This is a genomic window from Listeria farberi, assembly GCF_014229295.1.
Lineage (GTDB): Bacteria > Bacillota > Bacilli > Lactobacillales > Listeriaceae > Listeria > Listeria farberi.
The window spans coordinates 576,716-634,386 of record NZ_JAARZL010000001.1 but is presented as its reverse complement, the minus strand read 5'-3'; the positions used below and the strand labels follow the sequence as shown (position 1 = coordinate 634,386).

The following is a 57,671-nucleotide window of genomic DNA, read 5'->3' as shown; positions in this document are numbered from 1 at the left end:
ATTTTCTCTAACAGTGCCCGAAAATAAAAAGACATCTTGTTGGACTACGCCGATTTGTGCGCGTAAAGATGGTAAAGTGAAATGTTTAATGTTTTCTGCATCAATAGTAATTTCCCCATCTGAAACGTCATAAAAACGTGGCAATAAATTACAAATCGTCGTTTTCCCAGCACCACTTGGTCCAACAAATGCGACTGTTTCGCCAGCTTTAATAGAAAGATTAATATGACTTAAGACATTTTTCCCGTCACTGTATTCAAAAGAAACTTGTTTATATTCAATGTCACCGCAGAATGCTGAAGCCGGTTTAGCATCTTTTTCATCTTGAATTGCTGGCTCCGTATCCATCACTTCTAGGAAACGCTTAAAGCCCGCGAACCCTTTCGGATAGCTTTCGATAACATTATTGATTTTCTCAATTGGTCGGATGAAAACGTTTGTTAGTAAAATAAAACCAACAAATTCACCATATGAAATCTCCCCATTAATCGTAAAGTATGCTCCAAATAACAAAGCAAACAAACTAATTAATCGCATAAGAAAATAGTTAAATGAAAAACTAAGTCCCATCACTTTATAAAACATGAGTTTTGATTTACGGTAAGCTTGATTTAAAACTGCAAAACGACCTTTTTCATGCGGTTCATTAGCAAATGCCTGAACAACCCGAACGCCACTGATTGCATTTTCTACTCCAGCATTAAAATTCCCTAAATCTTTAAAAATCCCGGTCGTTACTTTGGTCATTCGTTTGTTGAAATAAACTATTAACACTGTCAAAATGGGGACTAAAATAAATGTAGAAATCGCCAGCTTGACGTTAATGTTTAGCATTAGGAAAAATGCGCCAAATAGCGACATAATTGAAATGAAAATATCTTCCGGACCATGATGTGCCACTTCGCCAATTTCAAATAAATCGGTTGTCATGCGCGACATCAATTTTCCTGTTTTCTGATTATCGTAAAAGCCAAATGGTTGCTTTTGCAAATGACTGAATAAATCTCTACGCATATCTGTTTCTATGTTAAGACCTAGCATATGGCCAAAATAAGTGACAATGTACTGCATAAATGTATTAAGTATGTAAAAGAATAATAAGGCAAAAGCTGCCGTAATAATTAGCCCAAAATCTTTTCCTGGAAGTAATGTATCAATCACATGATTTACAGCGACCGGAAATGCGAGCTCCAAAATAGCAGCTAAAACAGCACAACCAAAATCAATGATAAAAAGTGTCCGATACGGTTTATAATAACTAAAAAACCTTTTTAGAATGACAAACTCCCCCCTTAAAAATAGTCATGGTTCCCATTATAGTGTAAAATGACTAAAAAAGCGATATTGTTTTTGGAAAGGAGGCAACTGATGAAACGATTAGAAAAAATTTCTTCTATTGTTCCCATCCTGCTACGAATCACCCTAAATCTGGCGCTTATTATGGTCGGTTTTACCCTTGTTGCTTTTTTAATTAGAGAGGCATTTACGATTTTCAATAATATTTTCTTCTTAGATACGGACGTTTCTTACTATTATATGACGCAAGATATTTTGACGTTTTTCCTTTATTTTGAATTTATTGCGCTTATTGTAAAATATTTCGAATCTCATTTCCATTTTCCGCTGCGTTATTTTATTTATATTGGTATCACAGCAATTATTCGATTTATTATTGTCGATCACTCTAGCGCAACTTCCACGCTAATACTTTCAGGGGCGATTCTCTTACTTGTCGCCGCGTTGTTTATAGCTAATACGAAGATGCTGAAACGAGAAGGGTAAAAAAACAAGCAATCCGCGAAACCCGGATTGCTTGTTTTTGGTTTTTCTATTTGCAGTTTTATCCGAACTATTATGTTCCATAAAACTTATTAGGGCATATATAAGCAAACACATTTCCATATTTATTTAAGCATAATACTCCAAATTATTTAATGTCTCAATTGCAATTGGATGAAGTTGCTGAACTGTTCCAAATAAGCTTGAAATTTCATGATCGATTTCTGAAAGATTTTTAAATAATTTTCTTTCTTGATAGAATAGATTATTAGATTCTACTAACAAAATAAAACCATTATTAAGAGATAGTTTCAATACTATATAGCTTTTTGGGTTTTTATATACTGGTTCTAGCTGTTCTAAATCTAAATTTACCACAAGATTTTTTCCTTTTGTCATATCAAAATGAAATATACTATTACTTTCCTTCAAGTCTGCTTTATAGACAGATTCTACACTAATTTTCATAAATTCATGGTACCTTTGAAAGAAAACGTGAAAGGCCTTTTCTTGGTCGTCACAACAATGTTCAAGTATCATATTAGTCCATCCAGAAGTGGAGTAACTATAATTATAATAGTTCTTTATAAACTCATGGAAAAACCAAAAATCGATTGAATATCCTTTCATTATTTCTTTTCTACACCCCATCAAATAACCATTTAAAAAATCACTTAATGCATCTATTGTTTTATTTCTTAGGAACATAGTTGGTCTTTGTTCTATACTAAGTATTAAATCTTTTATAGTGTTTTTATTCATGCTGTTAGCTCCTTTACAAATTAAATAGCTAAAACTATCCTCTTGTTTTCAAATATTATTTTAGTTAGAGTATAACCTAACTATTGTATCGGTGAGTAGCGCGAGAAATTTTTTTGCCCCAAGTATAGTGTTTATATTTTCCAAGTGACTTCAAGACCAATTGAAAAAAGTAAATTTCTACATCTTTTTTTAAGAATACTTAGCAGTTTATTGCTTTTCTCTAAAAATGAAATGTATGATTATTCCATCATAAAAAATCCACCCATAATAATATATGAGTGGATTTAACTTAATTTTCGACACTACTCGTTTCCATATTAAAAATCATGATAGCTTCTGACAAAGCAGAAACTTCCGCTTCTAATATAGCTTTTTGTTTCTTTAATTCATACATTTGTAGAATGTTCGTAGCTTCATTTAAGTCAATACTTTCCATGTTATAAAATTTAATCCATCGTGCAAGAGATGCTATGGAGACACCAAAATCCTCACATAACGTTAGTTTGGGTATTCCTTGGTGATATAAATATACTAGGCTTCTTTTAAATTTTTCATTATATAATTTTTTCGGCATGAACAGTTCCTTTCTAGTGCATTTTTCATAGTATAGTATTGGCTCAGATAACTGTTTATATAACATTTGATTTTAAAGTTCCCTGCTGTTTGAGTTTCTAGCAGATAAACTATTTCGACAATTTCAAGATACAATATTTATTTTTTAATATCCCGTGTTTCTTTTACAATTCTATAATTCTTTTTGTTTCAATTTTGCGTAGTTTAAATAATAAGATTTCTTTTGGTTCTAGAGGTTAATTAGTTCTTTGATATTATCTTTTCCCTAGCTCACTTCCTTATATTTTTAGTAAATATAGATGTTGATAGATATGTCTCTTTTGATGGTATATCTATACTCCTGATTTGATATTTAAATTATATACGACAACTCGACAGATTCGCTACTCCGAAAGATACTTTTTAACAGTGTTTTTTCTTGAAAAATGGCTATTTTGTGACAAAATATTGCTTATTTCAAACAATAAAAACACAAAATATCCATACATGGGTTATCTAAATACACTTGCATGATCATTATCCTTTTAAGATAGCAAAATAGTTAGGATTTTAGATTCTTATACTAATAACGATAAGATGGAAATGGGCTAATGATAACCCATTTTATGGTACAATAATTTACAAAATACATAAAAAAGGGTGTTACTATGGAGTTTTTACTTATTTTACTTCCGGTTTTTGGAATTTTTGCTATTGGTTTTATTGGGCAGAAAACCTTAAAATTTGATATTCCAAATTTATCTAAACTGACACTTTATCTGATGTCACCGTTCCTTGCATTTAATACTTTTTATACTAATCCTTTGTCCATGGATTACGTTTATTTGGCGATTTACATTTTTGTGCTGTGCTTGAGTTTAATTTTGCTGGTTAGCTTTATTAGCTTTTTGCTAGGTTATAATTTACAAGATCGTTGCGCACTTATTTTGGCTAGCGCTTTTATGAATAATGGTAACTACGGAACACCTGTAGTCCTGTTAGTTTTTGGTGCGGTAGGACTTGATATTGCAGTTGTTTTAATGGTTTTACAACAACTTGCCATGAGTACGATTGGTATTTATTTTGCGGCAAAAGGAAGCAAGGATTCAAACGGAATGAAAACCGTCATAAAACGGGTTGTGCGAATGCCTATTGCTTACGGGGCTTTGCTTGGCCTTCTTCTTCAATTACTTCATGTTTCGTTACCCTCTGCATTAATGACTTGTGTGAAACTGGTTGGTGATGCAGCTATTCCAACGATTATGATTGTTCTTGGGATGCAACTTGCTGTTATTTCGTTTAGAAGAATTGAACTTGCTAAAGTTGGAATTGCCTTAGTACTGAAATTACTCATTGCACCCATTATTGCTTTTTGTTTAACATTAATTCTTCCAGTTGACGAAATGACTAAACAAATTATGATTTTGCTAGCGGCAATGCCAACTGCAGCCAATACAACTTTGATGGCAGTTCAATTCGATACGAAACCAGATTTGGTTTCTAGTGCCACTTTTATCAGTACTGTTTTAAGTATTATTACTTTACCAATTGTGCTCTATTTTCTCCATCCAATTTTCTAATTCAGGTTTTGGCCAATTTTTGTATAGACCAATATAAAAACAAAACGTTTGCCTTGCTTTATTTTAAGAAATATAATTACTATACCAATTAAAATAAGGAGGCAACATCTAGTGGGAAAAATTGATATGAAATATTTACAATTATTAGCAAAAGAATACCCTACTATCGCTAAGACTGCTACAGAAATTATTAATCTAGAAGCAATTATGAACCTTCCAAAAGGAACAGAGCATTTTTTAAGTGATGTTCATGGTGAATATAGTGCTTTTGAACAAGTTTTGCGTAATGGCTCTGGAGTTGTTAAGCGAAAAATCCGTGATATTTTCGGAACAGAGTTAGATGATGCCGAAATTAATTCTCTTAGTACGCTAATTTATTATCCAGAAGAAAAAATGGATTTGATTGCAGAAGAAACGGAAAACATGCAAGACTGGTATCGCATAACACTTTTTCGCTTAATTGAACTTTGCCAATATGTTGCTTCTAAATACACCCGTTCTAAAGTTAGAAAAGCAATGCCAGAAGATTTTGCATACATATTAGAAGAGCTACTTCACGAAAATTATAATGAAGATGATAAAAAAATGTATTATGAAGAAATTTTACAACATATCATTTCACTTGGACGTGCCGAAGAGTTTATTAGTGCCTTATCACATCTTATTCAGCAATTAGTAGTCGATCATTTGCATATTGTTGGGGATGTCTATGATCGTGGTCCTTATCCTGACAAAATTATGGATACCCTTATGAATTATCATTCACTTGATTTCCAGTGGGGTAATCATGATATTTTATGGATGGGTGCTGCTAGTGGTTCTCGTGTTTGTGCTGCTAATGTTATTCGAATCTCTGCACGTTACTTAAATTTAGATATTCTAGAAGATAGCTATGGTATTTCACTTCGCTCCCTCGCTCTGTTCGCAGATGAAGTTTATAAAAATGATCCTTGTACTTATTTCCAACCCAAAAATGAAGATAATATTGATTACAAAAAAGCAGAAATCACCCAGATTGCTCGGATGCATAAAGCTATCGCCATTATCCAATTTAAACTAGAAGGCGAAATTATCAACCGGCGCAAAGAGTTTAATATGAATCATCGCCTTCTTCTTAATTTTATTGATTACAAAAATGGAACTATTCATTTAAAAGGAAAAGACTATAAATTACTAGATACTTATTTTCCAACGATTGATCCAGAACATCCCTACAAACTTACAGAAGCAGAAAAAGAACTTATTGAAAAAATTACGGCTTCATTCAAAAATTGTCATCGATTACAAAAGCATGTGCAATTTTTATATGCAAAAGGTAGTATGTTTTTAACTTATAATGGAAACTTGCTTTATCACGGTTGTATACCGCTTCATGAGGACGGAACTTTTATGGAGATGACTCTGCGAGGAAACAAATACGCAGGGCGGGAGCTTTTAGAACAATTTGAAATACTTACTCGGGAAGCTTATGTACGACAACCAGGAACAGAAGAAAAGAAATATGCTTGTGATATCGTTTGGTATTTATGGACTGGTGCCGTTTCTTCTCTATTTGGGAAAAGTGAAATGACCACTTTTGAGCGTTATTTTGTTGCTGATAAGAAAACACATATTGAAGAAAAAAACCCTTATTATAATTTGCGTAATAACGAGATAATTTGTCAGCAAATTTTGGAAGAGTTTGGGCTTGATGGCGATTGTGGACATATTATTAATGGCCATACACCTGTAAAAGAAGGCAAAGGGGAAAGCCCTATTAAAGCAAATGGAAAAATGCTTGTAATTGATGGAGGTTTTGCAAAAGCGTATCATAAAAAGACTAATTTGGCTGGTTATACTCTACTTTTCAATAGTTATGGTCTTCAACTAGTTAGTCACCAACCTTTTACAAGTAAAGAAGATGCGATTGCAAACGAAACTGATATTCTATCAACACGCCAAGTTATCGAGATGGAAATTAATCGAAAGCGTGTGAGGGACACTGATATTGGTGAAAAACTTAATGAGCAAGCAGAAGACTTAAAACTATTACTTGGCGCTTATCGTAATGGGCTATTCAATGAAGGGCGCTAATATCCTAAAAAGTAATTGTCATAAAACTTTCACAAGTCAATAATTGGCTTAACTGCAACAACATATCGTGAAATGTATATTTATGACCTAATTTTCCTAGTGCATGTTTTAATAAAAAAAGTTATATTAAAATAGTAGTTATTTCTTTATACAGTTCCTTAAAGAATATCTATTCATTCCCACTTCGCTTTTTGATTCCCACAGATCAAAAGCAAAAAAAGAAGGTCCAGCATTGTCTGGACCTTCTTTTTTATTTACCTTGTTCGCGCGCCAATCTTCTTGCTTCACGTGCCGCTTTTCTTGCTGCTCGTTCATCATCAACAGAAGACGACAGTTCTTCGGCTACTTCTTTTTTCTTCCATATTTTCTCTAGATCAAGCCCAGCCATTGTTGCATAGCGTTTAAAGCGTTTTTCTGCATCTAAGCGGGTTTTCTCAGATAGTTTTGTAGCCACTTCTGGATTTGCTTTATAGAGCGCTGAGTATCGTGTTTCGCGTTTCAGGAAATCTTCAAATTGATCGAAATCGACTTTTTTATAATCCATTGTCATGGGATTTTTTCCTTTTTCTTCTAAAGCGGGATTATAACGATATAAGCTCCAGTAGCCGCATTCAACTGCTTTTTGAGTTTCGCTTAACATGGTTTTCATACCGCTTGAAATACCGTGATTAATGCACGGAGTATAAGCAATAATTAGAGATGGACCTGGATATGCTTCCGCTTCTTCAATCGCTTTTAAGGTTTGACGTTTGTTCGCCCCCATCGCAATTTGTGCTACATAGATATTCCCATAACTCATCGCCATAATACCAAGGTCTTTTTTACCAACAGATTTTCCACCAGAAGCAAATTTGGCAATAGCTGCTGTTGGTGTGGCTTTCGATGATTGTCCGCCAGTATTTGAATATACTTCATTATCCATTACGAAAATATTCACATCTTCACCCGATGCTAAAACATGATCAATTCCGCCGAAGCCAATATCATAAGCCCATCCATCGCCACCAAGCATCCACTGTGAACGTTTAATAAATAACTCACGGTCATTATAAATAGATTCTAGTGAAGGATTCCCTTCCATCTCACTAAGAAGCGCAAGTTGTAAGGCTTCTGCTCGTTCGCGCGTATCTTCTGAAACATCTATGTGCGTTTGCCAGTCAACTAGGTTCTCGCGTAAAACTTCTGACATAGCTTCTTCTCTAAGCGCTTTCGTCACTTTATTGTTTAAAGCTTTTCGCATGGTTTGGTTCGCCAAATACATACCATAACCATATTCCGCGTTATCTTCTAAAAGTGAATTTCCCCATGCTGGACCATGTCCTTTATCATTAACGGTATAGGGAGTTGCCGGTGCAGATGCGCCCCAAATCGAGGAACAGCCAGTCGCATTCGCTATCATCATCCGGTCACCAAACATTTGCGTTAATAATTTAACATAAGGGGTTTCACCACAGCCAGCACAAGCTCCAGAGAACTCAAGTAACGGTTGTTCAAATTGACTACCCGGAACGGTATTTTTCTTACCAGGATTTTTCTTCGGTTTGACATTAATTGCAAACGACCAATTCGGATTTTCTTTGGCAGCAACTTCTTCAAATGGTTTCATTACAAGCGCTTTGTCTTTCGCTGGACAAGTTTCCGCACATAAGTTGCAACCAGTGCAATCCATCGGGGAAACTTGGATACGGTAACGAAGACCATCTTTGCCACGCATTTCACGTGTCATAAAGCCTTCCGGTGCAGACTCCATTTCTTCTTCATCTGTTAAAATTGGACGAATCGCTGCATGGGGGCAAACAAAGGCGCATTCATTACACATTGTGCAATTTTCCGAAATCCATTCGGGAACTTCAAGCGCTATGCCACGTTTTTCATAAGCTGCAGTTCCTGGAGGATAAGCGCCACTGACCATGCCATTAGAAATCAAGTCACCCACGGTCAAGTTATCACCTTCTAAGCGATTTACTGGCTCAAGAATATTTTTAATATACGCAGGTTTTTCGGTGGTGGCATTTGTTTCCACTGTTAATTCTCGGTGTGCCCAGCTTTCAGGAACATTGACTTTATGCAAATTAGCAACTGTTTGGTCCATTGCCAGAATATTTTTCTCTGCAACTGTCATATCTTTTTTTCCATAAGTCGCAATAGCCGATTCTTTTAAGCCAGCCAGTGCTTTTTCAAACGGTAAAATATTGGTCACGCGGAAAAAGGCCGTTTGCATAACTGTGTTGATTCGTCTTCCAAGCCCTGCTTCTCCAGCAATTCTCATCGCATTTAATGTGTAGAATTGAATATTATTTTTCGCAATATATTCGCGCATTACGGCTGGTAAATGACGTTCTAACTGCTCGCCTTCCCAAATCGTATTGAGTAAGAAAGTTCCGCCTGGTTTTAAGCCTTTTAATAAATCATAGGAACGTAAATAGGCAGAGGTGGAGCAGGAAACAAAATCAGCTTGTTGGATTAAATAGGCAGAACGAATCCGATTTTCACCAAAACGCAAATGTGAAACGGTCAACCCGCCGGATTTTTTGGAATCATACGAGAAATAGCCTTGCGCATATAAATCGGTATTATCTCCAATGATTTTAATCGCAGCTTTATTTGCGCCAACTGTACCGTCCGAGCCAAAGCCCCAGAATTTGCATTGGAATGTTTTGGCTGAAGTCAGATCACTTGGTCCAGTATTTTCAATAGAAAGGTTAGTAATATCGTCTGTAATCCCAATTGTAAAGCGTGATTTTGGTTTTTCGGTCATTAGGTGCGAATAAACACCAAGAATCTGGTCTGGTGTAACATCTTTTGAACCTAAGCCGTATCTACCGCCAATAACTAGCGGACGAGTCTCACTATCATAAAGCACACTTTGTACATCAAGTAAAAGTGGTTCGCCGCCTGAGCCGGGTTCTTTCGTCCGATCTAACACAGCTACACGTTCTACTGTTTTCGGCAGTTTCGCTAAAAAGTTTTCTGCTGGGAAAGGACGATATAAACGAATATTTAGTAAGCCTACTTTTTTGCCTTGGATTGTTAAGTAATCAATGACTTGCTCGATGACAGGTGTTACAGAACCCATCGCCACAATTACGTCTGTTGCATCTTCTGCTCCGTAATAATTTACTAAGTCATAGTCTGTGCCACGAAGCTGATTAATTTCTTGCATGTAATTTTGAACGATACTAGGAATTTCCTCGTAATAACGATTCACTGTTTCCCTTTGTTGGAAAAAGATATCTGGATTTTGGTTGGAACCTAATGTTTTAGGGTTATTTGGTGTCATTGCGCGATTTCTGAATTGTTGTAAAGCCTCTTTATCAAGTAAATTTTCTAATTCGTCATATTCGAGCACTTCGACTTTTTGTAATTCATGGCTCGTCCGAAATCCGTCAAAGAAGTTTAAAAATGGTAAACTCCCTTTTAACGATGCTAGATGGGCAACAGCAGATAAGTCCATTACTTCTTGCACGGAACCTTCTGCGAGCATTGCAAATCCAGTTTGGCGTGCTGCCATCACATCACTATGATCGCCAAAAATATTCAGCGAGGCTGCCGAAATCGTTCTTGCAGAAACATGGAAAACAGTTGGTAATAGTTCGCCGGCAATTTTGTACATATTCGGAATCATTAAAAGTAAACCTTGACTCGCTGTATATGTGCTAGTTAAGGCTCCTGCTTGAAGTGAGCCATGAACTGTTCCTGCTGCGCCTGCTTCTGATTGCATTTCTACTACTTTTACGGGTTCATTGAATAAATTTTTCTTGTTTTTTGAAGACCATTCATCCACAAGTTCCGCCATGGTGGAGGAAGGGGTAATCGGATAGATTGCTGCAACTTCAGTAAATGCATAAGAAATATAAGCTGCGGCGGTGTTTCCATCCATCGTTTTTCTATTTCGCATGAGACTTAACACTTCCAGTCATTCTAGTTTTATAATCATTCTTATTCTACACCACAATTCGCTTATACTCAATGCTTCACAAGGACTAGAAAAAGTGTAGATTTTTAACAAAAAAAGAAAGCTTTCTTAACTGTTGCACATATAGAAACGTGCTTTCAGGTTTATTAAGCTTCCATCTACATTTTGCAAGTCAACTGAATAATGATATAAAATTAAAATTGGAACCATGTTTGAAAGAAAAATTTTTAGCTTATCTACATGCGAACACTGACCGCAAAAACTCGAAGTACCATTGATTCCATCAAGTGACTATGATATATTTAGCTTACGATTCATCTCCACTTATAATTTAGGTTATTTAAGTGGTATCAATTTAGTTATTGTATGGGAGTGGCTACGAATGAATAAGTATTTGGAATTACATCTTGAAAATATAATAATACCCGACAACTACAAAAATATTGTATCAGAAACTGGGGAATGGTTTTACGAAGAGGCAACTATTTTTAGTGCATTTGATTTAAATATAATTGAGACTACACGAGGAACTAATTACGAATGTGCACTCGATCCTTTTAATGATGAATCGGAAGACATGAAAGAACTTAATAACATATTAGAAAATAATGGATATGAAGTTAATGGATATGGTTGGGAAGACTATTTTTCTGAATTCATTCAGAAGAATTACTCCGATTTTTCTTCCAAAGTTGGAACTGACAGCGAATCTGATACTTGTGGAATTTATGTTTTGGATAGTCTGGAAGATTATAAAAAATTATTAAGTATCATTTCGAAAGCTATTAGAACTTTATTATCTTAATAAATAAGAACATAATTAATACTTAAATAATCAAAATTCCCGAAAAAAACAAGCAAAACATCTTGAAAAAGATAAATTTTTGCTTGTTTTTTGCTTGTAAAAAACGGGAGTGATCACTCATAAAAACATCTTGAATTCTTTTTTTAAATTACTCACTTAATTGATGCCACTTTCAATAAATTTATTCTCATGAGAACTCATCAACCAAGATAGTTTCTTTTATTCGTTTAATTCTAAAACAGATTCAGCAATGTTGTTCGCGTGGTCACCAATTCGTTCTAAATCACTGACGATATCAATATATAAAATTCCGCTAACGACTTGGCATTTGCCTTCGTTTAAGCGACGAATATGATTTTTACGTAATCGACGCTCTGCTTTATCAATATCTTTTTCTACTAAAATAGTTTCTTCTGCGAGTGCGCGATCTTTTTTGTGCATTGCTTTTACTGCACGTTCGAAATTAGATGTTGTCAGTTCAAACATTTCGATTAGCTGTGTGGAAGCTTCTTCGGACATTTTCGCTTTGTTTTTAATCAGTTGGTCGATATTTTCTACGATGTTCTCCATGTGATCGCCAACCCGTTCAATATCACGAACGGTATCAAGCATCAGCGCATGTTCTTCTGTTTCATTGTTTGTTAAAGCGACCGAAGAAATTTTAGTTAAGTATTCGGTAATTTTCCGGTCTAAATTATTCACTGCTTCTTCGACTTGAACAGTTGACTCGGCATATTTTGGCTCCTGGTTAACGAGATAATTTTTTGCCTCTTGTAAGCCTAATTTAGCATAATCTGCCATGCGAAGTGTTTCCTCGCGTGCCATTTCAAGTGCAATACCTGGCGACTGATCGATTAAATTTGTATCTAGATGTTTCACTTTATAATCAATGCGCGAATCGTCTCCTGGTATGAGTTTTGTTACTAGCCAAGCAAAGGCACCAATAAACCAGAATTGAATGAATGTATTTGTCACATTAAACGTTCCGTGAGCGACCGCAATGGTCATCTCAGGATTTAGTCCAAATAAGCCTTGCATATATGTCACAAGCGATGTGAAAAGTGGCAAAATCAGCATAAATATGATTGCGCCTAATAAGTTAAAAATCACATGAGTCGCTGCTGCTCGTTTTGCTGCAACACTCGCACCAATCGCTGCAAGAACAGCTGTAATCGTCGTTCCAATATTGTCTCCAAATAGAACTGGTAAAGCTGCTTGAAGATCTATCGCACCTTGCCCATATAATTCTTGTAAAATCCCGATAGTCGCACTTGAGGACTGTACTACCGCTGTAAAGATTGTTCCGATTAACAAACCTAAGAATGGATTCGTACTCATTTGAGCAGTTAATTCATGAAAGGCTTCCATACTAGCAAGAGGCTTCATCCCTTGACCCATCAGATCCAGTCCATAAAATAACGCACCAAATCCAAAGAATACTTGTCCAATATTTTTCACTTTATGATTTTTAAAGAAGAATAAAAGTACTGCTCCTACAGCAATTATTGGTAAAGAATACTCGGATAACTTAATACCAATAATAAAGGCAGTCACGGTTGTCCCAATATTTGCCCCCATGATAACACCAATTGCTTGTTTTAAGGTCATAAAACCGGCACTTACTAACCCGACCGTCAAAACAGTTGTACCTGAGCTACTTTGAATTAATACGGTAACTAAAATTCCGGCAAGTACACCCATAAAAGGATTCGTCGTGTACTTATCTAAAATATCACGGAGTCTATCTCCGGCCGCCATTTGCAGTCCGTCTCCCATGTATTTAATGCCGAAAAGAAAAATTCCAAGTCCTCCGACAAATTGAAAAATCATCTGCTGAATATTTATGTCTCCCATGAAAATCTCCTTTTTGTTTGTAATCTTGTAATTTCACTCTTTTTTCATCATAAAAGAAAGTAAAAGCGAGGTAAATAGATTTTTTTCATTTTGTAAAGGAAGTTCTATGGAAAAGAGTGTAACACATTGAAAATAAAGGATTTAATGCGTTCCGAATGTATTGTTAAGTTTTTGTAAAGGTCATTTACATAGACTTTTATTTTTTAGATCGTAAAGTAGCAATATACGCTTTCGCTGCCATTACATTTAATTGTTTGCTTTCTTGTAAAAATTGAGCTACTTGTTCAATTTCATGTGCATTTGCTCCTGCTGTCATGGCCAGAGATTTTGCTTGTAACGACATATGCCCCCGCTGGATGCCTTCCGTAACGAGTGCTTTTAAAGCCGCTAAATTTTGCGTTAAACCAACTGCACATACTAACATAGCTAATTCTTTTGCTGATTCTACGCGCGCAATCTTTTTCGAAAGGCTGGCAATCGGATGAATCCCGATAGAACCTCCTACAAAGGCTACTGGCATTGGTAAAGTTAATTCACCAACTAAGTACCCTTGTCGATCTTTTGACCACTTAGACATCGGCTTATAGCTTCCTGTACGGGCAGCATAGGCATGACTTGCGGCTTCTACTGCACGCCAATCATTTCCAAAAGCCATAATAACTGCATCGATACCATTCATGATTCCTTTGTTGTGTGTGGCTGCTCGGTAAATGTCAGCATCTGCAAATTCATAAGCGGCAATAATTCGGTCACGTACCCATTCGCCACTTTGCGTTTTCGTGGCTAAGCTTAGAGGGGAAAGTCGACAAGTAACAGTTGCGGTTGCTTCATCTACTAGATTAGATAAAATCCGCATATTTGCAGTACCATCCGTTAAAATCTCTAATTCTGGCGCTAATGTTTCTACCATTGTATTTACCATGTTAGCTCCCATTGCTTCTTTGGTATCAACGAGTAAATGGACAATAAATAACGTTTCTTCACTCACAGTTTTGGCTGTGCGCACCTGTAAATCTACAGCTCCTCCACCTCTTTTTTGTAAAGATGGGTGCGCACCATTTGCAATTGCAATGAGCTTTTCTCGGCTAGCAATTACTTTCTCTTTCGCAACATGCACATCTGGTACGTTGATTAACTCCACTTGCCCAATCATTTTTCGGTCAGTTGCAGTGCCTTTCATTCCACCGTTTTGCGCAATTAGTTTTGCTCCCGAGCTTTGAGCAGCAACAACAGAAGGCTCTTCCATTGCCATTGGAACAACATATTTTTTTTCATTTAAAAGCATATTCATTCCTAGACCGAGCGGAAGCGAATAGATACCTACTGTATTTTCTATCATGTGATTTGCTTTATCAAGTGAAAGTGCTCCTGTTGAAGCTAAAAATGCTTGTTCTTCCTCATTTAAATTTGCATATTCAGCTAAAACTGCGCGACGTTCCTCTACTGTTTTTTTATAAAATTTATCAAAAGCTTCCATTGCTCTAATCACCTCAAATTAAATTTTCTGCACTTAATTGACTATAGCATATTCCGAAACTGAATGTAACGATGCCAGTAATCTCCACTTAGTTCTGCTTTATTCTTAGGTTTTTCCCATTTCCCCACAACTTGTCCATCTGAAATAATCGACGGTCTAAAGATCCCGTTCTTTGTTATGATTGATTCCTGCCACTTTTTAGGTAAAATAATGGATCGGTCCATGTATCCGATAATCCACTCATCAAAACCTGCAAGTGGAACTGTATGTACTGGACTATTATTTTCAATTGTATTGGACAAATATAAGTCGCCTTCTTTATTGAAATCTTCTAAAGCTATTTTTGCATCGGTAACGGTTAATCCAGACCAAAAGCAAAAGTCCTTTAAAGTAGCTGGTGCGTGACTTTGTATGTAGCGCTTTGCCAATTCTTTCAATGCTTCTTCTCGTGTATAAATGTACTCTGGGGTTGGTATCTGCTTCGTATCTCTAAAAGTTTCGTCTGCGCCAGAGCATATAACTTTCCGTGAGCTTAAATAGACCAATAATTGTGCAAACGGAATGCCAGTGCTTGGTAACTGATGTTTAGCTAAGTGCTCTGCCAAGTCTTTTCTAGTAACAATATTCTCGTCTACCAGAGTTTGTACAATAGCCGTAGACTTGTTCAGAATATCTTCTGTTAAACCTAATTTAGTCCGATATGGCTTACAAATTTTATCTATTCTAGGGGCAATTAAGTCCATCAACCAGTGATAATCACGTGCCGAAAAAAGATGAATTGTTCCTCGCAAAAGCCACGTTCGGATAATTTCACCTTCATCAATTGCTTTTTTTACAGTTTGCTCGTTTGGAGTAATTAATCTACTTCCAACTGCCCAAAGTGATTGACCATAACTTTGGGATTGCATGGCCCCAAAATGAAATACTACTTCTTCAGGGGATTCAAGCCATGTGGTTTCAGCTAATTTTTGGTTTATAAACCGGTTTTGAATAATCGTTTTCCGCTCCATATTAACCTCTTTTTTTAGTTTATTGTAGCACAAAAACATAGCAAAAATCCCTTCCGCTTTGAAAAGACGGAAGGGATTTTACATTAGTTTACTTTTTTAACTTTTATTACACGGTAAGCAACTATTAATAATATAGTTCCTAATAATACAAACATCACTGTTTTTTGAGTGTCACCTGTTTTTGGTAAATTTTTAGCTTTTTCGACATTTCTTTCATTTACAGTAATTTTCTTCCCAATGTCTGTTTTTATATTGGGTTGAATAGGTATTGGTGTATTTGGTAATGGTGTTGGTGGCGCAGGAATTGGTGGTGTTAATGGTGTTAACGGCGTTCTTGTGTTTTCTACCGTAATCTTTGTTACTTCATCAGTTTTAATTGTTAAAGAAATGGGGGTTTCATCTAGCTTGTAACCGGTTGGCGCTTTTGTTTCAATCAATTGGTATTCGCCAGGTGTAAGATTACTTAAGTTCGCTTTACCACTAGCATCCGTTACTATTCTGGTAATAATATTTCCGTCCCTATCAACTAACTTAAACTCTGCATCTGCTAATTGAAGTGAGGTATCTTGACTATCTACTTTCGTTATCTCTAATGTTCCTTTTGCTGGGGGCATTTTCTCATTTTCGAACATAAAATTTGTTAGTATGGAACTATTTATCGTAACTTTGACTGGTGAATTACTAATCTTGTAACCAACTGGTGCTTTCGTTTCTGTTAAAGTATAGTCTCCTAATGGAAGATTATCTAAATTCGCTTTACCAGAAATATTAGTAGTCAGCTGATAGGAGGTTCCTGTAGTATCTGAAACTAATGTGAATTCTGCTCCTTCTAACGTAACATTATGATCATTTTTATCTACTTTTGTTAGTTCAAAAGAGCCGTAATCTCCATCTGCTGTTCCACTTCCGCTAGTTGAATCACTTACTACATCCAAGCTTTTTGTTTCAATATTATCACCAGATATTGCAATCGTATTCCGATACTGTTGCAAAGAGCTATCTGTAATTTTCGTTTGGTATGTAAGCCGGTAACTTTGATTAATATCACCAAGCGAAATCTTCATTTTTGTTGGACTATCAAATGTTACTGTATAGTCCGAACTTGGTACGACAGAAGATGGCGGTACCAAAGCCCCGTACTCATTAAATGCTTGTTTCGTTAACACAACGCTATTTGGTACAAATTCTTGGCCAGGCCCTAGCGTGTCAACTATTACCGCATTATTAATTGCTTTATTCGCAAAATTTATTCGTGCATTCCAATTAATAATATTTGTTTCATCTTGTGAAATTGTCCCACCTTTAATAAGAATTTCTTCTGGGTTAACAACAGGCGTCGGATTCACATTTACATTAATTGTTGTTGATTCCCCATTAAAAGTATAAGTAAGTGGAACAACCGTTTCTTCTTTAATTGTTTCTAAGTTAAAATAATCTTGTAGTTGGATAGTTCCTTTTACATTAGCTCTACCTTCCACATAGCTATTAAATGTAACGGTCATTATATTGTGTGCTGCATCCACTACAACTTCACCAGCCACTTGATCATCTTCCGTCTTTAATGGAAAAGTAATACTATCAGCGACGTAAATGGTTTTGCCTAATTTTACGGTAAAAGTATCGCCACTTTTAAGATTATTTGTCTTTGCAGACCATTTAAAAGTGGAGGTGAATTCTTCATAAAAATCATAGTTTCCAGTTGATGATCCATCGTTATGCGTTACAGTTACCGAATCAATTACATTATTTAATTCAGCAGCCCGTGCTTTTGTTCCACTTTGAAAAAATGGAACTACCATTGTAAAAATCAGTGTTAAAATAGTTATTAATTTTAAACCTCTTTTTAACTTCATGTTGTATTCCCCCTAGAAAATTTAAGTCTTTATCATAGGCAAGAATACACCAAAAACCTTGGTATGAGAATACTTTTAAGACAAACTACATTGATTCGTCACAATAAACTAAATAATGCGGAAGTTTCTCCACTAAATCTTTACAGCACAAAAGTAGCTGCTAAATAATTTAGCAGCTACTTTTTTTAGAAATTAAAATTATCTGGATCTGGACCAGTTCTTTCATCTTTGTTCAATCCACTGATTTTTGCAACTTCTTCATCACTTAATTCAAAGTCGAAAATATCGGCATTTTGGATAATACGTTCTTGGTGAACTGATTTTGGAATAGTGACTACCCCAATTTGTAAGTCCCAGCGAAGAATAACTTGCGCAACTGATTTACCGTGTGCATCTGCAATGGCTTTAATTTCTGGGTTAGTAAGAAGTTTGCCGTTACCAAGTGGGGACCAAGCTTCAACAACAATATTGTTATCCGCACAGAATTTACGTAAAGGTTCTTGCGTTAATTGTGGGTGTAATTCAATTTGATTCACCATTGGAGCAATTTCTGCGTCTTCCATTAATTCTTTTAAATGATGTTCATGGAAGTTACATACACCAATTGCACGAACGCGTTTATCATTATATAATTTTTCAAAAGCGCGCCAAGTGTCTTTGAATTTACCTTCAACCGGCCAATGAATTAAATATAAGTCCACATAATCAAGTTCTAATTTACGTAGGCTTTCATCAAACGCAGCGAGAGTGGATTCATAACCTTGCTCAGCGTTCCAAAGTTTGGTAGTTACGAATAAGTCTTCTCTTTTAACGCCAGACTCTTTAATTGCTTGACCAACGCCTTCTTCATTTTTGTAAGCAGCAGCTGTATCAATGCTAATGTAACCAGCTTCGATTGCCCATTTAACAGAATTTACTGCTTCGTCGCCGTCTTGCACTTTCCATACGCCAAATCCTAAACGGGGCATTTCTACACCATTTGCAAGTTTTACTGTATCTTTTAAGTTCAATTTATCCGCCTCCTAAAAGTATTAACACGTTTACTATACACCTTAGAGTATACTCAAAGGCAAACATTTGGCTTTTCGATTTTCAAGGTGCTATTATTAAGAAAAAAAGAGGTGATTTTAGTGCAACAAACAATCAAAGAAGCATCCGAGCACACAGGTTTAAGCGCCCATACGATTCGCTACTATGAACGCGAAGGATTAATTCCCTTTTTAGCTCGCGATAAAAATAATAACCGGATTTTCGATAATGATGCCCTGCACTGGCTTGAATTACTAACATGTTTACGTGTCACTGGAATGCCACTTGCGAAACAAAAAGAAATCGTCGAATTAACTAAATGTGGTGACAAAACGGTATCAGAACGAATTGCTGTACTTAAAGAACATCAACAAGATATGTATCGCCGGCAAGCCGAACTGGACCGAGCATTCAAAAAAATCGAGAAAAAACTAGCTTGCTACGAAGAATTAGAAAAAGAAGTAAAAAAAAGTGTGAATCAGCTTAGCTAGGCTGATTCACACTTTTTTAGTGGATTCTTTTCTTTTTGCGACGTTTTCTAATAAAATAAATCAATAAACCAATAATCGCTACAAGAAGAATTCCACCAACTATCGCAATATTTTTTACGTTTGGTACAGTAACTTCAAAATACATTTCGGATTTTTGATCAAGTGGAACGTCCCAAGTTAGCTTTCCGCCATCGACGCTCTTAGCATTATTATCACCAATTGAAGACACTGGTAAATCTAAAATAAAAGTATAATCGACCTGACTTAATATTTCTTTAGGAAAAGGAACATTAGCTACTTCTTTTTGCCAAATTTTCTCGATATCAATATCAGCATCCACTTTAATTTTTTGTGTGAAGAAACTTTTCGTATTAGTAATTTTCACACCAAAATCTTCTGGGTTCATATCGCTTTGCTTCGTTTCGTTCTTCGCTAATTTCTTTTCGATATGATAACTTGTATTTGATTTCTTATCTACAGTAAAGCCAGCTTCTTTTAGTTTAGTTTCCACTTGATTTGAATAACTTGATGCGAAAATTCCTGCTACAGATGAAATATCGATGTCAAAGGAAACTGTTGCCTCCCCTGTTTTGTCTACCTTTACCGTATTGGTCACATCGGCACACCCTGCAAGAATTAATATCAAACTAAGTAGTAACGCGAAAACAATTTTTTTCATTAGTTTGCCTCATTTCTTATTTTTGCATGTGCTCATACTCGTGACCGCTCAGTTTAATTTCACCAGTCACATGAAATCCTAACCGTTCATAGAGGCGTTTCGCATGTGGATTTCCTTTGTCGCAATTTAAACCAACTACTTTTTCGCCATCTGCTGCTGCAATTTCTGTTAATTTAGCAAGTAAAGCTGTTCCAACGCCGTGACCGCGGTATTTTTCATTTGTTACAATTGAATCTAAATACCATTCACCTGGAAATGTTTCTTTATCCACAAAAATTGGTGCATCGTAAGTAATTCCATGTTTTTTCGCAATCTGATTCCAAGCATGGTCGATTTCTGGTTCCATTTTCCCGGGATAGCCAGCTAAAACTCCAGCAATATCTCCATCTTTTTCAAATACATGAAGGTGTCTATAGCTATAACGGTAATCATCTGTTTGAATCGCTTCGATTAGTGCATTTGTAATCGCATCTTCCGTTTCTACTTCTAAAATTGGTAACTCCATATCTTTCCATATTACGAGTAAAAGTGGCGCAATTTTTGGCGCGTCTGATTTTTTGGCTTGTCGAATCAATTTTTACATCCTCTTTTCTAATTTCATTGTATCATTTTACTATTGTTTCCATCTCACTTGCAAAAATAAAATGCTATTTAGGATCCATTTCCTCTAAATAGCATTTTATTCTTATTGCTGTGCTACTTTTTGTAAGAAGTCGAGTGCTTTACTTGTTAAATCTGTATCTTCCATGATTTTAGGCTCTTCTTGCGTTAATAGTTTAGTCAGTTTCTTCGTCTCTTCTTCCGTTAACTGTTCCAAATTTTTCAAGCTGTGCGCTATTGGTAAAACTGATTTCATGTATGCTTTCAGCGCTTCCAAACCTAGATTTTCAGTCAAAATACCTTGGCGTAGTAGTAGTCTTGCTTTCTCGGTTAATTCTGCATCCAAACTCACATCATAGCCTAAATGTTGTTGTTCGGTATCATGATTGTCTAAAAAATGTACTTCGATGGCAATTTGTTCCACTTCATACACCCGCAAACGAATACGCATATCTGACTCGAAGACTAATTTTACGCGAAAATCCGCTTCAAGCTCTTCGTTCATTTCTACTATTTTACCTAAAAGCCAAGCATGAAAAGCTAGTAGTTTTTGACGTACTTTATTATTTTTAATATGTTCCAAAACATACGGAAGCACAATTTTATTTGCATCATCTGTCCAGTAAGTTGGTAAATCACGCCAATATTTTTCTGTTTCAGTGCTCGTTCCATTAACGAGAAGAAGCGGATACGGATAAGCGCTCATATCACAAAATTGATTTTTTTGAAGTTCATATAAAAATGGAATCGTCTTTTTCACCGTTTTACTTTCCATTCCTAATTTTTCCACGAGTGGGGCGATAACGATAGCAATCTCCTCAATAACTTCTTCGGCAAGCAACTTCGCTTCTTCATTTCCCTCATAACGCGCACCGATATCTTTACCAAAGTTACGTTCTAACGAAGCTGCTACTAATTGTTGAGTTTTATTCATTTAATTGCCCTCCTTTAAGCTTTAGCTCTTTTGCGCTGAATAAGCTTTTGAATTTCTACAAATAAAAGTGGGAACATCGATAGGATGAATGCGAGAATCCAGTGCGTTAAGCTCATTTCTACTAAGAAGAACATGTTCGCAAGTGGTGGAATAATCGCAAGTCCTAAAATAATCAACATCGAACAAATCGCGCTAAAGAACAAGCCACGGTTAGATAAAAATCCGATAGTGAAAATTGATTTATCACTTCTTACATTGAAAATATGCGCAACAGATGACCATGCTAGAATAACAAACGCCATTGTCATTCCAACTTCATAACTTGCACCAATTGAATGATTAATCGTTACAAACTGTCCAATATAAAATCCAGCAAGTGTCACAATTGTGAAAACAACTGCTTGTGTCGCCATTTTCTTTCCAAGTCCATTCGCAAAAATCCCAGCGTTTTTCGGTATTGGCTTACGCTCCATAATCGAATCATCTGCTTTTTCACGACTAAGGAAAAAACCTGGAATCCCGTCAGATACGACGTTGATTAGTAGCAACTGAACAGCTACAACCGGCGCGCCCCAGCCAAGAATAATCGCAATTAACATAATGAAAATTTGTGAAAAGTTTGTACTTAGTAAAAAGTAAATCGTTTTGCGGATATTCTCATAGGCTGTACGACCTTCTTTGACAGCATCTACAATCGTTGCAAAATTATCGTCAGTTATAACCATATCTGCAGCATTTTTAGATACATCTGTTCCAGTGATACCCATTGCAGCGCCGACATCTGCTGCTTTTAGAGCTGGCGCATCATTTACGCCGTCACCTGTCATTGTGACGATTTCCCCATTTTTCTGCCAAGCTTTGACAATCCGAATCTTATCTTCTGGACTAACACGAGCGTATACCGCGTAATTTCTAATGTTTTGCTCCAAGTCTTCCTCTGACATGTCCGCAAGCTCTGCACCAGTAATGGCTTTGTCTCCATCTGTTAAAATCCCAATTTCTTTTGCAATTGCTGATGCCGTTACAATATGGTCACCAGTTATCATTACAGTCTTAATACCCGCTTTTTTAGCCGCTAACACAGCTGATTTACTTTCTGGTCTTGGTGGATCAATCATTCCAACCATTCCCGCAAACGTTAAGTCAGTCTCCAGCACCTTACTAGACAAGTCAGTCGGCATTTCCGAATATTTTTTATAAGCAACAACTAACACCCGTAATGCCTCTTCTGCAAAACTGTCATGTACTTGCTCTGCCTCTTTTAAAAACTCCGCTGAAAAATTTACCGGAATGCGGTCAAAAGCACCTTTTGTAATGGATAGAAATCCGTCTTCTACTTGATGAATCGTTGTCATGAGCTTTCTATCTGAATCAAAAGGAAGTTCGAATACACGTGGATATTTAGCTTCTAATGCTTTTTTCGTTGTTCCTTTTTCTTCTAGTAAACGAATAATCGCACTTTCAGTTGGATCGCCAATGATAGTCTCCTCGCCATCTGTCATATCAATAGTTGCGTTACTAGAAAGACTGAGCATCTCTAATACTTTTTGTTCTGCTGTATCAAACTCATTAGTCGCTTTTATTGGCGTATGGTCTGCTGCCCAAATTTGTTGGATAATCATTTTATTTTGTGTTAATGTTCCTGTTTTATCAGAACAAATTACAGACGTATTTCCGATTGTTTCTACTGCAGGAATTCGGCGGATAATCGTATTTTTCCGCACCATATTTTGAACCCCGTAAGCAAGTGTTAAGGTTACAATAACCGGCAATGTCTCAGGAACCGCTGCTACAGCAAGAGAAATCGCAATCATTAATGTTTCAATAATCGTTTCACCATACACATATACATCAATAATAAATATTAAAATACCCGCTAAAAGCGCTACAATACTAAGTCGTTTAGCTAGTTCTTTTAAGCGAAGTTGTAAAGGCGTCATCAGTTTTGAGGTGCTGTTTAGAAGTCCAGCAATTTTCCCCATCTCTGTTTCCATACCAATTTCTACGACAACCGCTGTAGCACGACCATTCGTTACAAGACAACCTGAGTAAAGCATATTCAACCGGTCGCCAATGGGTGCTTTTTCAGAAATAACCGCATTTGCATCCTTTTCAACAGGGACACTCTCACCGGTTAGCGCAGATTCCTCGACTTGTAAACTGCTGCTTGAAATAATCCGCGCGTCAGCTGGAATCATATCTCCCGCTACGATTTCAATAATATCACCTGGTACTAATTCGGTTGCATCTACCTGCATCCGCACACCATCACGAACAACCGTCGTTAAATGTGCATTCATACTTTGAAGTGCCGCGAGTGCTTTTTCGGCGCTGTTTTCTTGATAAATTCCTAACACCATATTTAAAACTACAATTCCTAAAATAACCACAACTTTCGCCCAACCATATCCAGTTGTAATTGCTAAATACGCAGAAATTGCTGCTGCAAAAAGTAAGACAATCGTCGTAATCTCAATCAAATGATGACCGATTTTTTGAAGTAGTGATTCTTTCTTGCCCTCTTCAAATTCGTTCGTCCCAAATTCTCCATGCTTTTGTTTCACTTGTTCTTTCGTTAATCCTGTGTCTAAATTCGTGTGTAGTTTGCTGAGAAGTTGCTCAATTGACTCTTTTACCCAAAGCATACATCTACCTCCTACGCACCTACTACTAAAAGCAAGTACTTACTTTATTTTATTGCAAAAAAATATTTAATATGTTCTATTTCTCATACTAAGTGTATAATATATCACATTTATTTACAAGTAATTTGTTTTTATTCACTATTTTTTCTTATTAAAAATGTAGCTTACTAGCAGATTAAGCTTATACTTAAACTATTAATCTCAAAAAATTTCATGCCCTTTGCAGTTCCATACTTAGTTTTTAACAATATAATAGCGTTAGTATAGGAATGAACATATAATCAGCACCTGAATAATTTCTTCACTCAAAAAAGAACTATCTCAAAAAACTGAGATGAAAATAAAAAAAGTGTGATTGTAGTCTTTCTACAATCACACCTGAATGAAAGCAAGTACAAAATCGAGCTCACTTTCAGCACTTAACGAGAGTAGAATAAAACTGCATATTCTTCCTCTACTGGTATTTCTTTATTATTCATGTTTCTTCTTTCTTTGTGCATTTAACCATAGCAACACGCCTAATCCTATTAAGCTAATCCCTAACCAAATTATCCATGGATTACTTTGATCTCCAGTTTTTGGTATAGCTTTTGATTCTTCGTATGTTGCTGAGTGCTGTGAGTTACTAGAAATTGTTAAATTACTTGAGCTATTACTATTTGAACTCTTGCTAGGCGTTTCATTTTGTTCAACTACTTTTACAGTAGCTGTAACAGTTAATTGTTCTTTACCAGCATCAGCAGTTCCTTCATTCGGATCAATAGTATATTCTACTTTGTATGTTCCTACTTTTTTAGTATTAACAGTACCACTTACTTTTACTTTTGAAAATGGTATAGATTGTCCATCTCTTGATGTTGCTCGAACAAAATTATCTTTTGCACTCCATTTTTCACTAGTTTTAATAATGCTGTCTTTTACAATAATTTCAGCTTTATTTTTTAGAACAGTGATATGAGCTATTGCTTTAACACCATCATAAAGATAACTCACTTCATACGTTCCGGGTGTTTTACTTTCTACTGTTCCAATTACTGTAATATCAGCAAATGAAACCTTATCTCCTCGTTTATCTGTTGCTCCGTCAAAGTTGTCTTGAGCATTCCATTTTTCACCAGCGTAAATTGTGCTGTCATGGGCTTTCACCGTTGTTTCTCTTGTTTTGACAGTTACAAGAATAGTGGTAGACACACCTTCATAACTATATGTCACTGTGTATTCACCTGGCGTATTTGGATTTACTTCTGGTGATTCTTTTACAGTAATATCTTTAAATGCTACTGGATTTCCTGCCTTATCTACAGCTTTATCAAAATTATCTTTAGCAGACCAGTCATCACCTACATAGATGATAGAATCGTGAGCAATTACTGCTGTTTTAGGATTTTCGACCTTAACTTGAACAGTAATAGAAACATTATCATACGTATAAGTTATTGGATATGTTCCTGCTTTACTAGTATCCACAGTCCCGCTTACTTGAACATCCGTAAACGCTACTGGATTACCATCTTTATCACGAGCACTATCAAAATTATCCTCCGCATCCCATGCTTCGTCTAAATATACAACGGAATCATGGGCATTTACTGCTGTTTTAATTTCTTTGATAGTAAGCGTAATCGTTTTAGAAATTCCATCATAGCTATATGTGATTTTGTATGTTCCTGCTTTATTTACGTTCACAGTTGGATTTTCGGTTACCTTTACATCTTCAAATTTAATAGTATTGCCGTCTTTGTCTACAGCACTATCAAAATTATCTTCTCTAGACCAATCTTCTCCTACGTAAATGGAAGAATCATGAACATTGATACCCTCTTTATTTTCCTTTACAGTAACGGTAATAGTCATCGAAGCCCCTTGATAGGAATAAGTGACATTATAATTACCAGGTTGTTTTGTATTCACACTACCAGTAACAGTGATATCTGCTAAATTTACTGGATTCCCGTCTTTATCTAGCGCACTATCAAAATTATCTGCTGGTGTCCAGCTGTCAGTCGTATAAATAGTGGAATCATGGGCATTTACTGCTGTTAAAATAGCTTTTACCTTGACATTAATAGTAGTTGAAACTCCATTATATGTGTAAGTTACTGGATATATTCCTGCTGTATTAGTATCTACAGTACCTGTAACTTCTACATCTTTAAACGCTACTGGATTTCCTTCTTTGTCTACTGCACTATCAAAGTTGTCTGATGCTGTCCAATTATCACCTATATAAATCGTGGAATCATGGGCATTAATTGTAGTTAAGTCTTTTGCAACTGTTACTTGAATAGTAACTTCTGCTTCTTTACTATCTTTGTTTACTTTGTAAGTTAGCGGGTAAATTCCGCCATTTTTTGAACCTTTTTGAATTGCATTTAGTTGTGTTGTATCTGCTTGAACTGTAACAGCTTGTGCACTTGAATTCACGCCATCTTTCACTTCTTCAAAAGCAGCTGTTTTAGCTAAATCAAGTGATTCAGTTTCTGTCAGTTTTTGAGCGTCTTTATATTCTATGGAGAAATCTGTCGCCCCTAAAGTGAACTGATTTTTCTGCACTACTTTACCATCAGCTGTTTTTACATAAACTGGCGCAGTAGAAGTTTTTTTAGTTCCAAATATATCTTGAATTTCAACATTTAAATCTGTTGCTGCTAAAGTTTTTCCATTAGTAGAGCCTCCGACAATTGCGCCAGACCCATCACTTAAAGTTTGTACAGTAGCAATTCCAGTATTTGCAGTTGTCCATTTGTAGCCATCTGTTTTCGCTTGAATATTTTGGAAGAATTCTGGTTCAATCGTGTTTTCAGCTGCTTCCCCGCTTGTAGATGTTACTTTGGGTAAAGTTACTGTTAAACTACTTCCGGTTTGAACAAGTTTATTGTCTAAATTTACTTTTAAATCTTGTTCTGGAGAATAAGCAAAGTAACCAGCATTAATGTTTTGAGCAGATGGTTGGACCGGGTCAATATTTTTAACCCAACCTTTGTCTGCGCCCGTATTTGGTGGATTGCTATCAATCGTACCATCTTTACCTATGTTTTGTAAGGTATATTGATAACCTTCCTTTTCAGGGAATTTAACAGCATAATTTCCATAATCAACGCCTAAAGTATAATCAAATTTATATTTTCCATTAGCGTTTGTTTTTGTTGTTACATTTTCTCCATTATTTTTAGCAGGTTCATATGTTGAAGTTGAATTGTTCCATTTGTATAGTTCAACTGTTTCATTGGCTAATGGTTTATCACCTTTTGATTCTTCATATAATCCATTAACATTTTTATCTTCAAATAATACACCAGCTAGTTCTACGATAACTAGTTCTGCTCCTACTCTTGTACCGGATAGTGATCCAGAGTAAGTATTAGTTATAACACGATAATATGGGTTATAAACATCGCGTTCACTAATTTTATTGTCAGTTGTCGCAGATTCAAAAGTTTCATCAACTCTTAATGGAATCTTAAACACTTGTGTCTCTCCAGAAGCAATTTCCGTTTTAACTTTAATTTTAACCATATTAACTTTCTCATAACTGGAAAGAGAACTTTGGTAAATACTAGATGAATCATAGTTATCCGCATTCGCTTCTGTTGTATAACTAACATCAAATTGTTCTTGTTGTAAAGCTGTCAGTTGAATAGCATCATTTAATTTCATATCCCATTTAAATGCTTCTGGTTGGAATTTTGATCCAAAATTTTGTCCTGTTTTTGGAATCGGAATGTAGAGCTCAAAAGTTCTAGCACTATCATTAGAAGTATTAGTAACTTTAACGGTGTAATCAGCATCAGTTCCCGGAGTAAAATAGGATACAGTACTATCATCCCCTTCTACATAAGGTGATTTCTCTCCTTCTCCAGCAATATTCAAGAACGTTTCTACTGATACTGTGTCTTGTTTCGGTACGCTTAAAGCACTAGCATTAGTAGAAAGTAAGTTTTCATTGTCCTTACCATTATTATTAACATCTAGACCAATATCCGAAAATTTATTTGTAGCTAAAGCAGATGTTACATTAGGTCCACCCCAAGCAAGTAATTCTTGAATATCTGTATGAATACTTTTATTTAAAGTAACATCAAATGAAGTATCATAGCTAATATTCAAATACTGCGCTTTATATGGATAACCAATAAATTCGCCTACTAATACATCAGTAGTTTTTAAAACATAAACTTTGTCTCCATTTTTAGCTGTTTCTTGTGTAACCGTAAAATCAACATCTTTTCCATCCTGATCTGTTAATTTAATAGAAGTTGGTTGTATTCTTGAACCCTCTATTTGACGTAAATATATCTCAGGGTCACTAAGAACTGTTCTAGTACCATAAGGATAATCAAACAAGCGTAATGTTGCTTTTGTAGTTATTTTATCTCCAGCACGAGCTGTTTTAGTTGGCGCTCCGTCCTGGTTGTAGAAATTAGCAGTTCCATTCGCAGCTGAAGTACTAATATTTGCAACTGAATATGTTGATGTTCCATTAACTTTTGTACTTTCTTCATCTTCTGCATCCCAAATGCTCGCTTTAAATTGAACAGATTGAATACCTGGTTTAACGAGTCCATAAGAAGCAGTAGATAACGAGCGGAAATAGCCTGACTCTTCTACATTTGTAAAACCTACAGAGAAATCACCTACATTTGCTTTTACTTCTGTAAAATACTCTCCATCTTTTAGTCCTACTGCATCTGCATGAAGTTGAGCCATTTTATTACCATTAGTTTTTGGAAGTGTACCATTGTACGTTCGAAACTCTGAATTTAAATTTGTTTTATATTGGATATCAGTTACTTTATTCCCTGAAATAGTCCCATCACAAGGTAAATTGACAATATAAGCTTGCCAGTTGTCGTCAAACTTAATATCGTAAATTTGATTTGTTTTAACTCCTGCTGTAGCTTTATTGCTTACTATTACACTGCCAGCCCAAGTTTCGTTATTAGGATTAATATTTCTGCCATTTGTTGTTATAGTCATTTTATTTTCTGTTGAATCTACAACTTTACAAGTATCTACTGGGGCAAGTGTAGTTAAATCAGCCGCAATATTTGATAATGCATCTGATTCAAATACTGTTCCATCATATGCCGTCATAACTGCATGAGGTACTTTTGGCGCCGAATATACACCTGGGTTCGTCCCTTTAGGTACTTTATATTTTACTGCAAATACAGAGTCAGCTACACCATTGTAAGACATTTGATTAAAATCAACGACTACTTTATTTTCCTCAGGATAATGAGTAACTGTTCTCTTATCACTACTACTAATTAAGCTCCCTGACTGGTTAACAACTCCTACATACTCCATACCTTCTGGATAATAAAGTGTAGTGGTAACATTTTTAGGAACAAAATATCTTGCTCCACGACCGTCTTCTTGATTTATACCATTTATTACTGAATAAAATTTTGTATAATTATATGAAGCTACATCATCAGTACTAGGTAAAACCTCTGGTAGAACTTTTTGTGTATAGTAGTTACGGAACATCGTTTGGAGGCTATCCTGTTCTGCATAACCAATAACTTTTTTTCCTTCAGCATGAATACTTTGTTCAGCAGTTGCTACAGGTGTGTCTCCTTCACCCATGAAAGTTTCTACTTTAATAGGATCTTTTATATCAGTCGCTCCATAGTATTTAGCCCCGTCCACGCGTACAGAAAAAGTAAAGGTAACTCTTTCAGTTCCTGGGTCTAAATTATAACTTACCGTTCCATAAGTCCCGCTATTATAGTTTGTTTCCTTATTAGGAATTGTGACAGAATTAATTGCACTTCCCAGCGGATCTCCTGAGCTTAAAGTACTTAATATTCCAGCATCAACAGTTTTCGGTGCTTGGTAACTTGTTGGAACTGGGATTGTAACAAAGCGCATGCCATCTGGTAAAGTAAAATTCACTTTCTTATCATTAGAATTATCGTCATTAAATACTGCTGTTACAGTAACATCTTTAATAGCACCATTAGCCCAGGCTTTCTTATCATAGTCAGGGATATTTAAAGTTACGGTAGAGTTTTCGGTTTTTAAGCTTTTCAGCGTGTTTTTAGTAGTTTCATTTTCTGGTTCAGAAGTTTGTTCTTGTTTTGGAGCTTCTTGCTCTGCTGGACTTACTTCTTTTTCAGTAGAAATACCACTAACTTCATAAGATGCGGTGAAGGTTTGTGCTTCTTTATCTGAATTAATTTCTTTATAAGTGATTAAAAAATCAATAGAACCATTTTTTTCAGCTGTATATTCCGCTTCTTGGCCTTTTACTATTTTTCCATCAGGTGTTTCGATTGTTAAAATTTCGATTTTATTATCTTTTGGTGCCGTTTTGATTTTGAGGTTTGCTTTCTTTTTATCACTAGAAATGTCTTTTTGAACCTCATAGGAAATTACCTCATTATCAGTCTCTGCAGCAAATACTGTGAATGATGCGAGGTTCAGTTGACTTAGTACTAATATGGTTGTTAAAAATAAAAGCAAAGAACGTTTTATACCGGTCGTTTTAATAGTCATATATGCGTGTCTCCTTCTCATTTTTGATGTATGTTAATACGTGGGTAATAAAAAAATTATTGCAGGTATTAAGTTAATTGTTGAAGCTAAAAAAGTTTTTCCAGCTTGTTTTATAGAGTTTATATATTTTTTTAGCAAACTATATTGTAATTATGATAGAAATCAACGCAAATTCAAATAATCATTTACAACTAAATCATGTGTTTTTAGTAAATCACCTTCATCTTTTTGTAACATCTTCCAGGTTTTTCTACTATAAAAACCTCCATTTAAAAAGAGAAGATAGAAAATTATCTTCTCTTTTGTACTATTTATTTTTTTATCAGCTAATTTTTTGGATTCGTTTCTCTCACAACAAATTTCGCTTTATATCAACATATATTATCTCTTCAAAAATCTCTTTACAAGGTTTGATTTCTGTAATTAAAGCAGCAATTTGGCTGACCAAGACAAAACCATCGTTTGTATCACCTTTTTCTACTGCTTTTCGTAAAGTATCTAGCATTAGTTCTTCAAATGTTCTATTTATTATAAGACGTATATAATAATATATCACATTTATTTACAAGTAATTTTGTCTTATTAAAAAACATGACTTACTAGCAGATTAAGCTTATACTTAAACTATTAAACCCAAAGGAGATGATTTCATGCCTTTTGCAGTCCCATACTTAGTTTTTAATGGCGAAGGTCAAGATGCACTAACGTTTTACGCCGAGGTATTTCAAGCTGAAATTACGAGCGTCCAACGTTTTAAAGAGATGAATAATTTTTATGGTGATGCGGTTTTTGGTGAAAGGTTAATGCACAGTCGCTTAATCAAAAATGGGGAAGAGTTTATTTACATTACAGATGCGCCTTATGATGTTTTTACAACCGGGAACCGTGTGACGATTCTTATTAATTTTACATCTGAGGAAGAAATTAAATATGCCTATCAAGCTTTGCGTACAGATGGAAAAGTAGAGATGGAGTTGCAAGTGGCATTCTGGGGTTCGACTTATGCGCAAGTGACGGATAGGTTTGGGGTGTTTTGGCAGCTTAATTTTGACCAAAAAAATTGAGCCCAGTATAAGCTCAACTTTTTTGGTCTATAAATTTTTTATCATAATAATATCTGTTTGACAATCATCGCCCATATAAAAATCATGTTCTCCATTTGGAGTAAAGCCCATCTTTTCATAAAATTGAATAGCATTTTTATTCTTCTCCCAAACACCTAACCATATTTTTTCTGCATTAACTTCTCTCGCTATCTCTACCGCTTTGCTAAATAAATCATTACCTAGTCCCTTTTTTTGAAATGATTTTAATACATAAATACGCTCTATTTCGATTGTTTTCCCCACTATTTCTTCTGTTTGAGCATCTCCTATATTTAGTTTTAAATATCCAGCAATGGCTTCTTGATGATAAATAAAATAAAAATAGGAATAGGGATTTTCTAATTCATTTCTTAATTTTTTTGCTGTAAAGTTTGTTTTTAAATATGCTTCCATATTTTCCGGTTTATTTTGTGCTCTAAAGGTTTCATCAAATGTCTTATAACTTATTTCTAAGAGCGGTTGTAAATCACTTTTTATACATAATCTTATCATTACTTTTTCCTCCACAATTAATAACTTCTTTTATTGCCTTTTTTCACATATAGCCAGTCATCCGCAATATTTTCTTTGACCTTCTTGAGCGCCCCGGAGAGCATATTAATCTCAGCTTCAGTAAATCCTTTTAAAGCTACTTCATTAGAATATTCATTTTCGCGGATAATTAAAGGATATACTTGTTGGCCTTTGTCTGTTGGGAATAATAGTTTATTTTTTTTATTATTCTTATCCTGTTTCTTTATAATCAAACCATTTTTCTCTAAATTCTTAATAGCTCTCGAAGCAGTAGTACGATCGATTTTTAAAATATCTACTAATTTTTCTTGAATAATTCCTTGGTTTTCGCAAATTCTAACTAGATAAATAAATTGCCCCTTTGCTAGATTTAATTCTTTAAATTCGATATTACTTATTGAATCAAGTGCCCGAGCAATAACACCTATATCTCTTAATATATCTTTCATTACCAATCTCCTTTTATTGCATTTGCAATAATATATCTTTTCATAAGTATACCACAGAGGATGTACTGAGGAAATAGAAATGGAGTTTTCTACTAACCAAAAAACCGTATCAGCACTGGGTTGCACTGAAACGGCTTTTTTTATGATTTACTAAAAATCCTATATTAATAAAATTTTACGACTTCATTGAAACTATTTTAGTGAACGCTTCAAAAGAAAGCAGTTTAAAACATTAATTTAATTCTAACCCAGCAATCACATTCTTAGCATCTATCATCATCTCTTCAATAACATCTTTACAAGGTTTGATTTCTGTAATTAATCCAGCGATTTGTCCAGCCATGACAGAGCCATTGTCTGTGTCGCCTTCTTGTACTGCTTTTCGTAAAGAGCCTAAAGTTAACTCTTCTAACGTATCACGATCGGCGTTTTTTTCTTCTAAACGGATGTATTCTTTGATCATTTTGTTTTTAATCGAGCGAACGGGAGCGCCGGCTTTTCGACCAGTAACCATTGTGTCGCGGTCAGAGGCTTTGATTACGGCTGCTTTGAAATCCGGGTGTACTGGGCATTCATCGGTTGCTAGGAAGCGTGTGCCGATTTGGACACCTTTTGCACCTAGAGCTAGAGCCGCAGCGATTCCACGACCGTCGGCAATTCCACCTGCGCCAATGACTGGAATAGTTACAGCATCCACGATTTGAGGTAAAAGCGCCATTGTTGTTGTTTCGCCAACGTGTCCTCCAGCTTCCGTTCCTTCTGCGATAACTGCGTCCGCGCCCATTTTTTCCATGCGTTTAGCAATCATTACGGATGGGACAACAGGAATCACGATAATTCCAGCTTTTTTCCAGATTGGCATAAATGTTTTTGGCGTTCCCGCTCCGGTTGTAACGATTCCCACTTTTTCTTCAATAATTACTTCGGTTAATTCCGCAATATTCGTCATCATTAGCATTAAGTTAACGCCAAATGGTTTATCTGTCAGTGCTTTTGTTTTTTGGATTTCTTCGCGTAGCATCTCGGCAGTCATTCCGCCAGAAGCGATAATTCCTAAACCGCCAGCATTAGACACAGCGGCTACAAGTGGAGCTTTGGCAATTTGGGCCATCGCACCTTGGATAATCGGATATTTAATATTTAATAAGTTCGTAATCGACATCTTTTTCCTCCTGCGTTCTTGTTTGTTTTATCACAATTTAGTATATCAAAAAACAGCCCTATAAACTAGAGCTGTTTTTCACCATTAATTAGACTCTTCTGCATCCACAGCGAGCAAGACACAGCCAGTAATTCCAGCGTCATCTTCTAACTTTGGAGGAACGATATATGCATCTAAATCTGGTAGCTGAACATAATTATTAACGAGCGCTTTTAATTTTTGACGGACAAGTGGGAAAAGTTGGCGTTGTTTCATGACTCCACCACCTAATACTATTCTTTCTGGGGATAGGATAAGTGTGTAATTCATTAGAGCTTGCGCGATGTAATGCGCCTCTAAATTCCAAACTTCTTCATTATCTGCAAGTTCTGCCGCTTTTTGACCCCAGCGTTTTTCAATTGCTCCACCAGCTGCAAGCCCCTCTAAACAGTCACTATGACTCGGACAACTTCCAGTGAAACGGTCGCGCTTATGACGGCGCACCATGATATGTCCCATTTCTGGATGAGAAAAACCTTCTAAGATTTTACCCGAAACAACTGCTCCACCACCGATTCCTGTTCCGATAGTTAAATAAATACAACTATCTAAACCTGCGGCCGCGCCTAAACTTACCTCTCCTAAAGCGGCTGCATTAACATCCGTCGTAAAACCAATAGGCACGTTAAATTCTTTTTTCATTGCACCCACAATATCATAATTACGCCAAGCTAGTTTTGGCGTTTGGGTAATGTAACCATATGTAGCACTACTTTTTTGAATATCAATCGGTCCAAAAGAGCCGATTCCGATTGCTTTTAATTCATCTTGATATTGTTTGAAAAATTGAATGACTGCTTTCATTGTTTCCGCTGGCTCCGTTGTCGGGTAGCTCTCGCGCTTAATAATTTTACCTGACTTTTCACCAATTGCTACAACAAATTTAGTTCCGCCTGCTTCAATTGCTCCATAAACCATTCAAAAAACTTCCCTTCTCGTAAGTTTTATAACGCTTTCATTTTACAATAGTTTTCTGGAAAAAGAAACTTATTTTCTAAAAACTTATCATTTTAATTCTAAATACCTAATTTAACAGATATTTAAACACAAAATTTTACTTCTTAAAAATCCACTTCACAAGTCGCGCATATTCATCAAAAAATGGAGGAATTTCAGATGGATTTAATCCGTATTCCATATTATTTTTGATGCCTTGGTTGTACCATTTTTGGAGTTCATAGCCACGTTTAAAATAGCTCCAGACAGACTTTCCTTCCGAGCTTAAGGCATATTTGACAGAGGTTAAATTGTCTAGCTTATCCGCCACGATTAACGCTTTTTCTTCTAAATTTCCAGTGCGCACTTGTTCAATCGTATGGGCTTTTCGTTCTTCCCAAGATAACGTTTTATTTTCTGTATGAGAAGCTACTAAATCTGCTACTTCATCACCAAATGTTGCGCGAATATCGGCATCGGTCATCTCCGTATCTTCAACAGCATCATGTAACAATCCCGCGACAACAACTTCTTCGCGAAAACCAGCACGGCGCAAAATTCTCGCTACGTTCAACGGGTGCGAAAAATAAGGCTCGCCTGTAATTTTGCGAACTTGGCCACTATGCGCTTCAATCATCATCTGTCTCGCTTTTTCATACATAAAAAGAAGCCTCCACTCAGAATCTATGTCTATACTATACAAGATTCGAGCGAGGCTTTCTAGTTTTTTAATTGTAAAAAGTAATTTCACGACCATTTAAATCTTGTACTGGTCGACTTGTATTACCAATTGCTTTTTCAAATTCAGTGAAATCTTCTTGGCCAAGCGTCTTCGCATTTTTTAACACGATCCAAGTTACGCCTTCCACGGTTGGTGGTGTCGTCCGTGAACCTTGGTATGTATAGAAAACACGTTCTTCTGGCATAAATTCATTTACATCCAAAGTAATTTCCCGTTCTGTTTCAAAATCAGCGAACACTTCTGGGAAATACGTCGGTAAATCTTTGAATTCGACATTATTTGTATTATCAATTTCCATCCAAGCACTCATTACAAGCGTTGTTCCGTCTGGTTTTTCATGAACAAAATGCCATTCAATCGGATACATATAGCCGTCGAGTAAATGCTCTGCCGGAATATGTGCATGAAACGATACAAGTGGATAATACTCGCCATTAAAGCGTAATCCTTGTTCTTTATCATGCGGAAAAACATGCACCGATTGTTCAATTCTTCTAATCGTATAGTCTGTTTCTTTATAGTAAAATTTCATTGTTGATGGTTTTAATTTCACAACATCAGCTTGTTCAATATCTACTGGCGATTGAGCCTTTCCAGTATGTGCGATTTCAAAGTCAGAACAGATATGCCCCCACATTTCTGGTCCAGTCTTTTCATCGTAACCCCATAACACTTTTTCCTTTGTCATAACCATTTCTCCTTTTCGAAAAAAATTGCGTAACATTATTTTAGCGGATAGCTGATCTATTCCACAAGTAATTTGCTTAATGTTCGTGTTTTGACTTTGGTGTGAACTGGCGGGAAGATACTGGTGGCTTTGTTTTTAGTACAATATTTATTCTAAAATATCTTTGATTGCAGAAGCTTATAAAACCTAATACAAAACTGACCAAGATTTAGCACTATATTATTTAAACCGACTAAACTTTGATATCCACCCAGCATCAGTAAACAACTCACCCGCAAGTCCATCACTTGATTCGACAATATTTTCATGATTTGCTAAGAGCGTAAGGTTGTCTTCCGATTCCTCAAACATAGTTAAAACGTTAAATAAAGTATTATCAACAATCATTGTCCCTAAAAGATGTAAAAATTCTTTTTCTTCTTCATTCATCATTGAAAGCTTATGTTGAATATCCTGTAAAGAAGGTGCTTTGATTTCTTGATTTAATAAAGATTCTAAATGTTGAATAGTTCTATCTCGAGTAGAAGTTATGAATTCCTTTCCAAACATTGTTAAATTCGACTCATCCATGAAAATCCTCCCTAAAGCAGTATTTTATTGCATTAATTATAGCAGATACATTTAACTACAAAAAGAAAAAACTAGTGCTGAAACATTTTCCAAGCAATTTATATAGTATAAAAAGAGGTTTAGCATGAAAATACTAAACCTCTTAAATTAAAGAAAAATGACTTCATACAATAAATCTAAAAAACAATAGTTAAAGGTTTCTAGGAGTTCTTCATATTGCCATATTTCAATGAAGGCATTTTATTTCCGGTACATCTTAAACTCCAAAAATAGTTCATTATAATACGACAGCATTCGTTTACCGAGGTTATCATATACTTCTAAATTATTTAGTTCGTCCATATCCGGATAAAAACGTTCGTCACTCGAAATTTCTTTTGGTAACAACTTAACAGCTTTTTCATTTGGTGTTGCATAGCCGACATATTCAGCGTTAATTGCAGCATTTTCTGGTTTTAGCATGAAGTTAATAAATTTATGCGCGCCATCGACATTTTTTGCCGTTTTTGGAATGACCATGTTGTCGAACCATAAATTGGAGCCGTCTTTTGGAATAACATATTCTAAATCTTCATTTTCACTTAGCATTTCCGCTGCTTCTCCGGAGAAAGTAACCGCGACACCCGCTTCATTGTCCGCCATGAGAAGTTTAATCTCATCGCCAACAATTGCTTTAACATTCGGCGTCATCGTTTCTAACTTATCTCTGGCAGCTTGTAGGTGGGCTTTATTCGTATCGTTTAATGAGTAACCGAGACTATTCAGCCCAAGCCCCATCACTTCACGCGCCCCATCAATTAGCAAGATTTGGTTTTTCAATTCGGGATCAAATAACGCATTCCACGTATCGAAATTTTTATCCGGGAACATTTCTTTATTATAAATAATGCCAAGCGTTCCCCAGAAATACGGCATCGAATATTTATTATCATCATCAAACGACAAGTCCATAAAACGCGGATCAAGGTATTTTTCATTTGGCAGTTTGGAATGATCAAGCGGAATCAGCAAATTTTCTTCTTTCATTTTACTAATCGCGTAATCACTTGGCACTGCAATATCAAAGGTCGTTCCACCTTGCTCAATTTTCGTCATCATCGCTTCGTTAGAATCAAATGTTTGGTAAATGACCTTGATGCCAGTTTCTTTTTCAAATTTAGTAATGAGCGATGGATCAATGTAATCGCCCCAATTATAAATCGTCAGCGTATTACTCCCAGCGTAGCCCTCAGAGCGGTTCATTGTTGTTGCAAGTAGCATCATTAGGAGCGCGACCACAATTACTGGTACAAAAATTTTCAGCAGTTGCTTCATTCTTTCGTCGCCCCCGTCCGAATATTTTTACTTGTATTGCGTTGGTTGATAAAGTAATAACCGATCACTAAAATAATGGTAAATAGGAAAATCAGTGTCGATAAAGCATTGATAGAAAGCGAAATTCCTTGTCTTGCTCTGGAATAAATTTCTACCGCTAAAGTTGAGAAACCATTTCCTGTTACAAAGAAAGTTACGGCAAAATCGTCTAGCGAATAAGTTAATGCCATGAAAAATCCAGCTAAAACACCTGGCATAATATAGGGCAAAATAACTTTCGAAAGAACTTGCCACTGGCTTGCTCCTAAATCACGCGCAGCATCCATTAACGTCGGACTCATTTCTTGCAACTTCGGCAAAATCATCAATACGACAATTGGTATACTAAAGGCAATATGTGACACTAAAACAGAGATAAAGCCTAATTTTACACCTAAAATCGTAAAGAAAATCAAGAAACTAGCACCGATAATAACGTCCGGGCTAACAATCAACACATTATTCAAACTTAAAAGCGAGTTTTTCGCAAAAGGTTTTGGCATAAATTTAATCGCCAGCGCCCCGCAAACCCCAATAATAGTTGCAATCACTGAAGAAAGTAGCGCAATCACAAACGTATTTAAAACAATAATCAGTAAGCGTGTATCTTGGAAAACTTCCTTATAATAATCAAGCGTAAAACCGCTGAAACCATGCATCGTTCCACCTTTATTAAACGAATAAAAAATCAAATAGAAAATCGGCGCATATAAAATCACAAAAACAAGCACTAAATAAATCGTACCCCATTTACTTTTCTTCATTTACGCGCACCTCTTTTCTTTTTGGAACCTGTTAAAAACATAATTAAAATCATCGCAATAATTAAAAATACGCCAATCGTTGAACCCATACCCCAGTCTTGCGTGACAAGGAAATGTTCTTCAATCGCTGTTCCGAGCGTAATCACACGGTTTCCTGCAATTAATCGCGTAATCATAAAGAGTGATAGCGCTGGAATAAAAACAGCCTGACACCCCGATTTCACGCCGTCAGCAGTGAGCGGGAATATCACTCTTCTAAATGTAGTTAAACTAGAAGCCCCTAAATCACGCGATGCCTGAATTAACGTAGGATTAATTTCCTCAATCGCATTAAAAATCGGTAATATCATAAATGGAATAAAAATATAGGTTGATACAAATAAGAAACTAAAATCCGTAAATAAAATCTGTTTCGAGCCAATTCCAAGTATTTCTAAAAATTGATTCGCCGCCCCGTATGTCCCAAAAATCCCAATAAAGGCATACGCTTTAAGCAGTAAATTGATCCAAGTCGGTAAAATTATGAGTAATAACCACAATTGTTTATGCTTTAATTTCGTTAACAAATAAGCCGTTGGATAAGAAATTAGCAAAGTAAAAACTGTAATTAAAAACGCGTACCAGAACGAACTAGCCGTCATTTTTAAATATACAGGGGTAAAAAAGTGAATATAATTATCTACTGTAAAATTGCCATCCACATCAAAAAAAGAATAATAAACAATTAATAAAATTGGTGCGACAACAAAAAGTAAAATCCAAAGTACATAAGGAACAAGATAAACTGTACGAGTGCGTCTATTCATTACTGCACCTCATCGTAGCTATCAAGCCGCTTATCGAATTCTTCCTCCGTTTCGCCAAGACGCATAACATGAATTGCCTCTGGTTCAAACGCTAAGCCAATCTTATCACCCACACGAACTTTTCTCGTTGTGTGAACAAGCCATTCATTTCCATCAGTATCGATACAACCAACTTCATAATGAACACCGCGGAATAGCATCCAATCAACGGTTACTTGAAGTTTTCCTTTTTCAGCCGAAGTAATCTCTAGATCTTCTGGACGAATAACTACTTCAACGACTTCATTTGGACGGAAACCTTGGTCGACACATTCAAAACGTCTTTCCACAAATTCCACTTCGAAATCTTGAATCATTTTGCCATTAACAATGTTGGATTCGCCGATAAAATCAGCAACAAATTTATTAATTGGCTCATCGTAAATATCAATTGGCGTACCGCTTTGTTGAATTTCGCCTTTGTTTAATACAAAAATTTCATCGCTCATCGCAAGTGCTTCTTCTTGGTCATGTGTCACAAAAATAAACGTAATCCCAAGACGTTTTTGTAAATCACGCAACTCATATTGCATTTCGGTACGTAGTTTTAAATCAAGCGCTGACAGTGGTTCATCAAGTAAAATAACTTCTGGTTCATTAACGATTGCCCGCGCGATTGCGACACGTTGTCTTTGTCCGCCAGACATTTCGCTAATTTCTCTTTTTTCGTAGCCTTTTAAGTTAACAAAGCGCAGCGCTTCTTGTACTTTTTTATCGATTGCATCTTTTTTTAGCTTTTTAATACGCAGTCCAAAAGCCACATTTTCATACACGTTTAAATGTGGAAATAACGCATAATCTTGGAAAACAGTATTTACCGGTCGTTTATTGGCTGGAATTTGGTTAATTACTTTATCTCCTAAGTAAATTTGTCCTTCTGAAGCTTCTAAAAATCCAGCAATTAAGCGCAAAATGGTTGTTTTCCCGCAACCAGATGGGCCAAGCAAAGTATAAAACTTTCCTTTTTCTATTTCAAAACTGACATTGTCAAGCACTGGCGGGTCATTATCAAATTGCTTTGTTACGTTTTCAAAACGAATAATTGTTTCTGTCACAATCATTTACCTCCCTTATAAATATGACTCTGTCGCTACTAAGATGAGTGTCGCTTGTTCCGTTGCTCGATTAATAATTTGATGTTCATCTGCGGCGTGGAAATAAATAGCTTCTCCTTTTTTAGCTGCATACTCATTTCGACCAAGTAGCACGGTCACTTCCCCTTTTAACACATAAGCAAAAGTTTCTGAAAGTGATGGTTCGAAGCTTTTAAAACAGCTATTTGCCTCTATTTCAAGTAGCACTGGTTCCATTTCTTTTTCATTCGATTCTGGAACAAGCCACTTTATTCTGTAACCTTTTTCTTCATCTTCAAAGAAAGTATGCTCTAACTCTCCGTAAATTACTTTTTGATTATGTTCTTCTTCATCAAAGAAATCTTTCGGAGTGGAACCTAACACTTCCAAAATAGCAAATAACGTTTCAATCGAAGGAGAGCTCAAATCTCGTTCTAGCTGAGAAATATATCCCTTCGTCAAATCCGTTCGTTCGCCTAATTCTTCTTGTGTCAAGTTCTTGCTGAGTCTAAGATTTTTTATGCGTTTGCCAATTTCCATGTCAATGTCCTTTCTTTCAAGTTTAGTGATAGTAAACCTCAAGTCATAGAAGTTTACTAATATTAAACAAAAAGTTTACTTACAGCAAGGTACATTATACAATAAAGCCTTATCATGAACAATAGTTTTTTTGATTTTTTTCTACACTAGATAAATCATTTTAAAACAAAAAACCTTAAGAACGTTGCATTGTCCTTAAGGTCTTCTCTTATTCTAAAAAGTCATCATATAAATACGTTTCAATCATGTTGAGATTTTGGCGTAGGTCACGGGCTAATTCCCTTGAAATCCCGCCTTTTTCAAACATATTTTGAATAATATCACGTTCTAATTGGAAAGCAACTACTTGGACTTCGCGTTTTTTTTGTTCGAATTTTGCGCGTTTACCTCTTGGACTGTGCTCTTTTCTCACGCGTTCTAAGAAAATAGTGTGTTCCGTAATTAGTGGTCCAATTATATCAGCATTTTCTTTCGTTAATTGTTCTTTAAGTTTAGAAATAATGAGTACTTCATTTTCTTCTCGTAATTGGCGAATTGCTTGAAATCGTTCGCTATCTTTAGAAATACCTTTTTTCACTTTATGGGTGATTCTACGCCATTTTTTCGGGTGAATGACAAGCATTATTAGACGATATAGGAACATCCATGCTGTTTTTATTTTTGTTCGGAAGCGCTGTTTAATCGCTTGTTCCATCATATTGAGATAATGTTGATAACGATAGCTATCTGTAGCAACAATGCGTCCTTCATCGGTCATTTTTTGGGTGTTTTCACGTTCCCACTGGATAATTTCTAATCGTTTCACACGTTCTCTTTCATCCATGCCTCGATTCGAAATATTATTTTGCTGTAAATCATAAATCCGTCTCCGGTAATCTTCAATGACTTCATCTGTTGCGGATTTCGTTTCTGGTAAAGTTTGTTCTTTCAATTCTCTAATGACATTTCGAAGTATCCGAATCCGCGTCGCAATTTCAGCTCGTTCATCTTCTGTAGTTACTTCTTCACTTTTTGCTAGTAACGGTAAAATAAATGTCGCAATAACTAGCGTACACAGAATTACGCCTGATGCTATAAAGATAATTAGCGAGCGCTGCGGAAATAGTGATCCATCGTCTAAGAAAAATGGAATTGCCATCGCACTGGCAAGCGTAACTGCTCCGCGAACACCAGAAAGCGATGTGAGCACAACCGGTCTAAACTTAGGTAGCTGTGTCTTTTTATTCTGTTTTTGTCTTTGTTTTGCACCAATGCTCCATGAGATGTAAACCCATAAGAAGCGCAGTAAAATCAAGGCTGCTGTGATAGAAAGTATATAAGCGATTACTTGTAAATTGCTACTACCAGAATCATTCCATACTACCTCGGTAATCGCAGGAAGTTGCGTACCAAGCAGTAAAAACACTAAGCCATTTAAAACAAAAATAATAACCGACCAAGTACTTTGCGAAACAATATTTAATTTAACTAATTGCGGATCCATTTTCTTTTGTTCCATTGAATGCATAATCCCAGCTGCAACCACCGCTAAAATTCCTGAAACGTGTAATTCCTCTGCCGCTAAATAAATAATAAATGGCGTTAAAATTTGGACTAGCATATGAAAAGTTACATCTTCCATACCTAGCCCGCGTACCCATTTTAACAGTCTAAATTTCAACCAGCTAAGAATCATTCCTACTAAAATACCGCCAATCGCGATAATTAAAAAGCTAATACTCGCATCCATTAAACTAAATACGCCTGTCACCATCGCAGCAATCGCAAATTGGAACGCAACTAGTCCTGAAGCGTCATTAATAAGCGCTTCTCCTTCTAGCAAATTCATTATCCGTTTTGGTAAATTAATCCGCCCAGAAAGTGAACTAACGGCTACAGCATCAGTTGGCGCAAGAGCTGCTGCAAGAGCAAAAGCTGCTGCAAGTGGAACGGTTGGAATCATCCAGTGGACAAAATAACCAATCACAACAACCGTCGCAAACACAAGCCCGAGCGCTAATACTAAAATCGGCATCCGCATTCCCCAAAGTGCCGCTTTATCCGTCTGTCTGCCATCATTAAATAGCAAGGGTGCAATAAACATTACTAGAAAAAGTTCTGGGTTGAGTTGTAAATCAAATGTAATTGGCATAATAGCAATAATTACACCAAGTCCGATTTGAATTAATGGCACCGAAACAAAGGGAACAAACCGATTTAGTAAATTAGAAATAAAAATTGCTACAAGTAATGCTAAAACATATAAAAATATCTCCAATATGTATCGTCCCCTTTCGTTTTTCTCCTATATTATTATGAAGCAAAATAAATTATCACGCAAATATAAAACAGCTTCATTTCTTTGTACCACTCGGTTCAGAAAGAAATAAAGCCATTTATGAGATTAATTTTCTTTTTCTTTTTTATATTGATCAATTTGGTCATTCAAGTTTTTCATTTTTTCATCCAAATGAGTAATAATTCGCGCGGCATCTTGTAATTCTTTTACAAGTTCTTCTGGTGCTTCTTGTTGATATTTATAGTAAATTTTATGTTCTAAGCTTGCCCAAAAATCCATTGCAACTGTCCGAATTTGAATTTCAACCGTCATTTTTTCCGAACGGTTCGTTAAAAACACAGGTACCTCGCAAAGTAAATGTAAACTCCGGTAGCCATTAGGTTTAGGATTAGTTACATAGTCTTTCACACGCTTAATCGTTATATCACTTTGGCCGGCAAGCATTTCATGAATACGAAAAATATCAGATACAAAAGAACAGGTGATTCGAATTCCCGCAATATCATGTACATATTTAAGTGCATTTTCTGGTGTAATATCCACATTTTTCTTTTCCAGTTTTGCCCCGATGCTTTCGAGTGATTTGACCCGTGATTTCAAGTGTTCCATTGGATTATAGTCATGTATAAATTGAAATTCTTCATTCAATATTTTAAGTTTCGTGTTCACTTCTTCTAATGCAAAACGGTGAAGTAGCATAACATTTCGCCAATGCTTTAGTTCGTCTACTGATGGTTGTTCCATGATGACACTCCTTCCATATGTATAAACTTCCTATTCCATGTTACTACAAAACAGAAGCTAGCGTAACTATATGACGAAAGTTTCACCACATTCTAATGAATTTTTCATAAAAAAGCCTAGAATAAAAATTATTCTAGGCTAATTCTCTATTTAACTAATGGGACAACTAATTACTTTATCCTTATCTGTCACAAGCAATAAATTACGATTATAATACTGTCCATCACTTTTTAATATTAGCGTTTTTTCGGTGTCATTATAATCAATCGTTAACGCTTCTTCTAAAAATATTTCCGTCCAGCGCTTAATTAATACAGGACCGATATTTGAATCTATTTCATCATCTTCAGGAGTTTTCTTTGCTACTAATCGAAGGGTAAATATGCCGCTGTTTTCACAGGAACACCCTTCTGTATCATAGTATAGATGCAACTGACCTGAAAGATTTGAACGAAGCGCGTTTAGCCGATTTATGGCGCTATCTGTAAATGTAATATACATAACCAATCACCTCTAACTCTATTATACACCTGAGTTACCAAGATTTCGCTCGTGCTGCTTACATTCGATTTAATTCACAAATTAGACATTGGGTTTTCGTTCCTTAGCATGGTATGATAGGTATGTATTTACAAAGGGGGAAAACACGCAGATGAGCGCTTATCCAAAATTCGATGTTATTTTAAAAGCATTAAATTTGTCTAGTGTAGGAGTAATTATTACAGATCCTGAGCAACAAAACAATCCGATTATTTTTGTGAACACAGGTTTTGAAAATATTACTGGTTATACCAAAGAAGATGCTATTGGCTCCAATTGTCATTTTTTGCAAGGAAATGATACTGACAAAGAAGAAATTGCGAAAATCCGTGATGCCATTAATCAAAAATCAACTGCGAATGTTTTACTGAAAAATTACCGAAAAGATGGTACTTCTTTTATGAACGAACTGACAATTGAACCGATTTATGATGATAATGATCATTTATATTTTGTTGGTATTCAAAAAGATGTGACGACCGAGCATAATTATCAACTGGAACTTGAAAAATCCTTATGGGAAATCGAAAAACTATCCACGCCAATTGTTCCCATTAAGGAAAATATTTGTGTGCTGCCGCTGATTGGTTCCTTGACCCATGACAGGTTTCAACACATGTCCGAATATGTGAGCGAATATATGGATAATGGGAAAGAAGATTACTTAATTATGGATCTTTCTGGTCTTGCTGATTTTAATGAAGATGCTGTCATGAACCTTGTGAAGTTCCATGGTTTTATGAAGCTAACAGGTGTGGAACTAATTATTACTGGAATTTCACCTAAATTTGCGATGACTTTAATGCGCTACCAAGAAAATCTATCTAGTTTAACTACTTATAGCACAATCAAAGAAGCTTTACAATTTTACTAAAACGTATTGCAAAACAACCCATTTTCCGTTATTATGGGTAAATAATCAAATATAAACCCTCATCCAAATGGTGAGGTAGAGGTTGCGAGATGCACTAGTAATTTTTTAGAGGCGAAACAAAGACGCCGACGACAAAAAACGAACAGGTTGATCGCCGAAGTGACTAATTTTTCTTTGTGTAGAAATAGTTGCTGGGACAGTTTCCTAAAGGGGCTGGACTGCTATAAGAATTTGTCGAAATTTCTTATAGGTGTGCTATCTGACAAAATGATGTTGGTAAAATACGTAACAGCCAATTTCTTGCAGATTGGCTGTTTTTGCGCACTTCCTCTGATAATAGAAAGGGAGATTTATAGTGAAAAAAGAAACACATGGCGAAATTCGTCGTGACTTAAAGACAAGGCATCTGTCTATGATTGCCATTGGTGGTTCCATCGGGACAGGTTTATTTTTAGCAAGTGGAAATGCGATTCATACTGCAGGGCCTGGTGGAGCACTAGTTGCTTATATTGCGATTGGTATCATGGTGTACTTTTTAATGACAAGCTTAGGTGAGATGGCTACATACATGCCTGTTTCCGGCTCATTTAGTACGTATGCTAGTCGATTTGTCGATCCGGCTTTCGGTTTTGCGCTTGGTTGGAATTATTGGTTTAACTGGGCAATCACGCTTGCGGTCGATATTTCAACAGCGGCGATTATTGTTCAATTTTGGTTGCCGAATACGCCTGCTTGGCTCTGGAGTGCGATTTTCTTACTCTTGATTTTCGGTTTAAATGCCCTATCGGTAAAAGCTTACGGGGAGTCAGAGTACTGGTTCTCGATTATTAAAGTAGCAACCGTTATTATTTTTCTCATCGTTGGTGTGCTGACAATTGTTGGTATTCTTGGCGGCGAAGTGATTGGCTTTTCTAACTTTACAGCAGGAGATGCACCATTTAAAGGTGGTTTTTTCGCGATATTAGGTACGTTCTTGATTGCTGGATTTTCTTTCCAAGGTACTGAAATGGTTGGGATTGCAGCTGGTGAAAGTGCTACTCCAGAAAAAAGTGTTCCTAAGGCGATTAAGCAAGTTTTCTGGCGGATTTTGTTATTTTATATTTTTGCGATTTTTATTATCGGGATGATTATTCCTTATACTAATCCAAATTTACTGAGCGCCGAGGCAACAGATGTGGCAATTAGCCCATTTACACTCGTATTTGAAAAAGCTGGGCTTGCATTTGCGGCTTCTGTGATGAATGCGGTTATTCTGACGTCTGTTCTATCCGCCGGTAATTCAGGTCTTTACGCTTCTACAAGAATGCTTTGGGCAATGGCTCGTGATAAAAAAGCACCTAAATTCTTAGGCAAAGTAAACCGTCGTGGTATTCCAATGGCTGCACTTATTGTGACAACTATTGTTGGTGCGATGACATTCATTACTACACTAACTGAAAATGGTACGGTGATTTATACGTGGCTCCTTTCAGCATCTGGGTTAACCGGATTTATCGCTTGGGTTGGCATCGCTATTAGCCATTACCGTTTCCGAAAAGCATTTATAAAACAAGGACACGATTTAAGTGAGCTGAAATATAAAGCAAAATTTTTCCCTTTTGGTCCGATTTTAGCTTTGATTTTATGTATTTTAGTCATTGTTGGTCAAGATTACGCGGCATTTTTAAAACCAGAATTTACGAATCCTGCTTGGTGGCAAAAAATCGGTATTTCTTATATCGGCCTCCCTATTTTCCTTATTTTCTGGTTATCATTTAAATTTACAAATAAAACAAAAGTCATTCCACTGGAAGACTGCAAATTTGATCAAAAATAAAAAAACATCTCTTGTTCATTCATTTTTACTTGAATGATACAGGAGATGTTTTTATTTACTCTTTTTTAGTAAGGTTTCTACTTTTTTATTTAAACGGATTAATTCTTCTATTTCTGTTTCGGTAAGGTTTTCGAACACTTTCATCATCGCTTTGTACATAAAAGCGTTTGCAGTGGAACGCTTAGATAAGTCTTCTCCTTTTTTTGAAAGTTTTAATGTTAAATCCATATTATCCGTTGGGATCGTTTTGTTTAATTTTACAACAAGACCTAAGCTAATTAACCCGTCCACATTAGCCGCGGCAGAACTTCCAGTAATTATTAATCGTTTCGTTAAATCCGCCACTGAAATACCAGGGGTGCTATAAATCACATTTATCATGGCAAGTTGCTGAATGGTTAGTCCTAAGCTTGCCGCATTTTGATCGGCGTATCCCGCTGAAATCCGCTGTATGGACCAATAAGTTTTTAATAATTCACTAATATTTTCTGTATCTGTATTAATTTTCGCCATCATTCAACCTCCTCTTTCCATCTATTCTACGCACTTTGTCAGAAAAACTCAATCATATTTACGAAAAAAACATATTTCAATACGTTTTTATAGTTGCTTATTAAAAGTAAGTGTGATATAGTTTACTTATAAACAGTGAAGCTATTGCTTTTCTAACGTGTAAAAGTATTTTTTTAAGGTTTAATATGAAACAATTTAGGCTAGATTATAAGAGAATACTTTTATAAAAAAACATATTTGGAGGAATGAAAAAATGACAGTAGAAAAATGGAACGTAGACCCAGCGCATAGTTCAATCGAATTTCAAGTAAAACACATGATGGTATCAAAAGTAAAAGGTGCATTTAGCGATTTCACAGCGGATATCGAAATGGATCCAGAAGATTTAACTTCTGCAAAATTAAACTTCTCTGTATCAGCAGCTTCTGTAGATACTCGCCAAGCACAACGCGATGGTCATCTAAAAAGTGAAGATTTCTTTAATGTAGAAAAATATCCAAACGTTACTTTTACCGCAACAAAAATCACTGCTGATGGCGATGATGAATACGAAGTGACTGGTGATTTAACGATTCGCGACGTAACAAAACCTCTTACACTAGAAGTAAGCTATGAAGGTACTGGAAAAGATCCCAACACTGGTAATATGGTAGCTGGTTTTGAAGCAAAAGGTAAATTCAACCGTAAAGACTTTGGTCTAAATTACAATGCTGCGTTAGAAACTGGCGGCGTACTTATTGGTGACGAAGTAAAATTAAACATTCAAATCGAAGCAAGCAAATAATGGTTGAAACTACGAATAGCTAGCCTATTCGTAGTTTTTTTGTAGCTTTATCCGCCCTTTTAAGCTAAAATAGTTCTATTGTTTAAAAAAAGGGGGCTAACATCGCTATGGAAAATAAACAAAATGGACAGCTGGGCGGGATTATCGCTGGCGCTCTCGCTTATGTGTGTTGGGGCGTTCTTCCAATCTACTGGAAGCTAGTTACTCATGTTCCACCAATGGAGATTTTGGCCTATAGAATTATATGGTCTTTTATTTTTATGTTATTTTTAATCGTTTGTTTACGAAAAGCTTCGATGGTTTTTCAAGAAACGAAAGATGTTTTACTTAAACCGAAAACGCTTATCGCTATTATCGCCGCGGCTTTTTTAGTTACAGCAAACTGGTATTTATTCATTTATACGGTGAATAGTGGGCATGTGACAGAGGCAAGTCTTGGTTACTACATCAATCCACTTGTCAACGTACTTCTTGCAACTGTTATTTTAAAGGAACGATTAAGTCGTGGAGAAATTATTGCAGTTATCTCTGCTACAATTGGTGTTTTAATACTTACATGGCATCTTGGCTCTGTTCCTTTTGCAGCGATTGGGATGGCTGTTACCTTCTCTCTTTACGGTCTGATTAAAAAAGTTGTTTCCGTTTCAGTCTGGACTGGCTTAACGCTTGAGACAATGATTATCACACCATTCGCACTTATTTATGTTATATTTTTCGCAACCAATGGATTAATGCAGTATCCTGCAGAAACCAATATTATTTTAGTTGGTGCTGGTGTCGTTACCGCTATACCGCTGCTTTTATTTGCCACTGCTGCGAAGAAAATCAGCTATACAATGGTTGGATTCTTGCAGTACATCGGTCCAACGTTAATGCTTGCACTTGGTGTCTTACTATTCAAAGAAAGCTTTGACCACATTCAATTATTTGCGTTCATGTTCATTTGGTTAGCATTGATTATTTTCACGATTTCTCACATTTATTCCGCAGCCAAAATCAAACAACTAGCAAATGCCACAAAAAAATAAATGTTTCCCAGTCCCCTCTTTCGGGAATAATTCTTCTATCAAACGAGAATCTATTCCATAAAAATGAATAGGGGGCTTTTTTCATGAAAATTGGTATCATTGGTGCTACGGGCCGAGCTGGTTCAAGGATTCTAGAAGAAGCAAAAAACCGTGGCCACGAAGTAACAGCTATTGTTAGAAACGCTGGGAAAATAACGCAAACGCATAAAGATATTAATATTTTACAAAAAGATATTTTTGATTTAACGCTTTCCGATTTATCTGATCAAAATGTCGTAGTTGATGCTTACGGGGTCAGCCCAGAGGAAGCAGAAAAACATGTCACTTCACTTGATCACTTAATTTCTGTTTTAAATGGAACGGTTTCTCCGCGCTTACTTGTCGTTGGCGGCGCAGCTAGTCTTCAAATTGATGAAGATGGAAATACCCTTTTAGAATCTAAAGGGCTTCGGGAAGCACCCTACTATCCAACTGCTCATGCGCAAGCGAAACAATTAGAGCATTTAAAAGCGCATAAAGCAGAGCTCAGTTGGACGTACATTAGCCCTTCTGCCATGTTTGAGCCTGGTGAACGTACTGGAGATTATCAAATAGGGCGAGATCATCTTTTATTTGGTAGCGATGGCAATAGTTTTATCAGTATGGAAGATTACGCTATCGCTGTACTAGATGAGATTGAGCGACCAAATCACTTGAATGAACGGTTTACAGTGGCTGGAAAATAATACGAAAGTCGAAGGAGCAAAACGCCTCCTTCGATTTTTTTATCCGAAATAATACTCCCCATTGGTAGGAACTTCCTGTATACTAGTGCTATATGCAAAAAAGGGAGGAAGAAAATGGTTTTACTTGGTGCGCTAGTTAATGGGCTAGGGATTTTAATTGGTTCAATAATTGGCATGAAATTACATAATATCCCTGAACGTATGAAAGATACTGTGATGAAAGGGATGGGGTTATCCGTTATCGTCCTTGGCATTCAAATGGCATTTAAAACGAGCAATTCGCTGATTGTTATTTTAAGTATTTGTTTTGGAGCTGTTATTGGTGAATGGCTTAATATAGATTACCATCTTAACCAACTTGGGCACTGGATTGAACGAAAAGTCGGTGCAAAAGGTAAAAGCAATGTTTCAAAAGGCTTTGTGACTGCTACACTTATTTTTGTGATTGGCGCGATGGGAATTATAGGTGCGCTTGATAGTGGGATTCGCGGTAATCATGATGTGCTTTATACGAAATCAGTAATGGATGGGTTTATCGCCCTTCTTCTTAGTACAACACTTGGTTGGGGCGTTATGTTATCGGCTATTCCGGTGTTTTTATTTGAAGGCCTTATCGCGCTTTTTGCAACACAAATTAATCAATTTATTCCAGCAGACCTGATGGCCCTAATTATTAAAGAACTAACGGCTACTGGCGGAATTATGATTTTGGCTATTGGTCTCAACTTGCTCGGTTTAACGAAAATCCGGGTTGCGAATCTGGTTCCGGGGATTTTGGTTGTTGCGCTAATTGTTGCTGGAATCTATTATTTTTAATTTCGTTTAAATGGTGGTTTTACATCTAAATTTATTAAATCAGTATATGTTTGCGGTTTTCTGTAGGCATTTCCCCAAGTTTCATTTTCCCGGTAATTTCGAATAGCATCTAAATTAAATTCAGCAATAAAAACGCCCTCTGAAACGTCATCTGTTTCTATAATTGTATTATCTTGGTAATCCCCGTTTTTATTAAAAACAATCGGGGAAAAAGCAGTAGATCTCCCCCATTTTTCTCTAGGATAGTTTGCCATTGCGACGCCAACCATATTTTCAAATGCACGAGAGTTTAGTTGGTTAAGCCTAGCTGGATTCATTTCACAAGCATTTGGAACAAGGATAATTTCTGCTCCTTTTAGCATTAATACTCTGGCGCTTTCTGGAAATTCTCTGTCATAACAAATCATCACACCAAGTTTTATCTCATCAAACTCAGAAACATTAAATTCATCCCCGCTTTGTAGCAAAGTTTCTAAAGAAAAATCACATGTATGAACTTTAGCGTAATCTAAAATTATTTCTCCATTTCGGTCAATTATAATAGCTGTATTTTGCGGTTTTTGCTTTGTTTTAGATAAATAAGTAGCACAAACACCAATGTTTAGTTCTTTTGCGAGTTTTTTTAAAGTAGTAACATATGTGCTATCTCGTGCTACTGCATCTGCCAACCACCGCGTACGCTCTTCTTCAAAACTGGCATCCATTGGCTCATTAAAGGCTGTGTCAAAAGGTGGCGCGTAACCGTTTGACCACATTTCAGGAAAAAGGACTAAATCGGCTCCTTTTCGGTGAGCTTCTTGTATATACTTCACAGATAAATTTAAATTTGCCTCTTTGTTATTTGGTACTGCTTTATGTTGTACTAAAGCGATTTTAAGATTAACCATGTGCCCCCTCCTATCCAACTAATTAACGCAATTATAACATCTATTGTTAAAAACAAAAAAACACCAACAGCCCGAAAGTTGTTGGTGTCTATATAAATCTTAGTTCATACCACCCATGAAGAAGGCTGTTGTTAATTCTTGCATGAACGCCATATCGTTTTGCATTTTCCATAATGCATCATCATCTGGATCAGCTTTTAGTTTAAGTGTAACTGTTTTAGCTTCAGATACTGCATCTGCATTTTGAACAGCTTTCGTATAGATTTCCATTGTTTTTTCAGCCATTTTTTGATCATCTGTAGCAATTGATGGATCAGCTGTTGCTGCTTTTGTTAGTTCTTCTACTAATTCTGTTTGAACACCCTTCATGTCTAGCCCTTTAACAGCGAACTGAATTTCTGGACTTTCTTTGTCGTCATTTGTTACTTTAGTAGTATACGATGTTTTTTCGTTTACTTGTTTACGAAGTGCATTATAGAAATCATCCACTTGTTTGTCTAAGTTCACGTCACTAGAAAAACTTGCAGTGAATGTACTAATGAAGCTTTCTTTAAAACTAGTTTCAAATTCTTTTTCAAATTTAGAACCATCTTCACCGTATACGTCTTTTACTTTATCTGTATCTTTATTGTAAACTACTGCGTTAACTGTGATTTCTCCTGCTTTTTTTGGTTCTACTCTTGACGCTCCACCACATGCACTTAAAACTAATACCATAGCAAGTACAAAAACCATACTAAATAACCCTTTTTTCATTAAAATATCTCCCTTTCTTATTTGAATTCCATTTAATTGTACAGAAAGCAAGGATAAAAGCCAACTATTTAACTAATAATGTCATAATTTGTACATATTTCCAAATTAAATGAGGTGAAACACTTGAATAAAAAAACAAATGCATGTCGAATTTTAGATAAACAAAAGATTAGTTATCAATTACGTGAGTATAACTGGAGTGAAGACACGCTCGATGCACTTCATGTTGCGGAAGAAACTGGCAATAATCCTGCACAGATTTTTAAAACACTTGTACTGACCGGTGACAAAACAGGGAATATCGTGGCATGCATTCCTGCCAATAAGTCCTTACATTTGAAGCATTTGGCAAAGATTAGTGGCAATAAAAAATGTGAATTGATTGCGGTGGACACGTTAGAGAAGCTGACAGGTTATATTCGCGGTGGATGTTCTCCAATTGGTATGAAAAAACTATTTCCAACTTTTATTGATAATAGTGCAGAACTGCTTGATACAATCTTAATTTCGGCTGGAAAAAGGGGACTACAAATCGAATTAGTACCAGCTGACTTAAAAAAAGTAGTACGTGCGGAGTTTGCGATGATTACGGAAGAATGAAGAAGAATTCGATTTTAACAAGGGAGTTTCGTTTTTATGAATATATCTGTTTATGTTGCAAGTGCGTTTAGTAAGAATAATAAAGGTGGAAATAAGGCTGGTGTAGTATTGAACGAACCAACATTAACCACCCTTCAAAAAATCACCATTGCAAAACAATTAGGCTATGCTGAAACAGCCTTCCTGACTGATTCTAACTTCGCCGATTATAAATTAGAATATTTCACACCAAAAGAAGAAGTTGATTTATGTGGCCATGCGACAATCGGAACTTTCACGATTTTAATGCATTTACATAAACTGCTTAAAAATCAGTATACGATTGAAACTAATAGTGGCATTCTTACTATTACGATAAAAAATGGCACGATTTTCATGGAACAAAATCAACCAATTTTTTATGATGTCATTCCGCCCAATAAATTAATTAGTTGTTTTGACTTAAACTTTCTAAATACTAACTATCCTATTCAAATTGTGTCCACTGGTTTAAAAGATATATTAATTCCAATCAAGAGTGAAGCAGTTTTACATGCCCTAAAGCCAAATTTTGAAAAGATTAAAGAAATCAGTAAAGAGTATGATGTGATTGGAATGCATCTATATACTTGTAGTAGTGACCGAATTATTTGTCGGAATTTCGCTCCATTATATGACATCAATGAAGAAGCAGCAACCGGGACCTCTAATGGGGCTTTAGCTTGTTATCTTTATAAAAATCACTACTTGAGAAAAGAAAATTATGTATTTGAACAGGGCTATTCTTTACGCTCTCCTTCCAAAATTTCAGTTAATTTAGATGTCAATGATAATAAGGAAATAGCAAAAGTATATGTGGGTGGTAAAGGATATTTCTGTGAAAAGAAGGATTTAACTATTGAATAGAAAAAAGCCGCCCCTTATAGGGGCGGCTTTTTGATTAATCATTATCAGTCTGGACATGTTCATTGCTAGAAGCTACGTGTTTTACTTTCTGGGCAATAGCGCCAACTGGATCTGCATCACGCGCTTGTTTTACTTTGTTTCCGATCATTTCGACTGGAGCACTTTCTCTTACTTGTTTTGCTTTACCAAGGATTTTTTCTCTTGGATTGAATCTTGTATTGGTTTCTTTTTCTGTGATAACTTCTGTCGTTTCTAGTTGTTTCCTAGCGATGGAGAGCATTAGTTTAATTCGATTTAGTTGATTCACAGAGCTTGAGCCGGCATCGTAGTCAATCGACATGATGTTAGCTTCTGGATACATTTTTTTGAGTCCTTTAATCATCCCTCGACCTGTAATATGGTTTGGTAAACACGCGAATGGTTGTAAGCAAGCGATATTTGGTACGTTGCTATCGAGTAATTCAAACATTTCCCCTGTTAAGAACCACCCCTCACCCATTTTATTTCCGAGTGATAGCAATTGACTCGCTTTTTCAGCGATAGATTCGATACTCGCTGGTGCTTCAAAACGTTCACTTTTCTTCAGCGCATCTGTCACTGGTTTGCGGAATTGATTAATGAGCGGAATGGCAACACTTTGTTTCGCGAATGATTTAACTTTGGAACGACCAAATGTATTAGCTGCAAAGTGATCATCATAACAGCAATACAAAATGAAATCAGTTAAATCTGGAACAACCGCTTCCCCGCCCTCGTCTTCAATGACATCCACAATATTGTTATTAGCACCCGGATGGAATTTCACGAGAATTTCTCCAACCACACCAACTCTAGGTTTCACTTCATTTGTAATTGGTAGGTTGTCAAAAGCACGAACCATTTCGTTCGCTAATCTTTTATATGCTATAAAGGAATAGTTTTCCATTAGAGCACGTCCTGCATCGAGATATTTTCGGAATAGTTTATTCGCACTTCCTGGTTCCACTTCATATGGTCTGGTCCGGTAAAGCATCCGGTCAAGCGCATCTCCTAAGCTAATTCCGGCTAGGAAACGAACAAGAACTTTTGGCGTCATTTTAAATCCTGGTTGTTTTTCTAAACCATTGGCATTAAGAGAAATAACTGGGATATGATCTAGTCCAGCTTCTCCAAGGGCTTTTTTCAACATTGATATATAGTTGGTAGCCCGACATCCGCCGCCTGTTTGCGTCATCAATACAGCTAAATTATTTACATCATAATCGCCGTGTTTCAGTGCATCCATCATTTGTCCAATCGTTAAAATTGCTGGATAACAAGCATCATTATTAACATAACGTAAGCCCTCATCCACCGCGCGAGGTGTAACTGCTGGTAATACTTCTAAATTATAACCGCCCACTTTACAAGCTGCCTCTAACATTTCAAAATGAGTTGGAGCTAGCTGTGGCGCTAAGATAGTATAGGTTTTCTTCATTTCTTTGGTAAATAATGGACGCTCTTTTGGTTTTGCCATAATTCCTGGTTTCACGTTATTTTTCTCACGCTCTTCCATGGCTGCTTTTAAGGAACGAACACGGATACGAGCAGCACCAAGGTTATTGATTTCATCTATTTTTAGTAGTGTGTATACTTTGTTGTGTCCTTCAATAATTTCTTGGCACATATCTGTTGTAATCGCATCAAGTCCGCAACCGAATGAAGTCAATTGCACAAATTCCAAATCTTCACTTTTAGCAGTAAAGCTGGCTGCGCGATATAGTCTTGCATGGTATTTCCACTGGTTTTCGACGCGAAGTTTATGGTCGATTTCTCCAAGATGAGAAATCGAATCTTCCGTAAGAACCGCCATGCCATTCATCGTAATGAGTTCCGGAATTCCGTGGTTTACTTCTGGATCAATATGATATGGATGCCCTGCAAGCACAATCCCTTTGATTTTGTTTTTCTTAATGTAAGTAAGTGCCGCTTCCCCTTCCGCTTGAATGTCTTTACGGCAAAGTTCTGCTTCCTCTAACCCTGCTTGAACTGCTTTTTCCATATCTGCAGCTGGGATTTCTGGGAAAGCGAGACTCATTTGTTCGATTAGTGCTTTTTCATTATCTAATGTTAAAAACGGACTAATCATTGGAATGTTCTTTTCTTCCAAAGCATCCACATTGACACGAATAACTTCTGGATAACCCGCCACGACTGGACAGTTAAAGTTATTCGTTGCTTCACCGAATTCCGGTTTTTCATAAACGACAGATGGATAGAAAATGCGGTCCGCTTTTTTCTTAATTAAATCCATAATATGACCATGTGTTAATTTGGCTGGGAAACAAACTGCTTCGGAGGCAATCGTTTCAATACCTTTATCATATAAGTTTTTGGATGATTTAGAGGATAAAACCACTCGGAAACCTAAGTTTGTTAAAATCGTATGCCAAAGTGGATAGTTTTCAAAAACGTTCAGTGCGCGTGGAATACCAATGGTTCCTCTAGTAGCTTCTGATTTTTTTAGTGATTTGTAATCGAAGGTCCGTTTTAATTTATACGCATATAAGTTAGGCAGTAAATTACGCTTCGTTTCGACACGTTCTCCGCGTTCACACCGGTTTCCACTAACAAACATCCTGTCATCGCCAAATCTTGTCACTGTTAGCTGACACGTATTACTGCAAAGGTTACAGCGCGACTGGGATGTTTCCGCGCTAAATTCACGCAATTTTTCTAGTACGAGCATTTCCGTTACTTCGCCAGTTTCATAATGTTCACGGGCAATCAGAGCAGCACCATAAGCTCCCATCATTCCGGCGATATCTGGTCGCACCACTTCCCGCCCTGTTAAAAGCTCAAAAGCACGCAAGACCGATTCATTATAAAAAGTTCCACCTTGAACGATTACTTTTTCGCCAATGTCTTTCGGGCTACGCAGTTTGATTACTTTTTGCAACGCATTTTTTACGACTGAATAAGCAAGACCAGCGGATAAGTCTTCCATACTCACGCCTTCTTTTTGCACTTGTTTCACTTTGGAATTCATGAAAACGGTACAGCGCGAGCCTAGGTCTACAGGGGCTTTTGCTTCCAGTGCACGGGCCGCAAATTCTTCAATGGATAAATTAAGTGTTTGCGCAA

General features: G+C 36.2%; 48 protein-coding genes, 1 pseudogene and 1 riboswitch (2 of these 50 running past the window's edge). Of the genes and pseudogenes, 14 read left to right on the top strand and 35 right to left on the bottom strand.

All coding sequences use genetic code 11. The annotated features are described in order from the left end of the window. On the bottom strand, positions 1-1,278 hold the 5' portion of the coding sequence (locus HCB38_RS03100) for an ABC transporter ATP-binding protein (protein WP_185638002.1). The gene continues 444 nt to the left of window position 1, outside the view; only the first 1,278 of its 1,722 coding nucleotides appear in the window; its start codon is at positions 1,276-1,278; its stop codon lies off the left edge, out of view. A gap of 90 nt (positions 1,279-1,368) precedes the next feature. On the opposite strand from HCB38_RS03100, the gene psiE reads away from it, so the two are divergent. Then, complete coding sequence (psiE, locus tag HCB38_RS03095) at positions 1,369-1,782, top strand: phosphate-starvation-inducible protein PsiE (RefSeq protein ID WP_003766041.1); 414 nt, start codon at positions 1,369-1,371, stop codon at positions 1,780-1,782. Between the two features lie 126 nt (positions 1,783-1,908). On the opposite strand, the gene HCB38_RS03090 is transcribed toward psiE, so the two are convergent. From HCB38_RS03090 to HCB38_RS03085, 3 genes and pseudogenes are all read right to left on the bottom strand, one after another. Beyond that, positions 1,909-2,541 carry a hypothetical protein gene (locus tag HCB38_RS03090; RefSeq protein WP_185637516.1) on the bottom strand — a complete coding sequence of 211 codons (633 nt, stop codon included), beginning with the start codon at positions 2,539-2,541 and terminating at the stop codon, positions 1,909-1,911. 106 nt (positions 2,542-2,647) lie between these two features. Next, positions 2,648-2,725: pseudogene (locus HCB38_RS15180) on the bottom strand (hypothetical protein); the annotation flags it as partial. A gap of 105 nt (positions 2,726-2,830) precedes the next feature. After that, positions 2,831-3,115, bottom strand: a complete 285-nt coding sequence (locus HCB38_RS03085) for a transposase (RefSeq protein WP_185318276.1) — start codon at positions 3,113-3,115, stop codon at positions 2,831-2,833. Positions 3,116-3,761: 646 nt separating this feature from the next. Here HCB38_RS03085 and HCB38_RS03080 point away from each other — a divergent pair. Continuing rightward, complete coding sequence (locus HCB38_RS03080) at positions 3,762-4,673, top strand: AEC family transporter (protein ID WP_185637514.1); 912 nt, start codon at positions 3,762-3,764, stop codon at positions 4,671-4,673. Between the two features lie 111 nt (positions 4,674-4,784). Continuing rightward, on the top strand, positions 4,785-6,746 hold the full coding sequence (locus tag HCB38_RS03075; RefSeq protein WP_185318274.1) for a fructose-1,6-bisphosphatase: 1,962 nt from the start codon (positions 4,785-4,787) through the stop codon (positions 6,744-6,746). A gap of 250 nt (positions 6,747-6,996) precedes the next feature. Here HCB38_RS03075 and nifJ read toward each other — a convergent pair whose 3' ends face one another. After that, positions 6,997-10,644 (bottom strand): pyruvate:ferredoxin (flavodoxin) oxidoreductase, encoded by a 3,648-nt coding sequence (gene nifJ, locus HCB38_RS03070; RefSeq protein WP_185637512.1) that lies wholly within the window; start codon positions 10,642-10,644, stop codon positions 6,997-6,999. Positions 10,645-11,044: 400 nt separating this feature from the next. On the opposite strand from nifJ, the gene HCB38_RS03065 reads away from it, so the two are divergent. Beyond that, complete coding sequence (locus HCB38_RS03065; RefSeq protein WP_003766035.1) at positions 11,045-11,467, top strand: Imm51 family immunity protein; 423 nt, start codon at positions 11,045-11,047, stop codon at positions 11,465-11,467. A 219-nt stretch (positions 11,468-11,686) separates the two neighbouring features. Here HCB38_RS03065 and HCB38_RS03060 read toward each other — a convergent pair whose 3' ends face one another. The 5 genes from HCB38_RS03060 to HCB38_RS03040 all read right to left on the bottom strand — a co-directional run bounded on the left by HCB38_RS03060 (position 11,687) and on the right by HCB38_RS03040 (position 18,671). Beyond that, entirely contained in the window at positions 11,687-13,321 is a 1,635-nt protein-coding gene (locus HCB38_RS03060) for a Na/Pi cotransporter family protein (protein ID WP_185607617.1), read from the bottom strand. 196 nt (positions 13,322-13,517) lie between these two features. After that, positions 13,518-14,798 (bottom strand): hydroxymethylglutaryl-CoA reductase, degradative, encoded by a 1,281-nt coding sequence (locus HCB38_RS03055; RefSeq protein WP_185318271.1) that lies wholly within the window; start codon positions 14,796-14,798, stop codon positions 13,518-13,520. 41 nt (positions 14,799-14,839) lie between these two features. Next, positions 14,840-15,808, bottom strand: a complete 969-nt coding sequence (locus HCB38_RS03050) for a winged helix DNA-binding domain-containing protein (protein ID WP_185637510.1) — start codon at positions 15,806-15,808, stop codon at positions 14,840-14,842. A gap of 83 nt (positions 15,809-15,891) precedes the next feature. Next, positions 15,892-17,661 carry a SpaA isopeptide-forming pilin-related protein gene (locus HCB38_RS03045; protein WP_185318269.1) on the bottom strand — a complete coding sequence of 590 codons (1,770 nt, stop codon included), beginning with the start codon at positions 17,659-17,661 and terminating at the stop codon, positions 15,892-15,894. 185 nt (positions 17,662-17,846) lie between these two features. Next, positions 17,847-18,671, bottom strand: a complete 825-nt coding sequence (locus HCB38_RS03040; protein ID WP_185318268.1) for an aldo/keto reductase — start codon at positions 18,669-18,671, stop codon at positions 17,847-17,849. A gap of 120 nt (positions 18,672-18,791) precedes the next feature. Here HCB38_RS03040 and HCB38_RS03035 point away from each other — a divergent pair, with 120 nt between their 5' ends. Continuing rightward, entirely contained in the window at positions 18,792-19,181 is a 390-nt protein-coding gene (locus HCB38_RS03035) for a MerR family transcriptional regulator (protein ID WP_185620302.1), read from the top strand. Between the two features lie 16 nt (positions 19,182-19,197). On the opposite strand, the gene HCB38_RS03030 is transcribed toward HCB38_RS03035, so the two are convergent. From HCB38_RS03030 to HCB38_RS03005, 6 genes are all read right to left on the bottom strand, one after another. Then, positions 19,198-19,860, bottom strand: coding sequence for a protein with hydrophobic anchor (locus HCB38_RS03030; RefSeq protein ID WP_185318266.1), 663 nt, complete (start codon positions 19,858-19,860; stop codon positions 19,198-19,200). A 16-nt stretch (positions 19,861-19,876) separates the two neighbouring features. Then, positions 19,877-20,434, bottom strand: a complete 558-nt coding sequence (locus tag HCB38_RS03025) for a GNAT family N-acetyltransferase (RefSeq protein ID WP_185318265.1) — start codon at positions 20,432-20,434, stop codon at positions 19,877-19,879. Between the two features lie 111 nt (positions 20,435-20,545). After that, positions 20,546-21,394: a hypothetical protein gene (locus HCB38_RS03020; protein WP_185318264.1), complete on the bottom strand. Its 849-nt coding sequence runs from the start codon at positions 21,392-21,394 to the stop codon at positions 20,546-20,548. Between the two features lie 14 nt (positions 21,395-21,408). Further along, on the bottom strand, positions 21,409-24,039 hold the full coding sequence (locus tag HCB38_RS03015) for a cation-translocating P-type ATPase (protein WP_185637508.1): 2,631 nt from the start codon (positions 24,037-24,039) through the stop codon (positions 21,409-21,411). 471 nt (positions 24,040-24,510) lie between these two features. Further along, complete coding sequence (gene lcp, locus HCB38_RS03010; RefSeq protein WP_185637506.1) at positions 24,511-30,543, bottom strand: putative cellulose-binding protein LCP; 6,033 nt, start codon at positions 30,541-30,543, stop codon at positions 24,511-24,513. Positions 30,544-30,892: 349 nt separating this feature from the next. Further along, the gene (locus tag HCB38_RS03005) at positions 30,893-31,048 is read right to left on the bottom strand and encodes a hypothetical protein (RefSeq protein ID WP_185318261.1); all 156 of its coding nucleotides are present in this window, start codon (positions 31,046-31,048) and stop codon (positions 30,893-30,895) included. A 145-nt stretch (positions 31,049-31,193) separates the two neighbouring features. Here HCB38_RS03005 and HCB38_RS03000 point away from each other — a divergent pair, with 145 nt between their 5' ends. After that, positions 31,194-31,607: a VOC family protein gene (locus HCB38_RS03000; RefSeq protein ID WP_185637505.1), complete on the top strand. Its 414-nt coding sequence runs from the start codon at positions 31,194-31,196 to the stop codon at positions 31,605-31,607. Positions 31,608-31,634: 27 nt separating this feature from the next. On the opposite strand, the gene HCB38_RS02995 is transcribed toward HCB38_RS03000, so the two are convergent. The 15 genes from HCB38_RS02995 to HCB38_RS02925 all read right to left on the bottom strand — a co-directional run bounded on the left by HCB38_RS02995 (position 31,635) and on the right by HCB38_RS02925 (position 44,846). Continuing rightward, positions 31,635-32,141 carry a GNAT family N-acetyltransferase gene (locus HCB38_RS02995; protein ID WP_185637502.1) on the bottom strand — a complete coding sequence of 169 codons (507 nt, stop codon included), beginning with the start codon at positions 32,139-32,141 and terminating at the stop codon, positions 31,635-31,637. Positions 32,142-32,158: 17 nt separating this feature from the next. Then, positions 32,159-32,611 carry a MarR family winged helix-turn-helix transcriptional regulator gene (locus HCB38_RS02990; protein ID WP_185318258.1) on the bottom strand — a complete coding sequence of 151 codons (453 nt, stop codon included), beginning with the start codon at positions 32,609-32,611 and terminating at the stop codon, positions 32,159-32,161. Between the two features lie 232 nt (positions 32,612-32,843). After that, positions 32,844-33,773: a nitronate monooxygenase gene (locus HCB38_RS02985; protein WP_185318257.1), complete on the bottom strand. Its 930-nt coding sequence runs from the start codon at positions 33,771-33,773 to the stop codon at positions 32,844-32,846. A gap of 84 nt (positions 33,774-33,857) precedes the next feature. Continuing rightward, positions 33,858-34,730 (bottom strand): ROK family protein, encoded by an 873-nt coding sequence (locus HCB38_RS02980; RefSeq protein WP_185318256.1) that lies wholly within the window; start codon positions 34,728-34,730, stop codon positions 33,858-33,860. Positions 34,731-34,866: 136 nt separating this feature from the next. After that, positions 34,867-35,409, bottom strand: a complete 543-nt coding sequence (locus tag HCB38_RS02975; RefSeq protein WP_185637500.1) for an HD domain-containing protein — start codon at positions 35,407-35,409, stop codon at positions 34,867-34,869. A gap of 67 nt (positions 35,410-35,476) precedes the next feature. Continuing rightward, on the bottom strand, positions 35,477-36,178 hold the full coding sequence (locus HCB38_RS02970) for a carbonic anhydrase (protein ID WP_003765986.1): 702 nt from the start codon (positions 36,176-36,178) through the stop codon (positions 35,477-35,479). Between the two features lie 219 nt (positions 36,179-36,397). Then, positions 36,398-36,748: a hypothetical protein gene (locus HCB38_RS02965; protein ID WP_185318254.1), complete on the bottom strand. Its 351-nt coding sequence runs from the start codon at positions 36,746-36,748 to the stop codon at positions 36,398-36,400. A gap of 240 nt (positions 36,749-36,988) precedes the next feature. Continuing rightward, on the bottom strand, positions 36,989-38,062 hold the full coding sequence (locus HCB38_RS02960) for an ABC transporter substrate-binding protein (RefSeq protein WP_003726405.1): 1,074 nt from the start codon (positions 38,060-38,062) through the stop codon (positions 36,989-36,991). Further along, on the bottom strand, positions 38,059-38,865 hold the full coding sequence (locus HCB38_RS02955) for an ABC transporter permease (RefSeq protein ID WP_097349910.1): 807 nt from the start codon (positions 38,863-38,865) through the stop codon (positions 38,059-38,061). Before HCB38_RS02955 ends, HCB38_RS02960 begins: the two co-directional genes overlap by 4 nt. Beyond that, positions 38,862-39,671: an ABC transporter permease gene (locus HCB38_RS02950; RefSeq protein WP_003721372.1), complete on the bottom strand. Its 810-nt coding sequence runs from the start codon at positions 39,669-39,671 to the stop codon at positions 38,862-38,864. The genes HCB38_RS02955 and HCB38_RS02950 overlap by 4 nt, the downstream gene beginning before the upstream one ends. Then, positions 39,671-40,765: an ABC transporter ATP-binding protein gene (locus HCB38_RS02945; RefSeq protein WP_077916466.1), complete on the bottom strand. Its 1,095-nt coding sequence runs from the start codon at positions 40,763-40,765 to the stop codon at positions 39,671-39,673. The genes HCB38_RS02950 and HCB38_RS02945 overlap by 1 nt, the downstream gene beginning before the upstream one ends. A gap of 15 nt (positions 40,766-40,780) precedes the next feature. Next, positions 40,781-41,323 (bottom strand): helix-turn-helix domain-containing protein, encoded by a 543-nt coding sequence (locus HCB38_RS02940; RefSeq protein WP_185607611.1) that lies wholly within the window; start codon positions 41,321-41,323, stop codon positions 40,781-40,783. Positions 41,324-41,531: 208 nt separating this feature from the next. Continuing rightward, positions 41,532-43,580, bottom strand: a complete 2,049-nt coding sequence (locus tag HCB38_RS02935; RefSeq protein WP_185637498.1) for a Na+/H+ antiporter — start codon at positions 43,578-43,580, stop codon at positions 41,532-41,534. A gap of 126 nt (positions 43,581-43,706) precedes the next feature. Further along, positions 43,707-44,345 (bottom strand): GTP pyrophosphokinase, encoded by a 639-nt coding sequence (locus HCB38_RS02930; protein WP_185318249.1) that lies wholly within the window; start codon positions 44,343-44,345, stop codon positions 43,707-43,709. A 150-nt stretch (positions 44,346-44,495) separates the two neighbouring features. Beyond that, positions 44,496-44,846 carry an iron-sulfur cluster biosynthesis family protein gene (locus HCB38_RS02925; protein ID WP_185318248.1) on the bottom strand — a complete coding sequence of 117 codons (351 nt, stop codon included), beginning with the start codon at positions 44,844-44,846 and terminating at the stop codon, positions 44,496-44,498. A gap of 151 nt (positions 44,847-44,997) precedes the next feature. Here HCB38_RS02925 and ytvA point away from each other — a divergent pair, with 151 nt between their 5' ends. Beyond that, on the top strand, positions 44,998-45,759 hold the full coding sequence (ytvA, locus tag HCB38_RS02920; RefSeq protein WP_185318247.1) for a YtvA family blue-light photoreceptor: 762 nt from the start codon (positions 44,998-45,000) through the stop codon (positions 45,757-45,759). Between the two features lie 68 nt (positions 45,760-45,827). Next, positions 45,828-46,025, top strand: a riboswitch (Lysine riboswitch). A gap of 89 nt (positions 46,026-46,114) precedes the next feature. Continuing rightward, the gene (locus tag HCB38_RS02915) at positions 46,115-47,575 is read left to right on the top strand and encodes an amino acid permease (RefSeq protein ID WP_185318246.1); all 1,461 of its coding nucleotides are present in this window, start codon (positions 46,115-46,117) and stop codon (positions 47,573-47,575) included. A gap of 51 nt (positions 47,576-47,626) precedes the next feature. Here the strand turns inward: HCB38_RS02915 and HCB38_RS02910 are convergent, their stop codons facing one another. Beyond that, complete coding sequence (locus HCB38_RS02910) at positions 47,627-48,088, bottom strand: MarR family winged helix-turn-helix transcriptional regulator (protein WP_185318245.1); 462 nt, start codon at positions 48,086-48,088, stop codon at positions 47,627-47,629. A gap of 253 nt (positions 48,089-48,341) precedes the next feature. Here HCB38_RS02910 and HCB38_RS02905 point away from each other — a divergent pair, with 253 nt between their 5' ends. The 4 genes from HCB38_RS02905 (at position 48,342) to HCB38_RS02890 (ending at position 51,441) form a co-directional block, all read left to right on the top strand. After that, positions 48,342-48,872, top strand: a complete 531-nt coding sequence (locus HCB38_RS02905; RefSeq protein WP_185311190.1) for a YceI family protein — start codon at positions 48,342-48,344, stop codon at positions 48,870-48,872. Between the two features lie 107 nt (positions 48,873-48,979). Beyond that, entirely contained in the window at positions 48,980-49,900 is a 921-nt protein-coding gene (gene rarD, locus HCB38_RS02900; RefSeq protein ID WP_185318244.1) for an EamA family transporter RarD, read from the top strand. 83 nt (positions 49,901-49,983) lie between these two features. Continuing rightward, on the top strand, positions 49,984-50,625 hold the full coding sequence (locus tag HCB38_RS02895; RefSeq protein WP_185618493.1) for an NAD(P)-dependent oxidoreductase: 642 nt from the start codon (positions 49,984-49,986) through the stop codon (positions 50,623-50,625). A 114-nt stretch (positions 50,626-50,739) separates the two neighbouring features. Further along, positions 50,740-51,441: a DUF554 domain-containing protein gene (locus HCB38_RS02890; RefSeq protein WP_185607608.1), complete on the top strand. Its 702-nt coding sequence runs from the start codon at positions 50,740-50,742 to the stop codon at positions 51,439-51,441. Here HCB38_RS02890 and HCB38_RS02885 read toward each other — a convergent pair. Next, entirely contained in the window at positions 51,438-52,328 is an 891-nt protein-coding gene (locus tag HCB38_RS02885) for a carbon-nitrogen hydrolase family protein (protein WP_185637496.1), read from the bottom strand. The genes HCB38_RS02890 and HCB38_RS02885 overlap by 4 nt on opposite strands. A gap of 99 nt (positions 52,329-52,427) precedes the next feature. Then, the gene (locus tag HCB38_RS02880) at positions 52,428-53,084 is read right to left on the bottom strand and encodes a DUF5105 domain-containing protein (protein ID WP_185318240.1); all 657 of its coding nucleotides are present in this window, start codon (positions 53,082-53,084) and stop codon (positions 52,428-52,430) included. Between the two features lie 123 nt (positions 53,085-53,207). Between HCB38_RS02880 and ybaK the strand changes: the two genes are divergently transcribed. Together ybaK and HCB38_RS02870 are read left to right on the top strand one after the other, a co-directional pair. Continuing rightward, entirely contained in the window at positions 53,208-53,684 is a 477-nt protein-coding gene (gene ybaK, locus HCB38_RS02875) for a Cys-tRNA(Pro) deacylase (RefSeq protein ID WP_185318239.1), read from the top strand. Positions 53,685-53,720: 36 nt separating this feature from the next. Beyond that, complete coding sequence (locus HCB38_RS02870; RefSeq protein ID WP_185318238.1) at positions 53,721-54,569, top strand: PhzF family protein; 849 nt, start codon at positions 53,721-53,723, stop codon at positions 54,567-54,569. 34 nt (positions 54,570-54,603) lie between these two features. Here the strand turns inward: HCB38_RS02870 and HCB38_RS02865 are convergent, their stop codons facing one another. Continuing rightward, positions 54,604-57,671 carry the 3' portion of a 2-hydroxyacyl-CoA dehydratase gene (locus HCB38_RS02865; RefSeq protein WP_185607605.1) on the bottom strand. Its footprint extends 1,360 nt past the window's final position, so the window shows 3,068 of its 4,428 coding nt (coding positions 1,361-4,428); its start codon lies off the right edge, out of view — the gene reads right to left on this strand; it ends in the stop codon at positions 54,604-54,606.

Bases quoted from the DNA above. Each gene is read 5' to 3' on its own strand.
- HCB38_RS02955 (WP_097349910.1), bottom strand. From the start codon at position 38,865: ATGAAGAAAAGTAAATGGGGTACGATTTATTTAGTGCTTGTTTTTGTG.
- rarD (WP_185318244.1), top strand. From the start codon at position 48,980: ATGGAAAATAAACAAAATGGACAGCTGGGCGGGATTATCGCTGGCGCT.
- HCB38_RS03050 (WP_185637510.1), bottom strand. From the start codon at position 15,808: ATGGAGCGGAAAACGATTATTCAAAACCGGTTTATAAACCAAAAATTA.
- HCB38_RS03080 (WP_185637514.1), top strand. From the start codon at position 3,762: ATGGAGTTTTTACTTATTTTACTTCCGGTTTTTGGAATTTTTGCTATT.
- HCB38_RS02960 (WP_003726405.1), bottom strand. From the start codon at position 38,062: ATGAAGCAACTGCTGAAAATTTTTGTACCAGTAATTGTGGTCGCGCTC.
- HCB38_RS02890 (WP_185607608.1), top strand. From the start codon at position 50,740: ATGGTTTTACTTGGTGCGCTAGTTAATGGGCTAGGGATTTTAATTGGT.
- HCB38_RS02980 (WP_185318256.1), bottom strand. From the start codon at position 34,730: ATGGTTTATGGAGCAATTGAAGCAGGCGGAACTAAATTTGTTGTAGCA.
- HCB38_RS03090 (WP_185637516.1), bottom strand. From the start codon at position 2,541: ATGAATAAAAACACTATAAAAGATTTAATACTTAGTATAGAACAAAGA.
- HCB38_RS02965 (WP_185318254.1), bottom strand. From the start codon at position 36,748: ATGGATGAGTCGAATTTAACAATGTTTGGAAAGGAATTCATAACTTCT.
- HCB38_RS03085 (WP_185318276.1), bottom strand. From the start codon at position 3,115: ATGCCGAAAAAATTATATAATGAAAAATTTAAAAGAAGCCTAGTATAT.
- HCB38_RS03005 (WP_185318261.1), bottom strand. From the start codon at position 31,048: ATGCTAGATACTTTACGAAAAGCAGTAGAAAAAGGTGATACAAACGAT.
- HCB38_RS02910 (WP_185318245.1), bottom strand. From the start codon at position 48,088: ATGGCGAAAATTAATACAGATACAGAAAATATTAGTGAATTATTAAAA.
- HCB38_RS02990 (WP_185318258.1), bottom strand. From the start codon at position 32,611: ATGAAAGATATATTAAGAGATATAGGTGTTATTGCTCGGGCACTTGAT.
- HCB38_RS03030 (WP_185318266.1), bottom strand. From the start codon at position 19,860: ATGAAAAAAATTGTTTTCGCGTTACTACTTAGTTTGATATTAATTCTT.
- HCB38_RS02975 (WP_185637500.1), bottom strand. From the start codon at position 35,409: ATGTATGAAAAAGCGAGACAGATGATGATTGAAGCGCATAGTGGCCAA.
- HCB38_RS02885 (WP_185637496.1), bottom strand. From the start codon at position 52,328: ATGGTTAATCTTAAAATCGCTTTAGTACAACATAAAGCAGTACCAAAT.
- lcp (WP_185637506.1), bottom strand. From the start codon at position 30,543: ATGACTATTAAAACGACCGGTATAAAACGTTCTTTGCTTTTATTTTTA.
- ytvA (WP_185318247.1), top strand. From the start codon at position 44,998: ATGAGCGCTTATCCAAAATTCGATGTTATTTTAAAAGCATTAAATTTG.
- HCB38_RS02895 (WP_185618493.1), top strand. From the start codon at position 49,984: ATGAAAATTGGTATCATTGGTGCTACGGGCCGAGCTGGTTCAAGGATT.
- HCB38_RS02925 (WP_185318248.1), bottom strand. From the start codon at position 44,846: ATGTATATTACATTTACAGATAGCGCCATAAATCGGCTAAACGCGCTT.
- nifJ (WP_185637512.1), bottom strand. From the start codon at position 10,644: ATGCGAAATAGAAAAACGATGGATGGAAACACCGCCGCAGCTTATATT.
- HCB38_RS02995 (WP_185637502.1), bottom strand. From the start codon at position 32,141: ATGATAAGATTATGTATAAAAAGTGATTTACAACCGCTCTTAGAAATA.
- psiE (WP_003766041.1), top strand. From the start codon at position 1,369: ATGAAACGATTAGAAAAAATTTCTTCTATTGTTCCCATCCTGCTACGA.
- HCB38_RS02970 (WP_003765986.1), bottom strand. From the start codon at position 36,178: ATGACAAAGGAAAAAGTGTTATGGGGTTACGATGAAAAGACTGGACCA.
- HCB38_RS03060 (WP_185607617.1), bottom strand. From the start codon at position 13,321: ATGGGAGACATAAATATTCAGCAGATGATTTTTCAATTTGTCGGAGGA.
- HCB38_RS02940 (WP_185607611.1), bottom strand. From the start codon at position 41,323: ATGGAAATTGGCAAACGCATAAAAAATCTTAGACTCAGCAAGAACTTG.
- HCB38_RS03015 (WP_185637508.1), bottom strand. From the start codon at position 24,039: ATGCTTTGGGTAAAAGAGTCAATTGAGCAACTTCTCAGCAAACTACAC.
- HCB38_RS03065 (WP_003766035.1), top strand. From the start codon at position 11,045: ATGAATAAGTATTTGGAATTACATCTTGAAAATATAATAATACCCGAC.
- HCB38_RS03020 (WP_185318264.1), bottom strand. From the start codon at position 21,394: ATGAATAAAACTCAACAATTAGTAGCAGCTTCGTTAGAACGTAACTTT.
- HCB38_RS03000 (WP_185637505.1), top strand. From the start codon at position 31,194: ATGCCTTTTGCAGTCCCATACTTAGTTTTTAATGGCGAAGGTCAAGAT.
- HCB38_RS03045 (WP_185318269.1), bottom strand. From the start codon at position 17,661: ATGAAGTTAAAAAGAGGTTTAAAATTAATAACTATTTTAACACTGATT.
- HCB38_RS02870 (WP_185318238.1), top strand. From the start codon at position 53,721: ATGAATATATCTGTTTATGTTGCAAGTGCGTTTAGTAAGAATAATAAA.
- HCB38_RS03055 (WP_185318271.1), bottom strand. From the start codon at position 14,798: ATGGAAGCTTTTGATAAATTTTATAAAAAAACAGTAGAGGAACGTCGC.
- HCB38_RS02950 (WP_003721372.1), bottom strand. From the start codon at position 39,671: ATGAATAGACGCACTCGTACAGTTTATCTTGTTCCTTATGTACTTTGG.
- HCB38_RS02905 (WP_185311190.1), top strand. From the start codon at position 48,342: ATGACAGTAGAAAAATGGAACGTAGACCCAGCGCATAGTTCAATCGAA.
- HCB38_RS02985 (WP_185318257.1), bottom strand. From the start codon at position 33,773: ATGTCGATTACGAACTTATTAAATATTAAATATCCGATTATCCAAGGT.
- HCB38_RS02930 (WP_185318249.1), bottom strand. From the start codon at position 44,345: ATGGAACAACCATCAGTAGACGAACTAAAGCATTGGCGAAATGTTATG.
- HCB38_RS02880 (WP_185318240.1), bottom strand. From the start codon at position 53,084: ATGAAAAAAGGGTTATTTAGTATGGTTTTTGTACTTGCTATGGTATTA.